The organism is Polynucleobacter sp. HIN7 (genome assembly GCF_030297595.1).
In the GTDB taxonomy this organism is placed as follows: Bacteria; Pseudomonadota; Gammaproteobacteria; order Burkholderiales; family Burkholderiaceae; genus Polynucleobacter.
Window position 1 is genome coordinate 1655035 of the sequence record NZ_AP028138.1, and the last position, 54278, is coordinate 1709312.

A 54278-nucleotide genomic window follows, 5' to 3' on the forward strand; every position below is an offset into this window, starting at 1 on the left:
TGCCGTCATTACCGGTCGCCACTCAAAAATGGTGCTTGGGCGCTGTGATGAACTCAATATCACGCATGTATTTACTGGTGTCAGTGATAAAAAATTAGCACTCCTAGAATTACAGCAACGGGTTGCGTTTAATCCTGCCAACAACCTAGCGGTGATGGGGGATGATTGGCCTGACTTATCGATCATGCAATCTGCGGGCTTGCGAATTGCTCCTGCTCAGGCCCACGAAGCGGTCCGTCAAACCGCCCACTATGTCACGCAGGCTAAAGGTGGCTTTGGTGCGGTTCGTGAAGCCTGTGATTTAATCCTCAAAGCCCAGGGGCATTACGATTCGCTACTAGCCAAAGCCAGAGGCTAGGCAAACTCTTCATGAGACTTTCTCGGCACATTATTTATTTATGGATCGTACGCGGTTTATTACGTGTCCTACCCTTTTTGTTAATGGGCTCGCTAACTTTGGCCACCTTCTGGCTAGTCAAGCGCAGTACACCGCCTGAGTCGCTTGCACTAGCACGCGTGCCACAACACGTACCGGATTACATTCTCAAAAATGCAACTCTATCCAATCTTGATGAGCAAGGACAAACAAAATACCGTGTTTTGGGAAGAAAACTAATTCACTATGAAGACGATGCATCGATCGATCTAGAGCGTCCGCGGATTCGTATCTTTCAAGATCAGGGCGCACCCGTTACAGTGCGGGCCGAGCGTGGTCATATTGATGGTGATTTAACGATCTTGGATCTGTATGAGAATGGTGAAATTTTTCGCCCAGCTCAAGAGGCCTTGGGGGATCGCAAGGCTGCCCCCCAATTACTGGCCCGCTCAAGTTACTTCCAAGTTTTAATTAATGATGATATTGTGCGTACCGATAAACCATTAGAGCTTCAACAGGGAATGTCGATCATGAATTCAAGTGGTGGTGGAACGTTTAATAACGTCGATCACAGCGCAAGCCTTAAAGGGCAAGTACGTGGTCGAATCGAGCCTGCTGAGCAAAAGGGTCGTAATTGAGAACCCTGATTTTTATCCTGGCTCTTAGTGCGCTCTCCCTGTCTGCCAATGCCAATCAGGCTGATCGAGAGAGGCCGTTGATCATTAATGCCGATCAAGTTGATCTTGATGATCTAAAGCAAAAATACACTCTAACCGGTGATGTTCTTTTAATACGCGGCAGCATGGTCGGCACGGGTGAGCGCGGCTTTGTCCTAGTCACCCCCGAGGGCTATCAAATGATTGATCTAAACGGAAAGTCTAATTTACCAGCCTCAATGCGCCAACGTCGCGAAACCCTGCAAGATGAGTTTATGCAAGGGATCGCCAAAGATATTCTTTATGATGATCAGAAGGAAAGGCTTTTGTTGGTTGGTAATGCCACCGTCAAGCGCCTACTCAATATGCAAATGCTCGATCAACTCCAAGGTTGGCAAATTGAATATGAAGATGTTAAAGAGAGTTATCAGATCAAACCACAAAAGTTGGACCTAAGTCGTCCCCCGCAATCAAGGGCAATCTTGGCTCCCAGAAAAAAAGTGCTTGTTCAATAAGATGACCTCGGCTTCTCCCTCCGTTCTTCAAGCGACATCGCTTCAAAAGCGGTATGGCTCTCGCACAGTTGTACGTGATGTCAGTATTGAGGTCGCAAGCGGTGAGGTCGTTGGCTTATTGGGACCTAATGGTGCTGGCAAAACAACCTCGTTTTACATGATTGTTGGCTTGGTCCCGCTCGATGGCGGGGATATTCGCTTAAATCAAAAGAAAATTAGCCATCTTCCGATTCACCAGCGTGCTCGAATGGGACTATCTTATTTACCCCAAGAGGCTTCTGTTTTTCGTAAATTGAATGTGGCGGAAAATATACAAGCCGTATTAGAGCTTCAAGAAACGAATGGCAAACCATTAAGCAAAAAGCAAATTCAGGCTCGTTTAGATGAGCTACTTGGCGAATTACAAATTAGTCACTTGCGCAATAATCCAGCCCTTTCCCTGTCAGGGGGCGAGCGGCGACGAGTTGAAATTGCTAGGGCACTTGCCTCTTCTCCTAAATTTATCCTGCTCGATGAGCCGTTTGCAGGTGTTGATCCGATTGCTGTGGGCGAAATTCAACGGATTGTGCGCTTTCTGAGGGACCGCCAAATCGGGGTTCTGATCACCGACCACAATGTGCGCGAGACTCTTGGCATTTGCGACCACGCTTACATTATTAGCGAGGGAAGCGTTCTCGCCGCCGGTAAGCCTGATGAAATTATTCAAAATGATGCGGTTCGAAGGGTTTATTTGGGAGAAAACTTCCGCATGTAGTGCACCAATTTGGTGAATTTTTGCGATTGGTGACCGTGAAGCCTTCCTAGAATGGATTCATGCGCTTTTCGATTAGTCCCCGCCTAGGCCAACAAGCCAGCCTCAGTCCACAACTTCAACAAGCTGTGAGGCTCTTAATGCTCTCGAATCTCGAACTTGAGCAAGAGCTTGAAAAAGCCGCTCTCGATAATCCAATCATCGAATTTGAACCTGGCGCGGCTCATCACTCCACGCGTAGTGAGGGTGATGGACTTGAACAAATACCGAATCAAATCTCGCTTCAAACTGCCCTCGCTGAACAAATTCGGGTAATGAATATCAACCCGAGACTTAAAGCGGCAGTTCACTACTTGGCAGCATGTCTCGATGAGCGCGGCTTTTTAACTGAAAGCCTTGAAATCATCACCCTTGAAATCGCTGAACGTTTTCAGGAGCAGTACACCCTCGCTGAATTACAAATAGCATTAGGCCACTTACAGCAATTAGAGCCTATTGGTGTTGGCGCACGCGATCTGAGTGAATGTCTGTGTATCCAACTTCAAGAAGAGTTTAATCAACCCACCATACGATCTGAAGAAAGAGTCGTTCTTTCACTCGCCCTACAAATTTGTAAATCCCACTTAAGTAAGGTGGCAAATCGAGAGTATGCAAAGTTAAAGGTTCTTTTGGGCAAATCTGAAAGCAGTATTGAGGCGGCTATTCGGAAAATTAAAACGCTTAACCATCACCCGGCAGCCAATTATGACGATGGCATTGATCAGTTGGTGACCCCAGATATTGTCGTTTACAAAAAGCGCAACCTATGGCTTGCTAAACGTAATGAGGAAGCCGTTCCAAAAGTCTCATTAAATCAAGAATATATCAACATCATCTCTGAACACCGTGACCATGCCGATATTGGTGCAATGCGCCAAAAAATGACAGAAGCAAAATGGTTATTAAAAAATATTCAACAACGGGAAGAAACCATACTGCGCGTGGCTTCTGAGGTCGTTGCACGGCAACAATCCTTCTTTGAGTCTGGGGATATTGCACTCCGCCCATTGGTTTTACGAGAAATCGCTGATAACCTAGAGTTGCATGAATCTACTGTATCTCGTGTAACGAAGCAAAAGTACTTAAGTTGCCCCTTGGGTTTATTTGAACTAAAACATTTCTTTAGTCATTCCATTACCTCAGAGCAAGGTGATCGAGTCTCCACAACCGCGGTTCATGAAATTATTCGTCGTATCGTGGCCAATGAGTCTCCTGGTAAACCAATCTCTGATCACTCGATTGCAATGATTTTAGAAAACCAAGGGTATGCGGTTGCTCGGCGCACAGTAGCGAAGTATCGGGACTCACTGCGCATCCCAGCCATGCATTTGCGTAGGCATTAATCATGGAGGTTTGTAATGAATTTACGCATCAACAGCCGTCATCTCGAAGTTACTCCAGGCATTCGTGATCATCTAGAAAATCGTCTAGAGCGAATTCGTAAGCATTTTGATCATGTGATTGATGCCTCTGCATTTCTCATGATTGATAAAGCAAAAGAAAAAGGATTAAGACAAACGGCTGAATTGACTCTTCACCTCAAGGGAAAGGAGTTATTTGCTCAGGCGCATCACGAAGATTTGTATCACGCAATGGATGCCGTCATCGATAAACTCGACCGACAAGTTATTAAGCATAAAGAGCGAATCCAAGATCACCATCACGATAAACATCAGCTGCAAAATTAAGTGTATTGACCCCTATAATCAGGGGTCATGAATGTCCTTAGTCGCCTATTTACCACTGACAGCATTAATTTGAATGCACAAGCGTCTAATAAGGCGCAGGCATTCGAAAATGCTGGTCAGTATTTTGCGACCAAACTTCACATTCCGTCCGAGACTGTCTTAAGTTTCCTAAATGCCCGGGAAGCTCTGGGTTCAACTGGTCTTGGATTCGGTGTAGCCATACCCCATGGACGAATTAAAGGCTTACAAGAGCCATGCGCGGCTCTTTTTAAGCTCCAAACCCCAATTGAGTTTGGGGCCCCAGACGGTAAACCCGTTTCACTCCTCCTTTTTCTGTTGGTTCCAGAAAAAGCAACTCAGGAGCATCTTGAAATCCTAGCGGTCATTGCTCAGCTCCTCACCAACCCCCAAACCCTTGACCAGTTGCAAAATGAGACTGATCCTGAGAAAGTTAAGGACTTGATTTGCCATTGGGAGGCTTTGCAATGAGCCAGCAACTTTTACTGGAAGACGTCACAGCCCAACAGATCTTCGATGAAAATATTGGAGATTTAAAGCTGTCTTGGATCAGCGGCCTCGAGGGCGCTGACCGAAAATTCAACGCTGATGCCGTCAAGTCTGCGGCCGCCTCCTCTGATTTGGTTGGGCATTTAAATATGATTCATCCAAGCCGAATTCAGATATTCGGTAATCAAGAGATTGACTATCACGCCAAACTACCAAGCGCTGAACGTCAAACCCAAATTTCCTCTCTGATCGCGAGTAAGCCGCCCTGCATTATTGTGGCCGACGGTTGCAAAGCAGATGAAGAATTACAACTCTATTGCCAACGTTCCTCCACTCCCCTCTTTGCGACCAATACTTCTGCTGCAGAGGTCATTGATCACCTGCGGTTTTACTTAACCAAGATTGGGGCACCTTGCATTACGATGCACGGCGTTTTTATGGACATCTTAGGTCTTGGCGTCTTAATTACTGGTGAATCCGGCTTAGGCAAGAGCGAGCTCGGTCTCGAACTAATTTCTCGTGGTCATGGTTTAGTAGCCGATGATGCGGTTGACTTTACACGACTCGGGCCAGACTACATTGAAGGTCGCTGTCCTGAGATTTTGCGCGACCTTCTCGAAGTTCGTGGTTTAGGTTTACTGGATATTCGGACGATCTTTGGTGAAACCGCGGTTCGACGGAAGTTGAAACTCCGCTTAATTGTGCAGCTGGTTCGTCGCAATGATGGTGAGTTCGAACGCTTGCCGATTGAATCCCAGTTTGTCGAGGTTCTTGATATCCCAATTCGCACCGTGAAAATTCAGGTAGCTGCTGGACGAAACTTAGCAGTTCTCGTTGAGGCTGCTGTTCGTAACACCATTTTGCAACTAAGAGGCATTGATACTCTCAAAGATTTTATTGAGCGTCAACGCAATCAAATGAATCTCGATAGCGAACATAATAAATCCCAAGGCCGTCTCTTATAAGATGCGCATCCAACTCATTACTGGCATCTCTGGTTCAGGAAAATCAGTAGCATTACGTGCGTTTGAAGATGCTGGCTACGATTGCGTTGATAACTTACCAGTGTCTTTAATTGAGCAATTGGTAAAGACCATGGAGGGCGAACAACGTCAGCATATTGCAATTGCAGTTGATGCTAGACGCGGTGAATCGATCTCTCAATTACCTGCGCTTCTGGAAAAGCTACGCCACAAGCATCAGGTTGATGTGTTGTTTCTAAACGCGGACACCAATACCTTGGTCCAGCGCTTCTCAGAAACGCGCCGCCGTCATCCACTCTCCCACCCAACGCAATCGACCACCTTAATTGATGCGATTGAGAGGGAGCGAGAATTGCTCGCTCCTTTAGCAAGCGAAGCTCAACAAATTGATACTGGGCACATTCCTGCCCACACACTACGGCACTGGATCGCCGATCAATTAAAAGAGCGGCCCATTGGGCTAGCGTTGATATTCGAGTCCTTCGCATTCAAAGGTGGCGTACCCAGTGAGGCAGATATTGTGTTTGATGTTCGCTGCCTCCCAAACCCACATTACGAAGCGCCCCTGCGAGATCAAACTGGCTTAGATCAAGCGGTGGCGGACTATTTGTGTCAGTTTCCTGAGGTCACACAAATGCTCACTGATATTGAGACACATATCGAAAAATGGTTGCCACACTATTTGAAAGATGGTCGCAGCTATCTCACGGTAGCGATTGGTTGCACAGGCGGTCAACACCGATCGGTTTATCTCGTACATCAATTGAATCAATTATTCTCTCAGGCAGCCATCAAAGACGTATATGTCTTAGAGCGTCATCGAGAACTCGATTCCAAGAAGACCCGGATTGGCTGAGGCAGGCCGTATTCTTTTAATCGTCTTGTGCAAATCCAATCGAGCGTAGCGCTTAAGTGCGACCATTTCCGTTTGAGATGAATGATCCATGGTTGCATTCGTAGCCGTCGATGACTAAATACATGCTCGATTACATGGCCTTTTTCAACTGAGGCAATCGACCCTAAATCGCTTTTTGATAAAAGCTTTGAAAGAACAGTTTGATTTAGTAAGCTCGTGACGTCACTTGGTTTTGAACGATTTATTTTCGGTTCGATCGGCTCCCATGGGGTTTCGATTAAGGAATAGAGTCCGCCCCAAATCGCTTTTGGAGCTCGCCTCTCAAGCAATATCTCATCCTGATAACGAATCAAAAAGATATTTGTTGTAAACGTTGGTGATTCTTTTTTCTTCTTTTTCGCTGGAATAAGGTCGACCTGACCAAGCTCATGCGCTTTGCACTCACTCTTCATTGGGCACATCTGATCCTGACTTTGGCATTTAGCAGCCTTCGGGGTGCACCAGGTAGCCCCAAAATCCATTAGTGCTTGTGTGTAAATAGGCATTTGAGACTTTGACTTGGGAAGAAGCGCTGTTGCATGTTCCCACAGTAATTGCACTGTCTCATGGCTTTGTTGATCGCCTGTAACACCAAAAAATCGGCTGATGACCCGCTTCACGTTGGCATCTAGGATTGGGGCGCGCTCCTCGAATGCAAAGGCAGCAATTGCGCCTGCTGTCGATCGGCCAATGCCGGGCAGTTGCTCAAGTTCTTTTGCCGTTCTGGGGAACTGGCCCGCATACTTTGCCATGATCTCTTGGGAACAACGATGGAGATTACGTGCGCGCGAGTAATACCCCAATCCGCTCCACAGAGCCATAACCGCATCAAGATCTGCGCTGGCTAACGCTTTGACGGTTGGAAATTGACGCATAAATTGTGGATAGCGCTGCATCACAGTGCTAACCTGGGTCTGCTGTAACATGATCTCCGATATCCAAACTGCATATGGATCTTGATGACCTTGCCAGGGCAGACCTTGACGACCATAATGCTTTGACCAACGAATTAAAGCCTGGGAAAAATGAAATCCCATACCTATCGTTTCTGACAGTAAGGGCAATAATAGGTCGAGCGCTGACCCTGGGTGATTTGCCGAATCGGTGTTTTGCAGACTCGACAGGGTTCATTTGCGCGATCATAGACTTTGGTTTGCATCATGAAGTAACCTGGATCACCATGCGCATCCACAAAATCACGCAAACTGCTCCCGCCGGCTGCAATCGCTCTTTTTAAAATGGTTCGTACCGCCTCGGCCAATCGCTCACACTGAGCTTTGCTTAATTTGCCAGCGGGTAAGCCTGGATGAATACCGGCCTCAAACAAGGATTCAGAACAATAGATGTTGCCAACACCAACCACCGCTTGCCCGGCTAATAAAAATGCCTTTACCGAAATCGTTCGCTTTCGGGAACACTGGTACAAACGTGTTGCGCCCAACTGCCCCGCAAACTCCTCGGCGAGAGGCTCTGGCCCCAATTTTTGAATTAAAGGATGTTCTAACACGTCGCCCTTGGTGAATGGATGCCACAAGACAGCGCCAAACTTTCGGGGGTCGTGAAGTCGCAAACTCAGATCATCAAAATGAATTGAGACTCGATCGTGTGGCTTTAGGGGGTCTTTATGGGGCAGAACGCGCAATACCCCGGTCATACCTAAATGAATGATTAAGTAGCCATCGGTCATTTTGAGTAATAAATACTTCCCTCGGCGCTCGATCGTATTGAGTCGTTGCCCCTTCAGAATTTTTGGCAAGCCCCTAGGAACAGGCCAACGCAGTCGTCCATCAATCACATCGACATGCTTGATCTGGCGCCCTTCTAGATGGGGTTTAATCCCCAAACGCGTGACTTCAACCTCTGGTAGTTCTGGCATCGGTACATTGTAGATTCGGGGATTAGAATGTGCTGATGGGCTATCAATTGACTTCCATTTTGGCAAATTCTTATCTAAAGCGTGCATTGCTTTGGGCTATTTGCTGCTGCTCTTTTGGCCTCCTAGTGCCTGCCTCAGCTCAGACCAAAGGAGCTACCAGCGAGCAAGTCTTTGAAATACTTGCTTCTGAAATTGCCCTACAACGCGGTGAAGCTGGGTTGGCCTATCAAACCTATTTGAGTCTGGCACGACAAACCGGGGATCCTGCTTTAGCTCAACGTGCAATGGAAATCGCGATTGCCGCAAACGCAGCAGATCTCGCCTTAATCGCCGCACAAACTTGGGATGAGTTATCACCACCTGGTCAAAGTAAGCCCAAGGAAGTCTTGGTCACCCTACTCATGCTCAATCAACGCTGGTCTGATGCTATTACACCAGCCATCGTCCTTCTTAAGGAACAGAATATCAGAGAGCGCGAGCAGATTTTGCTCCAGTGGCAAAGCCTATTGGGTCGGGCCCAAGATGAGGGGGCGGCCTTAAACGCCTATTACAAAATTGTTGCGGCCCTCGTTCCACCTCCATCCAATCCTCAAATTTTGTATACCTATGCTTTAGCAGCCGAGAAATCCGGTCAGTTTGAGGTGATGGAAAAAACCTTAAGAACCCTAATTGAACGCAATCCAAATGATATTCAGGCACTCAATGCACTCGGCTACTCCTTAGCCGACCGAAATGTCAAGCTGAAGGAGGCGTATGAACTAATTCTGAAAGCGCACAACCTTGATCCTAGAGATCCGTTTATTTTGGATAGTTTAGGCTGGGTTAACTTTCGTTTAGGGAATAATGAGCTTGCCTTAAAGCAGCTGCAAGACGCATTTCGTATCAAGCCTGAAGCCGATATTGCTGCCCATTTAGGTGAAGTCCTCTGGACGCTTAATCGACCCATTGAGGCAGAGGAAGCTTGGCGACAGGGTGAATTAATCGATGCAAATAATGCCACCCTGCGTGAGACCTTAAAGCGTTTAAAACCATCTTGGGCGATCTCGATGGATGTGGTGGCCAGTCAGTGGGATGGTCGTTTTGCCGTTAAAGCAAGTGATCGACCCACCCACAATAATCAAGGTGGATCGGGTAGCTTTACCCTCACCAAAAATGGCTTAAGTGATACCTTAGAAATTCGGGGGCCGATGGGAGGCGCGATTGCCAAGATCACAATTAACCCGGGTGAGGCTATCCTAGAACGCGATGGTAAAAAAGTAAGTGCGATTGACGCCGATACCTTAATTCAAAATACCTTGGGCCTACCATTGCCTGCGCGTGGTTTATCCAATTGGCTAAATGGGCAATTACGTGCTGGCAGCCCTGCTAAGCTCGAACGCGATAATCAAGGTCAAGTCAAACGGATCTTGCAAGACGGCTGGGATTTAGCCTATGTGTGGAGTGAGAATAAGAAAATTGAGCGTCTTACCATGACTAGAAATACAAACACGGGCTCGATTGATGTACGCCTAATTTTTGATCAAGTGAATGAGTAATCGCCTCGAGCTCCTTGCTCCAGCCAAAATCAATTTGTTTCTTCATGTGACCGGTCGACGTCCAAACGGATATCACGAACTTCAATCCGTATTTCAATTAGTCAATTGGTGTGACCGCATTTCTTTAACTCGGCTCGAGCACAGCACAATTATTCGGCACGGCGGTAATCCACAGATTTCCCCAGAGAATGATCTAGTCGTGCGGGCCGCTCAGTTATTGAAAAACCATACGAACTATCCATGCGGGATTGAAATTCATCTTGAGAAAAATATCCCTATAGGAGCAGGCTTAGGTGGCGGATCATCAGATGCAGCCACAGTATTAATTGGTTTGAACCATCTCTGGGGTCTTCATCTTCCCCCGGCCGAACTGAGTGAGCTAGGATTAAAGCTAGGTGCCGATGTGCCATTCTTTTTATTTGGTCAAAACGCATTTGTACAAGGCATCGGCGAGCAACTCGAATCCATTGATCTACCCGATCAAGACTTCTTAATCATTTTTCCAGGAGAGTCAATTGCTACCGAGACTGTGTTTCAATCCGATCAATTGACCCGAAACCATGCTCCGATTACAATGGCAGACTTCCTTGCAAACACTGGTGAAGTTGGTCAGTTTACAAACGACCTCCAACCAGTTGCTTGTGAGCTCTGCCCTGAAGTAAATCGAGCATTAAATTGGTTGGCGCAAACGCTCCCAGATGCTACTCGTAAGATGTCTGGATCGGGTAGTAGTGTGTTTGCCGTCCTTCCAGGATCGATCAATCGACGCGATCTGGAACAACGCTTGCTCAATCTTCCCTCAGGGTGGGTGGGTCGGCTTGTTCGGGGTCTAAAACAAAATCCCGCTTACAATTCGGTTTTATCAGTATGACGCAGTAGGGGAGTCGCCAAGTTGGTCAAGGCACCGGATTTTGATTCCGGCATGCGAGGGTTCGAGTCCTTCCTCCCCTGCCATTGTTATGATGGATAACCAAGACTAGCTAAGACCATGAACTCTGACGCGCTCACCATTTTTACTGGCAACGCCAATCCCACACTTGCACAGGCGGTTGCTAGCCAAATGCAGTTGCAGCTAGGAAAAGCCTTCGTTGGCCGCTTTTCTGATGGCGAAATCCAGGTTGAAATCCAAGAAAACGTGCGCGGCAAGAATGTCGTCGTAATCCAGTCGACCTGTGATCCGACCAACGATAACCTGATGGAACTCATGATCATGATTGATGCCCTCAAAAGGGCATCGGCCAACCGAATTACTGCGGTCATCCCCTACTTTGGTTATGCCCGTCAAGACCGCCGCCCCCGTTCTGCGCGGGTTGCGATTTCGGCCAGAATTGTGGCCAATATGCTGCAATCGGTTGCCGGCGTTGAACGCGTTCTGACGATGGATCTACATGCAGATCAAATCCAAGGATTTTTTGATATCCCGGTCGACAATATCTATGCCTCCCCCGTCCTTTTAGGGGATCTAAGAGCAAAAAACCAGCCTGACCTGACCGTGGTCTCACCCGACATTGGCGGCGTAGTGCGTGCTAGGGCATTTGCCAAACAATTAAGCTGCGATCTAGCCATTATTGATAAACGCAGGCCAAAGCCCAATGTCTCGGAGGTGATGCATTTAATTGGTGAGGTGGAAAACCGTCACTGCGTCATCATGGACGACATTATTGATACGGGCGGCACTCTCTGTAAGGCGGCCGAGGTTCTTAAAGAACGGGGTGCCAAAAGCGTGACAGCCTATTGCACCCACCCGGTTCTATCTGGGGGTGCAGCTGCCCGTATTGCAGGATCTGAAATTGATGAGTTAGTCGTTACTGACACAATTCCATTGAAACAAGATACAAAATCAGTCAATAAAATCAGGCAGTTAAGTGTTGCACCACTGCTGGCAGAGACGATCTCGCGGATTACCAAAGGCGACTCAGTTATGTCACTTTTTGCTGAATAGCTTCCTAAGCAACTGATTTCTACCGAATTTTTACTCTTTCAAGCTATAATTTAAGGCTTTCCGTTTGGTCGCGGACGGAAATTAACCCTTAATTTGGAGTCATCATGAAAGTTGTTGCATTTGAACGAAGCGTACAGGGCACTGGTGCGAGCCGCCGCCTGCGCAATTCTGGGAAAACCCCCGGAATTATTTATGGCGGAAAGCAAGAATCTCCCTGCGCAATCGAGTTAGACCACAATGCTTTATTCCATGCTTTGCGGAAAGAAGCTTTCCATTCATCCATTTTGGATATCGAATTAAACGGTAAATCACAAAAGGCCTTATTGCGTGATTACCAGATGCATCCATTTAAACCATTGGTGTTGCACGTTGACTTCCAGCGTGTATCTGCCAGTGAAAAAATTCATATGCGCGTTCCTTTGCACTTTAAGGGCGCCGAAGAATCCGAAGCAGTGAAGTTTGGTGGAGCGATTGTTAGTCACGTTGCCAATGAAATCGAAATCACTTGCTTGCCTGGTGACCTTCCTGAGTTCTTAGAGGTGGATCTGAGCAAAATCGTGGTTGGTCAATCGATTCATGCCAAAGACGTTGCGCTACCCAAAGGCGTTAGCCTAGTTCTTCATGTCGAGCAAGAAAACCCTGTGATCGCAAACGCTCGCGTTCCAGCGGTTAAAGCGGAACCCGAACCAGGCGCTGAGGCTGCACCAGCCGCTGAGGCTGCACCAGCCGCTGACAAAGAAGCGAAGAGCTAAATCGTTTCACTCTCATAGAAACCCGCTTGATGCGGGTTTTTTATTACCCAATTGAAGTCGTTTATAGTTGGATCACTTAGCCTCAATCGACTGATAAAAATGATTCGTTTAATTGTTGGACTCGGAAATCCTGGATCAAAGCATGAGGCCGACCGTCACAATGCAGGGTTTTGGTTTGTCGATCGTCTTGCTGCTCAACATAAACAATTTCTTCAGCCTGAAAAGCGATTTAACGGTCGAATCGCAAAAATCCAAATCACAGGTCATGATATTTACTTATTGGAACCAGATACCTATATGAATCTCAGCGGGGAAGCGGTTGGTCCTCTCTGTCGCTTTCATAAGATCGGGGTAAGTGAGGTGCTGGTGGTTCATGATGAACTCGATCTCAAAGCCGGTACGGCTCGTCTAAAAAAAGGTGGGGGCAATGGCGGTCACAATGGCCTAAAAGATATCCAACAGCATTTATCAAGCCCCGAATTCTGGCGACTCCGTTTTGGAATTGGTCACCCACGCGACCTACCTGGTAATCTAGCAAAAATGGATGTGGCCGACTATGTACTAAAGAAACCGAGCTCGGATGAGCAAGAGAAATTAGATGCGGCCATCACAAAAGCAATTGGCATTTTGCCCCTGGTTCTTGAAGGCAATACACAAGATGCCATGCAAATCCTGCACAGCGCAAATTAAATCATTTAATTGGTCTGCTTGAGAGCACTCAAGACTTTATATTTTTCAAGTAACTGCTCTTGGGTTTCAGAATAAGCGGGATTGAGCGGGATACAATCGACCGGGCAGACCTGACGGCATTGAGGAGCGTCAAAATGCCCCACGCACTCGGTGCATTTATTGGGATCGATCTCATAGATCTCAATCCCCATATAAATCGCATCGTTTGGGCATTCTGGTTCACAGACATCACAATTGATACACTCGTCTGTAATCATTAACGCCATATTGATATCCCTAAAAGAATGATCAGAATAGCTTAAGTGGATTTAATTTGGGCGTTCTTCTTTTGTAACCATTTTTCCACTGAGGGAAAAACAAACTTACTCACATCGCCGCCCATGAGCGCAATTTCTCGGACAAAGGTACCAGAAATAAATTGATATTGATCTGAAGGGGTCAAAAATAAAGTCTCCACATCTGGCAGTAGGTACCGATTCATACCGGCCATCTGAAACTCATACTCAAAATCTGAAACGGCACGCAAACCCCGTACGATCACTCGAGCAGAATGCTCTCGAGCAAAGTCTTTCAGTAATCCAGAAAATCCTGCGATTTCAACATTCGGGTAGTGACTCAACACCTCTTTGGCGATTTCAATCCGTTCATCAAGTGTAAAAGTAGGACGCTTATTTTTACTATCAGCCACTCCGACAATCAGCTTGGTAAAAATACTTGAAGCACGCCGAACCAAATCTTCATGACCACGGGTAAATGGGTCAAAGGTTCCTGGATAGACAGCAATGGTCATAAAGACCCCCTTATTTATATGGATAAACAGGAGTTTAGCTCGAACTGCGGCGAAACAATACGGCTTTGACTTGGGCTGTTTCCATCGACTTAATAAGAGTCCAATTGGGCAGTACCCTTTCCAATCGACTCAGATCAAAGGGATTGGGGCATTCAATATAGATTCCGCCCCGCCCTTGATCGTGACACACGCGACCGGCCTCTTGTGCTGCGCGAACGAGTAAGTCGGGTTGACTAAATGGAGGATCCAGAAAAATCAGCTGGGCCGACTGATCATCAGCACGCTGTAAATAAGAAATTCCATCCCCATGAAGGATTTTTACTTCCCCGCGAATTGGATAAGAATTGAGGAGCTGATGCTGGGTCAGAAGTTGGTGATAGATTCGTTTATCTTTCTCGATGAATATGACCTCATCGGCTGATCGGGAGGCGGCCTCAAAACCAAGTGCTCCAGAACCAGCAAACACATCAATTACTTTTAAGCCACTGAGGTCTGAGCCCAACCAATTAAAAAGTGCTTCACGAACCCGATCAGAGCTAGGACGCAAATCCTGTTGATCCAAAACCTGAATCTGCCGGCTACGCCACACACCACCAATAATCCGAATTCGGTGGCTTTGTGCCAATTAGGGTGTACCTCCGACAAGAACACTGATCATTCTGCGCATATCTAGGTGTCGTTTAAACGCATTGCGCACATCATCTTTTTTGACCGCTGCAACTTGTTGTGTCCATATATCGAGGGTATTGAGTGGTAACTGATTCCAAGTAATCGCTGAGAGGTTATCAAGCAATTTGCGATTGCTATCGAGTCGCAATGGATAGCCATTGATTAAGTTTGCCTTAGCAGCGGCTAATTCTGCATCGCTTGGGCCATCTTCAATAAATCGTGCAATCGTCTCTTGTAATACATTGAGAGCTTGATCTGCTTGGTCATTACGGGTTTGTAAGCCCGCTTCAAAGGTTCCGGTATCGCGCCCCGGCTGAAAGTAACTAAATACGCTATACGCAAATCCACGCTTATCTCGAACCTCACCAACCAAGCGCGATACAAAGCCCCCGCCACCCAAAACATAGTTTCCGACAAGCAAGGGAAAATAGTCAGGATTGTCACGAGTGATGGCGGTCATACCCATTGCAATATGAGTTTGCTGTGTTTGAAATGGAATTCGGATCAAACGCTTGGATTCTGGCTCTATTGGTGAGCGCTCTAAAGATGGCAATGCAGGAATCACTGGTCCCTTAGCGGGTAATGCTGTAATAATTTGTTCGGCGATTTGCTTTGCTCTGGCTGGATCGACATTGCCCACAATATTCACAATGACTCGGTCTTGGCGATAGAAATCCTGATGGAATCGCTTTAGGTCACCCTCCTTAATTGCTGCAATTGATTCAATATTAGGGGATCGTGCCAACGGATAGTTTCCGAATACCTCTTGACGAAACCGTTTTTGCAGAACGACTTCTGGCTTCGTATCGCCCTCCTGAATCGCGGCACTAACGCGCTGCTTCTCACGCATCAAAATCGATGCATCAAAAATAGGTTTCGATACACTAGCTACTAGAAGTTGCAGGAGTGGATCAAAAATATCGGGTTTACTCAGTGATCGAGCGCGCACGATGGCTCTCTCACCTGAAGCGGACGCACTAATACTAGCTCCCAACTCAGCAATTGCATCTGCCTGTTGGGCCTCATTCAAAATGCCGCCCTGCCACTGAATGCCGCGGGTCAGCAGCGCAGCGGTCAAGGATGCCAGACCACTTTGATCTTTCGGGTCGTAGCGACTTCCTGCATCAATACTAATTTCAATATCGACCATTGGTATGGCGTTCGTTTGAATCAAATAGGCTTTTGTACCATTGCTTAAGGGAATCGCTTGGATTGGCAATACTGCCTGGGCATGAGCTGCGATAAACGTCGCAATTAAGACAATTAGCCCCTTAATAAGATGATGATTACGCTGCATTGTGTTCCCTTTTAATGACGCAAACTACCTGACATTCCACGCGGCTTCGCAAGCATTGAACGTGGCTGGGGATCTAAAGTCACAATGGTTAAACCATCGCTGACAAAATACGTATTAATTGCACGTTGGATTTGATCCGATTGAATCAACTGAATTCGCTCAATGATGCGATCTAAGTCACGCCAAGAGACATTCGCCATCTCTGAACTACCAATCTCCATGGCTTGAGCAAAAATTGAATCGCGTTTATATATTTGTGAAGCAAGCAATTGTGCTTTGATACGCTTTAACTCGGATTCAGTAACCCCCTGATTAGCAATGTCTCCTAAGGTCTTCATAATGCCTCTCTCAAGATCCTGCACTGTTTGACCTTTGGCGGCAGTTGCACCAATCACAAAAAGCTCTGGCCCACGGCTAATTAGTTCGTAACTTGCCCCGGTGCTATTAGCCAGTCTTTGATTACGAACTAACTCTCGATTTAACCTTGAGTTATCGTGCCCGCTCAAGACGGCAGATAAAACGAGTAAGGCATACGGATCCACCTCATCCATTTTTTTAGGATCTAGTTTGGGAACTTTCCATGCCATCATAATTTGCGGGCTCTCAGCAGGAGCCTTCAAAACAGTGCGCTTCTCGCCTTTTTGCTCAGGTTCGAGCTGAGGTTTGCGTTCAGGTAATTTTTTTGCTGATATAGGTCCGTAGTACTTTTCGACCAATGCTTTCACTGCCAATGGATTAACATCACCCGCCACCACAACCACGGCATTATTTGGTGCATACCAGTCGCGATACCACTGTCGCGCATCGGCAGGCTGCATATTTTCTAAGTCGTTCATCCAGCCGATAATAGGATGTCGGTACGGAGAGCTCATAAATGCGGTTGCCATCAATAGCTCACGCATCAAACTCGATGGATTATCTTCCGTACGTAAGCGTCGCTCTTCCATCACCACCTGAAGCTCTCGCCCAAACTCCTCATCGGAAAATTGCAGATTTGCCATCCGATCGGCCTCAAGCCTCATCACTTCGGCGAGCTTTGATTTCTCAATCTGCTGAAAATATCCGGTGAAATCACGGGCTGTAAAGGCGTTCTCACGTCCGCCCACGGCCGCCACCATCCGCGAGAACTCACCTGATTTGACTGTTTTGGTTCCCTTAAACATCATGTGCTCAAGTACATGGGCAACGCCGGTTTTGCCATTGACCTCATCCATCGATCCGGCGCGATACCACACCATATGTGCAACCGTGGGTGCACGATGATCCTGGCGAACGATCAGGCGCAAGCCATTCTTGAGTCGATACTCATGCGTATCGGACTGAGTCGCAAAAGCATTCCCTGAGACAGGCAAGTAAATAGCAGCCAAGGCAATCAATGCCGACCTGATGGCTCTCAATATTGGGTTGCTAAACTGGAATTTCGCTATCATGAATAGTTTAGATGTATGAATTATCTAGTTAAGATCACTCTTTTGGATTGTATCGACAATGTTTGGTTTACGTAAAACACTTAGCTCACTCTTTACTCGTAACCGAGTGGATGAAGCCTGGTTCGATCATTTAGAAGAATTACTGATCAAAGCCGATGTTGGTGTTTCGACATCAACCGCTCTAATAGCTAGTCTACGCAAATCGGCCAAACAGCATTCCATTACAAATTCTGAGGATTTAAAGGCAGTTCTAGTTGATGAGCTCAGCCATCTTTTGAGTGACTTAGAGTCCCCAGAAAATCCTTTAAGCCCAAGTGCTACGCATCATAAGCCAGAAATTTGGCTAATTGTAGGGGTCAATGGTGCTGGCAAAACCACATCGATTGGAAAACTATGTCATCACTTCCAGGCTCATGGAAAGTCGGTGCTCCTCGCTGCTGGGGATACATTTCGAGCGGCGGCGCGCAATCAACTCAAGGAATGGGGTGAGCGCAATCAAGTGCAAGTGCTTAGCCAAGAGAGTGGCGATGCTGGCGCGATTGCGCATGATGCAATCCAAGCCGCCTTGTCTCGGCAGGTTGACGTTGTACTAATTGATACGGCTGGCCGACTCGCTACTCAAGCGAATCTGATGGAGGAATTAAAGAAGGTCAAGCGAGTCATTTCCAAGTTGATCCCCGATGCCCCCCATCAAATTGTCTTGGTCCTTGATGGCAATACGGGTCAGAATGGAATTGCCCAAGTTTTGGCTTTTCGGAACGCGATTGGACTACACGGCCTTATCGTCACCAAATTGGATGGCACCGCTAAAGGCGGGGTAATTTGCGCACTTCGCAATGAGTTGCAAAGCCCCTCCCAAACCCAGGGCCCAAAAACCTATGTTTATGCACTTGGCAAGGGTGAGCAATTAGGTGATTTGGAGCTATTTTCTGCTAAGGCTTATGCCCAAGAGCTTGTAGAATAGCTATATAAATCAATATCTTGTAGATTATTAGACGCATTAGCACTCTATTGACAGGAGTGCTAAAATAATTCAATCTAAACTCAAATTAATCTATCAACGATGACTTTGAACACCCTCATGAATACTCGAAAAACGGGCTCGTCTAGTATTGCTCTTGCAATGCCTTCTCTACCAGCCCTTGGAGTCGGTACGATTGATGCCTATTTGGCACACATTAATCGCTTACCAATGTTAAGTGCTGCCCAGGAATACACCCTGGCGCAGGAATATCGCCGCTCCGACAATTTAGATGCTGCGCGACAACTGGTTTTGTCTCACTTGCGACTGGTTGCGTCGGTCGCTCGTCAATACTTGGGTTACGGCATTCCGCATGCCGACCTCATTCAGGAAGGCAATATTGGTTTGATGAAAGCAGTCAAACGCTACGATCCCAACCAAGGGGTACGACTCGTTTCGTACGCCATTCATTGGATCAAAGCAGAAATCCATGAATACATTCTCAAGAACTGGCGCTTAGTCAAAGTAGCAACGACCAAAGCGCAACGCAAACTGTTTTTCAATTTACGTAGCAATAAACTTTCTGCAAATGCCTTGAGCAATGATGAAATTGAGTCATTAGCTAAAGCCCTTGATGTTCGCGGTGCCGATGTCAAAGAAATGGAAATGCGGCTTGCTGGGGGAGACGTCTCGATCGAGGGGGATGGCCAAGATGAGGAAAGCTTTGCGCCAATTCATTGGCTCAGTGATGAAAGCCAAGAACCAACTGCGGTTATTGAGCAAAACGAATCGTACTCTTTGCATGGTCCAAAACTCTTGCAAGCACTTCATACTCTAGATGAGCGCAGTCGTGCGATTGTTGAAAGCCGTTGGTTGGCAGTTAACGCAGAAGGCCAAGGCGGCAAGACTTTGCATGATCTTGCTAAGGAATTTGGGATCTCTGCTGAACGGGTACGTCAGATAGAGGTCGCTGCTTTTAAGAAGTTGCGTACGCTCTTAAAAGATGAAAACCCAAGGCTTCACTAAGACTTATTGAAGTAGTAGTTTTAGGTCATGGGCAATCGGCTCGGCGCCTTGCCCATGCTTGATATAGAGGCGTAAATTACCGTTTGGATCAAACACGTAACTTCCAGCAGTATGGTCCATCGTGTAATTTTTAGGATTACTGCCCGGCACCTTGTTGTAATACACCTTGAAATCTTTAGCGACCTTAGCCAGCGCCTCGTCGTTAGCCGGTCTCAGCCCAATAAAACGAGGATCAAAAGCAGGGGGGTATTGCGCCATTAGCTCTGCAGTATCTCGCTGCGGGTCAACTGTAATAAAAATAACTTGCACCCGATCAGATAATGGGCCTAAGGTTTTCATGACCTCTTGCATTTCAACTAATGTCGCAGGACAAACATCTGGGCAGTGGGTATAGCCAAAGAAAATTAATACAGCCTTACCTTTGAAATCAGCCATGGTTTTCACCTGACCATTAGGATCCAAAAGTTCAAAATTAGAACCAAATGATTTACTGCCAGTAATATCAACATTCTTGAAGCTAGGCTTTGAACAAGCGGCCAATAAAAACACGGCGCATAAAAGGACTAATTTTTTCATGGGCTATAAGTAATGATCGATCAAAATAGCAGCAAATAGTAGAGCTAAATAAGTAATGGAGTACTTAAATGTCTTACGAGCCAACTGATCGCTGTAGTGTTGGTAAAGACGGATTGCATACATTACAAAAATACCGCTAAGAATCAGTGCACACACCAAATAGAATAAGCCACTCATTCCATAGACATAAGGAAGAATCGAGGCCGCCAATAAGATGAGCGTATAGAGCAAGATATTAAGTAAGGTAAATCGCTCACCGTGAGTGACCGGCAACATCGGCAAGCCCGCCTGTACATAATCTTCGCGTCGGTAGAGTGCCAATGCCCAAAAATGCGGTGGGGTCCACACAAAAATGATGAGCACCAATAACCAGGCTTCTGCCGATAATTGATTAGTAACAGCTACCCAACCCAATGCAGGTGGCATGGCACCAGAAAGCCCGCCGATCACAATGTTTTGGGGCGTTGCTGGCTTTAAGAACCAGGTATAAATAACGGCATACCCCACAAAGGTTGCAAAGGTAAGCCACATCGTGAGGGGATTGGTGTAAATCCACAGTACTGCCATCCCTGCGGCTCCCAAAATGCAAGAGAAAATAATAATTTGCCAAGGGGTAATCTCGCCCGTTGCTGAGGGGCGCCATGCGGTTCGACGCATTTTGGCATCAACCGCTTGCTCTATCAGACAGTTCACCGCAAATGCCGCACCGGCTAGCAACCAAATGCCAATCGATCCCCCAATTAATACTGGCCAGGGAACCATTCCAGGGGTTGCCAAAAACATGCCAATAATCGCGCAAAATACTGCGAGCTGAGTCACTCTTGGCTTAGTTAATACCCAATATTGTCTCCAGCGAGGCATAGGAGGACGAACAAAATCAGTACTCATGCAATCCCTCGCTGGGGCGGCTTACCGGATAAAAAATAGTTATTACTCCACGCACTTAAACGCACCAAGCAAAATAAAATAGCTGCCGCACCACCGGTGTGCAACAACGCCGCTACTAATGGCCATTGAAAGACTACATTGGATATACCGGTGGCGATTTGTAATGCAAGCAATGCAATGATTGCCTTCCCCCAAAATTGAACCTTTGGCTCTGGATGTCGAATTACTTTTATAGCAACGAAAAGCAAAATAGCGGAGACAAAAATAGCACCAACACGATGGGTCCAGTGGATTGTGACTAGCGCTGCCATCGGGATCATCTCACCCGATTTAGCCTCACCCAAATCGCGCCATAAGAAAAAAGCATTTTGCCAATCCATATTGGGATACCAAACACCCATACAAGTTGGAAAATCAGGACAAGCCAACACAGCATAGTTAGTACTAACCCACGCACCTAGAAAAATTTGAGCAAAGAGTGCAACAATAGCGATTAATACAAGGCTGCCAGATAAGCTTGAAATCGTCTTGGAATCACTTGAACAGAGGGCATCGTTACGTTGCGCGAACCAGACCATGCTGGCAAATAAGATCAATGCCAAGATGAGATGCATACTAACTATGATTGGTTGCAGCTTAAGGGTCACGGTCCAGGCTCCAAATGCGCCTTGTAGACAAACTAAGACCAGTAAAAACAAACTGCCTTTAATGGCTAAGGAGCGGCCTGCGCTTGGCTGCTTAAATGCCATGATGACTTGAATAATGATTAAAAACCCAACGCTCATCGCCAAGTAACGATGAATCATTTCAACCCATGCTTTAAAAACCGTTACCGGCCCTGTGGGCATTGCAGCTTCTGCCGCCCGAATTTCTTCGATGGCGCGAAAGGGATTGGATGTGCCATAGCAACCTGGCCAGTCTGGGCAACCTAAACCAGAATCACTTAAACGAGTAAATGCACCAAACAAAATGAGGTCAAAGGTTAGGAAGACGATGGTCCAATTGAGCTTTTGAAATAGCCCCATTCCTTTTTTAAAATAAAGGATTGCCAGCGGTAAGCCAGCAATCAAGAGAGCGATTCCGGCAAGCTCTAAAACCATTAGAGCCATTTCAGACATCATATCTTCTCACCCTTGCGATTTAACTTTAGAAGACGCTCAACGTCTTTACGAATCTTCACAAAGTCACTCGAGCTGGTTTTGTCGGGAAAGACCATCATCTTCTCACCACTTGGATCAATCAGAGCGATTCCTTGGCCTAGATTTTGAGTATTCAACCAAGCTTGCCATGCAGCCTCATTTTTTGGATCAGGAGCGGGAATAATATAAAAACCAGCATTCTCTTGATCATAGGCCCTCTGAATATCATCCTCAACTGGGCCGCGATCATTCACAACCCAAACCAATTGCAGACGATTTTTATTCTTACCAAGAGCTAAGCGTACCTGACGCATCAGATATAAAACCTCAACACAAGCATCATTGCCTTTTTTGCACTCGCTTGCCGGTCTTGCCACCATCAGGGTCCACTTACCGTTAAATGGAATCTCAAACCAGCTGGGATTAATTGGCTGTGGCGGCACAATCAAAGTACCATAATTGGTCTTTCCGCCCTCAGGCTTATAAACGTAATAGGCCAAATACGATGCAATTACTGGCGATGCGCATGCGAGTAGCACCAGTATCATTTGAATCCGGCCGCGACGAGTTCTGGCATCCAATGCCTTCTTATCAAGCTGACTCGCCGGAATTAATAAATCTTGATCGCTCACTGCTATATAACCTTTATGAACTTGATTTACCTTGATTGCGATAGCGCATAAAACCAGTTGTGAACCAAAATGCTAGCGCGGCCGCACCTAAAGAAAACCATTGGAAAGCATAAGCATAATGGCGATCGACGCCTGTCGTTGCCACGGGCCAAATTCGGGACAATCCATCACCTTCATCTGGGTCATTTTGACGAATAATGAAGGGTAATTGTGGATATGCCATTCGGCCCGCTTCATAGGTCAAGTCTAAATTTTGCTGAATCCGGGGTGAAGCTTGACTATTGGGTTGATTGCCAAGCTCTAACACCCTCCCTGGCCCAGTCAATGCAATACCCTCGATCACTACACTCTCCTTAGGCGTTGTAATGCTTGGCAATATCAATCGATCTTGATTATTTCTGGGGGCCCACCCTCGGTTAACCCAAACAAGGCGCTTTTCCTGACCATCAAGTAAAAATGGCATCAGCACATAAAACCCGGATTGGGTCTGCCCTGTTTGTGGCTTTAGACTGGGGCGATTATCAAGCCAAACGACCTCATTGGGCAAAAAACGACCACGCGCTCGCACCGGCCTAAACTCAGTTTCTGATAGAGTCCAATTTTTGGCATTGAGGTCAATCTGCTCTCGAGCCGCCATGGCGCTAATTTGATTAGCCAGGATTATTTTCTGATCCGCACGACCCAGTTGCCAACGACCCGCCATAATGCCAATTGCAAGAACGACTAGCATCGCAATGGTTGCGACTCTTCGCTCTACAATAAGAACTCGAAATAAACTCAAAGGTTTAGCACCAATATGAAATGGCTAATTGTTTTAATTTTGTTGGTCATCATCGCTAGCTTAGGATCGGCGCTGTATTTCATGATGAAAGACAAAGGCAATAGCTCCAGGATGGTTCACTCGCTGATGCTCAGAATTGGTTTATCGATTGCACTATTCATTGGCATTTGGATTGCCCATTACTTTGGACTCATTGAGTCCACTGGCCTGAAAGTGCCTCAATAGGCTAGGCGGCAACCAACGCTGCCGCCTATTGGCCATTACATCCAGTAAATGACGATGTAAAGCCCTAGCCAGACGACGTCAACAAAGTGCCAATACCATGCGGCACCTTCAAAACCAAAGTGATTCTCGGCGGTGAAATCACCACGAATCAAACGGCGCAGGATAATCGCCAACATCAAGCCACCCAAGAACACATGGAATCCATGAAAACCGGTCAGCATGAAGAAGGTTGATCCGTAAATTCCAGAAGTGAGCTTCAGGTTCAGGTCGTTATAAGCATGGATGTATTCGTAAGCTTGAAAACCCAAGAAAATAAGCCCAAGAAATACGGTCGCAAATAATCCATAAATGGCATGCTGACGATTTCCCTCTCGTAAAGCATGATGTGCCCAGGTCACGGTAACCCCTGAGCTCAAGAGCAATAACGTATTAATCGTTGGAATTGGCCAAGGGCCAATAGTACTAAATTTTTGAACCAGATCAGCAGGACCAACGGTTGGCCATGCAGCTACAAAATCAGGCCATAAGAGTTTATTATCCACATCACCAAGCCAGGGCACTGTAATACTGCGAGCGTAGAACAGGGCCGCAAAGAAAGCGGCAAAAAACATGATCTCGGAAAAGATGAACCAGCTCATCGACCAGCGATAGGACACATCGACGTTCACACCGTTCTTGCCGGTATTGGACTCCGAGATTGCATCACCAAACCAACCGTACAGCACAAACAGCACATAAATAACTGCTGCTAGGACCAGCGGTCCTCCCCATGAAAGGCCATTGACCCAAGCGGACATGCCGCCGCCAAAGCCAAGCAGTCCAATGCTAGCAAGGACGGGATATTTTGAGGGGCCCGGAACAAAATAATACGGTGTGGAGTTTGATGACATCGCGCTCTTTCTAACTAAAAATTAATTGGTTACCACTAAATTCACAATCAACAAAAGGATCGCCATAAATAGTACGGCGCCCAATACACCAGCAATGATGATGTGCACAAAACTCAAGCTTGCAACATCATTTTGCAATCCTGCTTTATTGCGAATCCCTAAAAACGCCCACAAAACGGCACGCATTGAACGAAAAAAACTAGGTTGCTTGTTCATAGTGACACTTTGCTCTTAGATTCTTTGACATTTGCAACAGGCTTAGGTATTCCGGTCTCAAAAAAGGTATACGACAGGGTGATTGTTTTAACGTCTTTTGGAAGATTGGGATCAACAATAAATACCACTGGCATTTGCCGAATCTGATGTGGGGTCAGGGCTTGCTCTTGAAAACAAAAGCATTCGATCTTCGTAAAAAACTCCGTTGCGGTCTTTGGAGCATAGCTGGGAATCGCTTGGGCTGCGACAGGTCGATCCAAAGTATTAACTACTTCATAAACGATCTCGTGCATCTCGCCTGGATGAACTTCAAGAAAGTTCTTAACCGGCTTAAAAGCAAATGGTCCACGACTATTGGAGTCAAATTCAATCGTGATCGTTCGGCTGTAATCCACCTGAGTATTGCCTGGCTTGCTTGCTCCATAAGCACGCACACCATAATTATTTTTGCTAGTGACAACATTAATGCCAGTCACTTCACAAAGGGCTTTGTATAAAGGCACCAAGGCATAACCAAATCCAAACATCAATACAGCAAGCAAAAGAAGCTTCAGTAGGATTTGCTTATTAAGGGCGCCTAGATTATTTGCCATATATCTAACCTAAGATCCAATACTTCAATACGATGCCCAAGAAAAAAGTCAACGCAATCGATAGCAAGACCGCCGCTAGGCGGCGGTTGCTCATCAAAGGATTCGATCGCTCGGTCACGTCAAGTGCCATTAGCTAATTTTGGGCGGCTGCTCAAATGTATGGAATGGCGCGGGTGATGGAACGGTCCACTCCAAAGTATTGGCTGTCTCCCATGGATTATCCGGAGCCTTCTTGCCATGACCACGGTATGCAGGGAGCACAACAAACAGCAGGAAATAAACCTGCATTAAGCCAAAGCCAAGACCACCGATCGAAGCAATTAAATTGAAATCAGCAAACTGGGTTGGATAATCTGCATAGCGACGTGGCATGCCTGCTAAACCCAAGAAATGCATTGGGAAGAAGGTGAGGTTAAAGAAGAACATCGAACCCCAGAAATGAACCTTGCCGCGGAACTCATCGGCCATACGACCAGTCCACTTTGGACACCAGTAATAAAAGCCTGCAAACATCGCAAAGAGCGAACCCGCCACTAGCACATAGTGGAAGTGGGCAACCACATAGTAGGTGTCTTGTAGACCAATATCAATTGGGGCCATCGCCAAAACCAGTCCAGTAAAACCACCGATCGTGAACACAAAAATAAATCCAATCGCCCATAGCATCGGGGTTTCAAAGGTCATTGACCCTTTCCACATGGTCGCAACCCAGTTAAAAATCTTTACCCCGGTTGGAACTGCAATGAGCATGGTGGCATACATAAAGAAGAGCTGACCAGTAACCGGCATACCAGTGGTAAACATGTGATGAGCCCAAACAATAAATGACAAGATTGCGATGGATGATGTGGCATAAACCATCGATGCGTAGCCAAACAAACGCTTTCTGGCAAATACAGGAACGACCTCACTGATAATGCCAAACGCGGGCAAGATCATGATGTAAACCTCTGGGTGACCGAAGAACCAGAAGATATGCTGATACATCACGGGATCGCCACCGCCAGCTGCAGAGAAGAAGCTGGTTCCAAAATGACGGTCAGTGAGAACCATAGTGATCGCGCCGGCCAGCACAGGCATCACAGCAATTAACAAATAGGCAGTAATCAACCAGGTCCAGCAGAACATTGGCATCTTCATGAGTGTCATACCAGGTGCGCGCATATTCAAGATGGTCACGATGATGTTAATCGAACCCATAATGGACGAGGCGCCTAACAAATGAAGTGCAAAGATGGCCATATCCATCCCCGGCCCCATTTGTAGGGTGAGCGGTGCATACAAGGTCCAGCCGCCTGAGGGTGCACCACCTGGTGCTAAAAATGAACCGAACAATAACAATGCAGCAACTGGCAAAATCCAGAAACTGAAGTTATTCATACGGGCGAATGCCATATCAGACGCGCCAATTTGCAAAGGAATCATCCAGTTTGCAAAACCCACGAAAGCCGGCATGATGGCACCGAACACCATCACCAAGCCGTGCATGGTGGTTAACTGATTAAAAAACTCGGGGCGCAAATATTGCAACCCAGGCTGAAACAGTTCCAAACGAATACCAAGCGCCATCACTCCGCCAGCCAGAAGGCTCACGAAGGCGAAGATCAAATACATCGTACCGATGTCTTTGTGGTTGGTTGCAAACAACCAACGACGCCATCCATGGGGATGGTCGTGGGCATGATCGTGTGCGTGATCGTGGGTTGTGGATATGGTGCTCATGATTTGCTCCGGTTTAATTCAATTCGTTATATAAGTTCAATTATTTGCCAGCACGAACAGAAGCGAACTCCTGGGTTTGAACAACTTCACCCGTCTTATTGCTCCATGCATTTCGGTAATAGGTCATTACAGCTGCCAAATCTCCATCAGAAATAACGCCACCCCATTTAGGCATCGCACCTTTACCGTTAATCAAAATATTGAAGTTGCCTGCTTTCGGACCCAAGGCAACTTTGCTGCCATCTAATGCAGGGAAAGCGCCGGCGCCCTTACCGTTGGCTTGATGGCAAGCAGCGCAATTGGCGGCATACACCTTAGCACCACGATCCATTTGCTCAGCCAAGGTGTAAACCTTGCTCGGATCATCCGCATTAGCAGCCATTTCTTTTTTCTTTTCAGCAACCCATTTGGTGTAGTCCTCATCAGAAACGACTCTAACTACGATGGGCATAAATGCGTGCTGCGCGCCACAAAGCTCAGAACATTGTCCACGGAAGGTGCCAATTTTTTCAGCTCTAAACCAGGTATCACGCACAAAGCCAGGAATTGCGTCTTGCTTTACGCCAAATGCAGGAACGGTCCATGCATGAATCACATCGTTCGCAGTTGTAATTAGACGAATTTTTTTATTCACAGGGACAACCATCTCATGATCGACTTCCATCAGATAGGTTGGACTCTTGGGCGCCAGATTATTAATCGCTTCGCGTGAAGTCGACATGGTCGAAAGGAAGCTAATACCTTCTCCCTCGCCCTTAATGTAGTCATAACCCCACTTCCACTGATAACCAGTGGTTTTAATGGTGATGTCTGCATTGGTGGTGTCCTTCATCGCAACTACTGTTTTGGTGGCGGGTAGAGCCATACCAATCACAATTAGCAGAGGAATGACAGTCCAAATAATTTCAACCGAAGTGCTCTCATGAAACGATGCGGGCTGGGCACCTTTGGATTTGCGATGCTTGTAAATCGAATAGAACATCACTGAGAAAACGCCGATAAAGATCACCAAACAAATGATCATCATCATCCAGTGCAACCAATGAATCTCTTCCATAATTTTGGTTGCAGGGGCGGGGAAATTGAGTTGATTTACTTTGGGGCCGCCTGGCATATCTTGCGCCGCAACAGTAAAACTCCAGATTCCAAAACCAAGGGCAAGCCAAATTTTTGTCAGCAATTTACGAATATTCATTTTTTTCTCAAATTTAAGAGCAGCGCACCTAATAAAGTCTGGTCGCTTGTCCAGCCACTAGTCACTAATTAGACACTGAATTATAGGATGATTTGCTTGACAGAAGTCATTTTGTGATTTCCTTTGGGGCAAACCCTATATGTAGATAATTAAATGTAAGTACTTACTTATAAATTAGCTATGGAACTATTTACGTTTAATTGCATCTACGCGAATATATGCTGATTTAGCATCCCCAGTACTGAGATTTTTTGCCAAAACCCAGGCATGTCCATAAACGATTTCCAGGGTCAGTTTTAAGGGGTCAGGAACCCTAAGTTGATGGAGTTGCATACCTGCAGAAATGAGCCCCAGAGCTAGGCCATCCTTATAAAGAGCCTGCCCAGTTTCGTACTCTAAATGAAGATATTCCATATCCATCACCGGGTCCGAATAGCGGTTTTGAACCAAGGCATCCCCAATATCGTGCATATCGAGGGCGCCTGGCAAGGTTTGCATTTGACTACCATCCGGGTTGGCATCCCGGAGTTCCTTACCTGTATCAGGGCCCAAATAGGCAAATGAAATCAAACCGCCTTCCTTTAGATGCTGGTGACAACTCGCCATCCAAGCGCTCGGGTTATTGAGATTTTGCAAACATAAATTACTGAGGATCAAATCGTAGGATGCATTGTCTGGAATCCCCTGATCCAGTAATCGGCCTGAGTTCAACAAAGGGCGACTGAGTACCTGTTTAAGTTTGATCCCCAATGGAATCCTTCCCTGAATTTGAGGATCAAGAATGGTGTCAATTTGCGCACTAGGAAAACGCTTCGCAAATGCCCTGCGATTTAAGCCAGAAAAATCGGGTTCGAGCAAAATGTGTTTCGGCATCAGCTTGATGGGCGCTAACTTATCAAGCATTCGCTCTTGAATCTCAGTTCGAAGCCATGAAAGAGAAGTGGTCATCGAATCAGTATACTCAGCGCCCCAATGAGCTGGCTTCGTACTGCAACCCAATATTTAATTCCGACACTGTGCATGGTGTGCGAGCAAGCACAAGCTGAAATTGTATGCTTTCCATGTCGCGATCGCATTGCTCAAAACCGCTTGCAATTTGGTCCATCCTGTCAGATTTGTGCGCTACCAATCGGGCCGCATCAATCACTTTGTGCTGCGTGTGAACAGGTAAAACCGGCCTTTGATCACGTGACTTATCTCGACCTCTATCAGGAACCATTACGTCAAACGCTTCACCTTTTAAAGTACCAAAAGAGGCTAGCATGCGCTAGTGGCTTTGCCCTCTTGTGGAATATATTTCATCAACATACTCTCAAAGCATGCGATGCGGATGTTTTAATTCCAGTGCCGCTAAATCCAACAAAATTAGCAGCGCGCGGCTTTAATCAAGCATGGGAAATCGCGAAACGGTTTGATCTTCCGAAATCCATCAGACGCATTCCAAACTTAGTGATTTGCCACCCAACCCACACTGCTCAAGCAAGTCTTAATCGTGCCGAGCGCACTGCATCGATGCGAGACCGTTTTGAATTGAAAGTTGGTGCAGCTTCTATGATTCATGACCAACATATCGTGGTTATTGATGATGTCATGACCACCGGCTCAACGATCCACTCGTTAGCAACAACTCTCAAAAAGTCTGGGGCAAAGCGGGTGAGCGCATGGACCATGCTTCGCACGCCTCCTTGGGAGTCTTAAGTGCAATATGATGCTGCTATGTTTAATGTCGTTTTATTTGAACCTGAGATCCCACCGAATACTGGGAACATCATCCGCCTATGTGCCAATACGGGTGCGCAATTGCATCTCATCAAACCACTTGGTTTTCCTCTTGAACACGCCAAATTGAAGCGCGCAGGCCTGGATTACCATGAGTTTGCCAATCTCAAGCTGTATGAGAACTGGTCCGATTTTCTAACAAGCACAAAGGCCGATTTGCAGCGTGTCTTTGCTTTAACGACTAAGGGGCAGCGCTCACTTCTTCATACAGAATTTCACTCAAACGATTACTTTGTATTTGGATCAGAGACCAAAGGCATTAGCGATCAGGTACGCGCTAGCATTCCTCGCGAGAATCACCTTCGATTGGCAATGCTTGCTAATAGTCGCAGCTTAAATCTCTCAAACTCTGTAGCGATCGTGGTTTATGAAGCATGGCGCCAACATCAATTCCAGGGCGGCGCTTAAGTTTCCGATTTAGGCCCGCGGCCCATTAAGGTCCGAACTCCATCCTCGGGACTCAGTTGACCATTGAGTACATGATTAACCGTGGCGCAAATTGGCATCTCAACCTGATGTTGTTTAGCTAAATCACTCACGGCTTGCGCACACAAGACACCCTCAGCCACATGACCAAGCGCGGCTAATATCCGGTCCAATGGCTCCCCGGCGGCAAGCGATAAGCCGACGCGCCGGTTGCGCGATAAATCACCTGTTGCGGTCAAAATAAGATCGCCCAAGCCAGCAAGTCCCATACAGGTCTCGCTCTTACCGCCGATAGCTTTAACTAACCGCATCATTTCTGCAAGACCTCGAGTTAACAAGGCAGCACGGGCATTCATACCCAATCCCAAACCATCGCCAATTCCAGCGGCAATCGCTAATACATTTTTAACGGCGCCACCAAGCTCAACGCCAATCAAATCATCGCTTGCATACACCCGAATATTTCCATGGTGAAACGCAGTTTGTACGCGCTGACAAAATTCAGATGCAGTGCTTGCAACCGTCAAAGCGCAAGGCAAACCCTCGCCAACTTCACGGGCAAAGCTAGGGCCTGACAAAACACCCACTGCATGCGCATGGGTGGCGAATCGTTCTTGTTCGCGGCCAACAACCTGATGGGGAAGTAGGGAGGTTTTGGGTTCCAACCCTTTGCAAAGCCACAAAATGTTGAAAGGGTGTTGTGCCGTTTTAAAAACATCAGCTACCGTAGCTGCTAACCCAGCCATTGGGGTCGCAATCACTAATAGGTCATCAGCCCCTAATCTGTTAACAGCTTTCTCAAAATCCGACTCAATCAATAATGATTTGGGTAACGCAATAGCTGGTAAATACTGTTTATTTTCTTGATCCCTGCGAAGGGCATCGGCGGCATTTGGGTTGCGCGCCCATAAGCAAACCGAATGGTGACTAGCAGCGGATATAGCAATGGCTGTACCCCATGCTCCTGCCCCTAGGACCGATATATTCATTAGTTGGGCAAAATAATTTTGCTCTCTGCCTCACCATTACCGGCTTGCGCTCCCTGAGCTGCCTGAGCCTGAGCCAAACGATGCTCATACATGCCATGAAAGTTGATATCGGCAAGATGAATAGGCTGAAAGCCGGCGCGACTAATAATATCGGCAACGTTTGAGCGCAAATACGGAAAGATGATGCTTGGGCAAGTGATGCCAAGCATTGGGTCAATTTGCTCAATCGGGATATTCTTAAACTCGAAAATACCGGCTTGCTTAGCTTCGACCAAGAACATGACCTTGCCCTCAACGCGAGCGGTGACTGTGCTCAAGAGGGCAACCTCAAATAACTCATCGCTTAGGCGATCAACCGCAATATCCAATTCCACCTGAATCTGTGGCTCACTCGCAACCAACAAAATACCGGGGGCATTGGGTTGCTCGAGTGATAAATCTTTTAGATAAACACGTTGGATGACAAACGAAGGCTCATTTGAACCTGTGGCTGAATTCGTTGCAGCATCACTCATACAAACTCTCTTTCCAATTAGAAATGGTTAGGCTAAAAGCGGATCAAGACCGCCTGCACGATCTAATGCTGCTAGATCATCGTAACCGCCAATATGACGATCACCGATATAAATTTGTGGAACAGTCCTGCGACCTGTGCGAGTCATCATTTCTTCTCGCTTGGCTGGATCGACATCAATTAATATTTTTTGTAAATTCTGAACACCCTTTTTTTGTAAAAGTTTCTCAGCCATCACGCAGTAAGGGCAAACGCGGGTGCTGTACATCAAAACGTCTGGCATCGCTTCCCCATTAGGATTTAATCAGCGGCAACCCGGAGGTTTGCCAAGCGTTGATACCGCCCTCTAAAACACCCACTTCGGTATACCCAAGATTGCGAAGCTCTTTAGCTGCTTTCTGAGAATGAGCCGGGCCCCGACCAATCACCACAACAGGATATTTTTGATCGATTTTCATGGTTTTCAAGCTAGCGCCTAAGCTCTCCAAGGCGATATTTTTGGCATTTGGCAAATGGCCTAATTTAAAATCTTCCTCGGTCCGCAAATCGATCACATTGGCCTTGCGACGGTTAATCCAAATGGTCGCATCGGTGGGGGTTAGACCCTTGCCACTAATTAGGGTTGATAATGTTGGCATGAATAAAGCCGTGCCCGAAATGATCATTAAGGCGGCCAGTACGAGGTTGTCTGTTTGAGCTAAGAAGTCCATTGTCAGATTATAGAATGCATCTATGAAACAACTCATCCTAGTCCGCCACGGACAATCCGCCTGGAATCTTGAGAATCGGTTTACTGGATGGGCCGATATTGACCTAACGCCAACAGGCGTTGAGCAATCCCAACGGGCTGGCCAGCTTCTGAGGGATGCTGGTTATGACTTTGATATTGCCTATACCTCGGTTCTAAAGCGCGCCATCCGAACCTTATGGAACATCCAAGATGCCATGGATCTAATGTGGGTGCCTGTGGTCCATAGCTGGCGATTAAACGAACGGCACTACGGTGCACTGACCGGGCTCAATAAGGCAGAGACTGCAGCTAAATTTGGGGATGAGCAAGTCCATATCTGGAGGCGCTCCTATGCCATCGCCCCGCCTCCATTAAGCCCAGAGCAGCGCGCTGAGCTCGCCAGTGACCCCCGCTACACCAAGCTTAATCATGAGGATATTCCCCATGGGGAGTGCCTAAAAGACACCGTCAGTCGTGTTTTACCCCTCTGGAATGAGTCGATCGCTCCGGCTCTCAAACTTGGTAAACGGGTTATTCTGGTCGCCCATGGTAATAGCATCCGCGCCCTCATGAAGCACATTGATCAGGTATCAGATGAGGCGATCATGGAGGTCAATGTGCCTAACGGTAATCCCCTCATTTATGAACTGGACGATGAACTTCGTCCAATACAACATTTCTATTTAGAGGCAAAATAGCTAAATGCGTCAGTTATTTAGAAATATTGTCCTAATTAGTATTGGCTTGATTGCCGGAATTGCGGCAACCATCCAGTTCTCTGCGACCGCGCAGCAGGGTACCAGTACCCTGCCGCTCGATGAGTTACGCACGCTCTCGAATGTCTTTGGGCAAATTAAGCGTGAGTATGTCGAACCCATTGACGACAAACAATTACTCACCGATGCAGTTAAAGGAATGGTCAGCAGTCTTGATCCGCACTCCGCTTATCTCGACAAAAAAGATTTTGCAGAAATGCAAGAGCAAACCGCTGGTAAGTTTGCTGGCCTTGGTATTGAAATTACTTCTGAAGATGGTTTAGTAAAAGTGCTTAATCCAATCGAAGGCTCTCCTGCTGCTAAAGCCGGTCTTCAAGCAGGCGATCTCATTACCCGCCTAGACGATAAACCAGTACGCGGCATGTCGCTTGATAAAGCCGTTCGAACCATGCGTGGTACGCCGGGTACCAAAATTACCTTAACGATTTTCAGAAAAAGTGAAGAGCGCACTTTTCCCGTCACCATCACCCGCGCTGAGATCAAAGTACAGTCGATTCGAGCAAAAATTGTGGATAACAATATTGCATGGGTTCGCATTACTAGCTTTCAAGAGCGCACCGTTCCAGACCTTGCTAAGAAATTAGCAGAGCTTGCCGCTAAAGATCCGAGCTTAAAAGGGTTGGTATTAGATCTGCGTAATAACGGTGGTGGACTACTGCAAGGCGCAGTCGGTGTTGCAGCCGCTTTCTTGCCTCCGGGCTCAGTGATTGTCTCAACCAAAGGCCAAGCGCCAGACTCGCGCCAAGTATTTAATGCAGTTCCCGCTATGTATAAATTAAGTGAATCGAATGATCCACTCGATGAGGTGCCGCCGCTTTTTAAGAAAATCCCAATGGTCGTGCTTGTCAATGCCTACTCCGCATCTGCCTCTGAAATCGTTGCGGGTGCACTGCAAGATTACAAACGTGCCACTATTCTGGGAAAGACCACCTTTGGTAAGGGATCCGTGCAGACTGTTCGGCCACTCAGTAGCGACTCGGCACTCAAAATTACTACCGCTTATTACTACACGCCCAATGGTCGCTCAATCCAAGCATTTGGGATTAAACCCGATATTCCGGTGGATCAGAATAAGGACGGTGACCCTGAAGATGTATTAATTACACGAGAGATTGATAGCGAAAAGCACTTGCGTAATAAACAATCCTCAGAAGAAGCATTGATCAAAGATCGCGAGAAACGGCGTCTGCAAGAATTGCAATTGATTGAAGAGCGCAATGCAAAGAAAACGCCAGAGGAGCGTGAGAAAGAAAAGAATCGTCGCCCACCTGAGTTTGGTAGCAATGATGACTTCATGCTGCAACAAGCCATTGCCTTTCTGAACGGTCAAACTGTCAAGCGCTCGGCTTCTAAACTCGAGTAATTGAGTTGCTCATGAATGACGAGCAACTCCTTCGCTATTCGCGTCATCTACTTCTCGATGAAATTGACATCGTAGGTCAAGAGCGCCTGTTAAGTTCCCACGTACTGATCATTGGCGCTGGTGGTTTAGGCTCTGCGTGCGCCCCTTATCTAGCTGCCGCTGGCATTGGAAGAATTACTCTAATCGACCATGATCATGTCGAGCTTACTAACCTTCAGCGTCAAATCATGCACCAAGACAATAGCATTGGCATGAGTAAGGTGGCCTCAGGCAAACGTTTTCTGAAAAGCTTAAATCCCAGCTGTCAGGTTGAAGCGCTTGAAAAAAGGCTTGATGAACCCTTACTCAAAGAGCTGCTTGGTAATGTTGATGTGGTGGTTGACTGTACTGATAACTTTTCGACCCGACACCTGATTAATCGGGTATGCGTTACCCATGGAAAAGTATTGGTCTCAGGCGCCGCATTACGCTTTGATGGTCAGGTGAGCGTATTTGATTTTAGCGATCCAAACTCACCATGCTATGCCTGCGTCTTCCCACCAGATCCTAATTATGTTGAAACCAACTGTGCCAGCATGGGGGTCTTTGCACCTCTAGTAGGCATTATTGGAACTATTCAGGCGGCGCAAACTCTGCAAGTCATTATTGGTTTTGGAGAGCCGTTAATCGGGCGCTTGCTGATCTGGAATGCCCGCACGACCCAGATCGATGAAATTAAACTCGCACGCCATCACGCTTGTCCAGTGTGCGGACCAGGCACGCACTAATGAATTGAATTTAGTCGATTAAATAGAATGCTTTGCTCAACTGGCTCGTAAGCCGCCAGTAACTCATCAATATGCATCTTCAACTTGCGGGTATCGGCCTGCATGATCTCGCGCTTAACCAATAAGAGCTGACTAAAGTGCATTGAGAAATCGGTCAATCCCATCGCCAATAAGAGCTTTGTCAAGGCAGGATCACCCGCCATCTCGCCGCATACTGCAATCGGCACATTGGCTCGGTTTGCCTCACGAATAATTCCGGCAATTAAATTGAGTACTGCCGGATTTAATGGGTCGTATAGGTGAGCAACCGCATGATCGGCACGATCAATCGCCAAGGTGTACTGAATCAAATCATTGGTACCAATTGATAAATAATCAAAGTGTTTGACAAAGAGCGGCATCATCAAGGCGGCGGCTGGAATCTCAATCATTGCTCCTACCTGAATATCTGGATTAAACGCCTTGCCCCGCTCTTGTAATTGCTGTTTAGCCTTTTCAATGAGCCGCAAACTTTCATGAATCTCCTGTGCATGGGCCAGCATTGGCAATAACAGTCGAACTTGGCCATGTGCGGATGCTCGTAATATGGCGCGCAATTGAGTTAAAAATATCTCGGGCTCAGACAATGACCAACGAATGGCGCGCAAACCCAGAGGAGATGTTCCAGTAGTACCAGTTTCAGCTCCCGCGACTGCTTTATCAGAGCCAATATCAATCGTACGAATATTCACTGGCAAACCAAACATTGCCTCCACCGCACGGGTGTATTCCTGATATTGCTTCTCTTCATCCGGAAGACCGTGTTCTTGGTTCATAAACAAGAACTCAGACCGAAATAATCCAATGCCAACCGCACCTAATTCCAGAGCATGTTTTGCATCTTCTGGTAACTCAATATTGGCAAATAACTCGATCTCAACACCATCTTTGGTGCGGGTTGGGCTGTACTTAAGCTCTTGTAGCTTTTCAGACTCCAGGCGTTTTTCAGCCTGAAGACTTCGATACTGAGCCAGAAGCATCTCATCGGGAGCAACCACCACAATGCCGCGGTCCCCATCAATCACAATCCAATCGCCGTGCTCAATCATGTCGCTGGCATGGCGTATACCTACGACTGCTGGTATTTCTAAGCTACGCGCCACAATCGCGGTGTGAGAGGTTTTGCCACCTAAATCGGTTACAAATCCGCCCAGCGCATTCTCTTTAAAGCGCAACATGTCATGAGGTGCAATATCATGCGCAACCACAATCATGTCATCCTCAAAGTGTCCGGTAATTAGGCCCTCGCCACCAATCACGGTCTGACGGTTATGCGACTGCAATGCCTTTAAGACTCGCTCAGCGACCTGCCGAATATCATTGCCACGTTCTTTTAAATAGGGATCATCCATTTCAGCAAACAGCTCAAGCAAGTCATTGAGCTCGGTGGTCAGAGCCCAAGCAGCATTTAGGCGTTTTTGCCGAATCAAGGCTAAGGGCTTCTCAGCTAAGGTTGGGTCCGAGAGGATTAATTGATGAACATCCAAAAATGCTGCCATCTCCTGTGGAGCATCTTTGGGTAAAGCGGCTTTAAGGGTATTGAGTTCTTGGCGCACGCAATCAAACGCTTCGAGTAATTTATTAGCTTCGGCTTCTTCGGTCCCAGGCTCAATCAGGTAGTGACTAACCTCAAGGGCGGCTCTCGAAATTAATACGGCCTTACCAATCGCAATACCTTTAGAGACGGCAATACCGTGAAGAGCAAAGGTCATTCCTACTCGCCCTCACCAAATCGATCTTGAATCAACTCACAAATTTTCTTTAGGGCTTCGTCTTCTTTCTCGCCAACGGTCTCGATCGTAACGGTACTACCCATGCCAGCAGCAAGCATCATTACACCCATAATGCTTTTGGCATTAATGCGTCGGCCATTCTTGCTCATAAATACCTCGCACGGGTACTGACTAGCGAGTTGCGATAATTTTGCGGACGCGCGTGCATGCAGGCCAAGCTTATTAATGATTTCAATATCAAGTTTTGGCATCGCTCGTTCCTGCATTCTGATTCAATTTAAGTTCATCATCGGTTATGGAAGAGGGTGCTCCTAAACGAATAATCCCATTTTGACCACCCTGCATGGCTTTAAGAGCAACCGATTCAACTCCGGTACCTCGATAAGAAATCGCCCGCATAAGCATTGGCAAGTTCACGCCAGCTAACACAATCACCTTGCATGAAAAGAGTCCAGATTTGGCAAGCCGAGTGGCAACATTCGCTGGGGTAGCGCCCATAACGTCCGTTAAAACTAATATGCCATATTCACTTTGGACCTGGGTGGCGGCTTCATAGACGCGATCAAAACTAATCTTGGTGTCTTCATGCGGAGGAATATCAACTGCAGCCATACGAACCGGCACCTTGCCATAAGTATGCTCAACAAAACCAAGCATGGACCCGGCAATAGGGGTGTGGGCAACAATTAGGATTCCTGGCACCTTAAATGAGCTCCTTTTGAAGCAATGTAAGCCATTTTTGAGCAATATCCAAATTCGTTTGTTGAGTGATTTCCACAAAACAGGTGGGGCTTGTCACATTAATCTCGGTCAAGTAACCGCCGATCATGTCAAGGCCCACCAAGAACAAGCCGCGCTTAGCGAGAATAGGGGCTAAATGATTGGCAATTTCCTCTTCGCGTGCGGTCAGAGCCATGGCTAAACCTTTGCCACCAACGGCTAAGTTCCCGCGAATCTCTGAGCCCTGCGGTATACGCGCCAAAGCATAAGGCATGACCTCACCACCAATGAGCAAAACGCGCTTATCGCCCGAGGTAATTTCGGGCAAGTAACGTTGGGCCATTAGAGTACGTGCGCCGTTCTCACCAAGGGTTTCAACAATGCTTCCTAAATTAAGGCCATCGGGTCCCACCCGAAATACGCCCATGCCACCCATACCATCGAGTGGCTTAATAACAATGTCGTGATGCAGCCGATGAAAATCGCGGATCGCATGAATATCGCGCGTCACTAAACTCGGGGGGATAAATTGTGGGAACTCCGTGATCGAGAGTTTTTCAGAATGATTGCGAACTGCATCCGGTGAGTTAAATACCCGCGCTCCTTGTAAAACAGCTGCCGATAGGATCCAGGTGCTCGTCAAATACTCTACCGTGAATGGTGGATCTTGGCGCATTAAGACCGCTGAAAAGTACTCCAATGGATACTCCTCAAATGAACCCAGGGCATACCAATGCTCACCATCCAAAAGTTCAATTGTTTGGCAACGTGCTCTGGCCTTGCCTTGTCCCCAAACCAAGTCATGGCTTTGGGTATACCAAATCGCATGCCCTGCAGCCTGTGCGGCACGCATCATGGCCAGAGTGCTATCTTTCTCGACCTTAAATGAATCGAGTGGATCAGCAATAAACAAAAACTTCATGGCCAGACTTAAGCGGCCTCGGCATCCGGATCGGTGCGCTCAAGCTCAAGTGATGCAGCCAGCAGAGCCAAACGCGCTACAACGCCATATAAGTAGAATCGGTTTGGTGCTGCGCTACCTGGCTTTGCTCTCATATCGGGCATCGCGTTTTGCTCAAACGCGAGCGGCACAAAATGCATGCCAGGTGCATTCAAATTCTCATCGGGTCCACGGTCGGTATGAACCCGATAAAAACCCCCAATAACATAACGATCGATCATATAAACCACAGGTTCGGCCACGGCCTCATTAACCTTCTCAAAGGTATAAACACCTTCTTGAACAATCACGTCACTGACCGCAAGACCCTCTTTAACGATGCTCATCTTATTGCGATCACGGCGATTTAAGTTCTTTAAATCATTGGGGTCGTGCGCAATCATCACACCCATTCCATAGGTTCCAGCGTCGGGCTTAACAACCACATAGGGCTTATCTTTAATGCCGTACTCACGGTATTTCTTAGCAGTCTTTTTAAGAACTTGATCAACGGCTGCGAGCAATTGCTCTTCACCCTTTTGCTCATGAAAATCCATCCCCGTACAACGGGCGTAATACGGATTAATCATCCACGGATCAATATTGATTAGTTTGGCAAATTTCTTCGCTAACTCTTCATACGCCTGAAAGTGATTAGACTTTCGACGAATCGGCCAGCCGGCATGCAGCCCCGGGAGCAAGTACTGCTCGTACACATTCTCGAGGATTGGCGGAATGCCCGCGGATAAATCATTGTTAAGCAAAATAGAGCAAGGATCAAAATCCTTGAGTCCCAAACGGGTCTTGCGTAAACCTAGGCGCGTTAGTGGCTCTAAAACTAATTTGCCACCCTCTGGCAACTCGATGGTGGTTGGTTTTTTAATATCGTCCGATAGGGTACCCAAACGAACATTTAATCCCGCTTGGCGCAGAATCGATGATAAGCAAGCAATATTCTGTAGATAGAAGGTATTGCGAGTATGCCGCTCAGGGATCAACAATAAATTTTTGGCCTCTGGGCAGATTTTCTCAATCGCTGCCATCGCAGCCTGAACGGCCAAAGGCAACATTTCGGGAGATAGATTATTAAACCCACCCGGAAATAAATTGGTATCAACTGGAGAGAGCTTAAATCCAGAATTCCGCAGGTCGACCGAGCAATAAAACGGTGGAGTATGCTCCTGCCACTCCAAGCGAAACCAGCGCTCAATCGTTGGGGTTGCTTCGAGTACTTTCGACTCGAGCTCTAAGAGAGGGCCACTTAAGGCGGTAATAAGATGCGGGACCATATCCGCATTGTAAGTTTTTTGAAAGAAAGACGCGGAATCTTGCGATTCCGCGCTTAAAAACTAGGCAACCAACCAGTGCCGCCTAGTGAGGGGTAAAAAACAACAAATCACTATTGCCATGCCACACTACCAACTACTATTTGATGTCTGGGTTTGCTGGAATCACTAAAAACCACCAAACCCATTACATCAGAATGCTTATTTTGAATAAGCGGTCTCACCGTGCGAGACAAGATCGAGACCTTCACGCTCTTGATCTTCGTTCACACGTAAACCAATCACGATATCAACAATCTTGTACGCAATCACAGAAATAATTGCGCTCCAGATAATAGTGATACCGACACCTTCAGCCTGGATCAATACTTGACTAGCGATTGAGAAATCCGCATCACCTGTTCCACCCAGACTTGGGGCCGTGAACACTCCGGTTAGGATCGCACCAATGATGCCACCTACACCGTGAACGCCGAACACGTCTAAGGAGTCATCCGCACCGAGCATTTTCTTCAAACCACTCACACCCCAGAAACAAACGAATCCGCAAACAAGTCCAATCACAATTGCGCCCATTGGACCGACTGTGCCGCAAGCTGGAGTAATACCAACCAATCCTGCAATCGCACCAGATGCTGCACCTAACATCGAGGCCTTACCTCTAAACATAGTCTCAGCGATATTCCAAGCCAAAACTGCAGCAGCAGGAGCAAGCAAGGTGTTAATGAATGGCAAGGTTGCGGTTGCATTTGCTTCCAAGTTTGAGCCCGCATTAAATCCAAACCAGCCCACCCAGAGAAGTGATGCACCAACCATGGTCAGGGTCAGGCTATGCGGCGTCATTGCATCTTTACCGTAACCAATCCGCTTGCCAATCATGTAGGCACCAATTAAACCTGCGATACCAGCGTTAATATGAACCACGGTGCCGCCAGCAAAGTCGAGATCGCCCTTACCAAGCAGATAGCCTCCTGGGCCCCAAACCATGTGAGCGATTGGGAGGTAGGCGAAGGTGAACCAGATTGCACAGAACAAAAGCACTGCTGCAAATTTCATTCTCTCAGCAAACGAGCCAACAATCAGACAGGCAGTAATGCCGGCAAAGGTTGCCTGAAAAGCAATAAAAATTAATTCAGGGATCTTAGAGGTGTCGGTAAAAGTATCCGATAAGGACTCGATCGTAACGCCCGATAAAAAGAGCTTACTAAAGTCACCAATAAATAGCCCTTCGCCACCAAATGCTAACGAGTATCCATAGATCACCCACAAGATAGCAATCAATGAAAACACCGTCATGACCTGCATCAAGACCGAGAGCATGTTTTTGCTGCGGACCAAGCCACCATAAAACAAGGCCAAGCCTGGAACAACCATCATGATGACCAAGATGGTACTTAACATCATCCAAGCAATATCTGCTTTTTCAACAGTCGCTTTTACTTCTGGAGCAGCGGCTGCAGCAGTTGCAGCGGCGGCAGCGATTGGCTCAGGAGCAGCCAATGCAGCAGACGTTGCCACTACACCAGTGACGCCAATGGCTAGAGCCACTGCGCCACTCGTTAGGACTTTTTTTATCCAATTCAACATGTTTAACCCCTTATAGTGCTGAGGTACCGGTTTCACCGGTACGAATACGAACGACATGTTCGATTGAAGAGACAAAAATCTTGCCATCACCAATCTTGCCCGTGCGTGCTGATTTCTCAATCGCCTCAATGGCGCGATCGAGAATGCCGTCTTCTACCGCAGCTTCAATGCGAACCTTGGGTAAAAAATCAACTACATACTCAGCACCGCGATACAACTCGGTGTGACCCTTTTGTCGACCAAAGCCTTTCACCTCTGAAACGGTGATGCCTGAAACCCCAACTTCTGAGAGAGCCTCACGCACCTCGTCAAGCTTGAAAGGCTTGATGATTGCGGTAATCATTTTCATGCATATCTCCTAGATAGTGAGGGGGATTAGAAGGTTTTGGTGAGGGCAACAACGGCGCTTCCACGACCAGCCCAGTTTGTTGGTGCATTTGTACCAGCGCCAGCAGTAAACCATTCTCTATTCGCATTTGTGCTGATATAGGAAGCTGAGAGTGACAAGCCGCCTCCAAAATCTTTAGTTACACCCAATTTCCAGTCTGTGTAACTTAAATTATTTAGAGTTTGAGGATATCCTGGGATAGTTGTATTTGGCTGTCCAGCAATATATTGGTAACCAATATGACCATTGGCTGTTAATCCCCATATTCCCGTGTCATAGTTCACAGTTAAGTCGGGATAAAACGATCCACTACTATTTGGAATTCCAAATAATGATGTAACAGCATAAGAAAATTTAACAAATCCACTTACGGGCCCAAATGTAAAGTTCTGGGCTGCGTACAGCTCGGTTGTATTTGGATTATTAATAAATGTAAAAGTTCCCTTGTTTGGGTAGTAATACTGAAGCACACCAAAATCAGAGGCAAATCCTGGGGCAATCAGCTCCTTTTTAAATCCGGCATAAAAATCCATTTCGACAGGTGCTGTAACTGTTGGCACTTGATTATTAATCCAGCTGATGGTTGAGTTCCAGTTTCCAATATAGAAGCCACTCTCATGGGCATAATCAAATCCTCCTTGAATAGCAGGTTGGCCATTGGTTTGACTAATTCCTCGATACTTGTAGTCGTTAGTAATTGTTACGTTTGCAGAGATTGGGCTCTTCTCTTCAGCTGGTGCTGATTGCGCCATAGCACCGCCTGCCAATGCAGAGATCGCTAAAGCGAGCGTGGTTTTCTTAAAAGTGTTCATAAATACTCCCTTCTGGTTGAATGAAAAAATGCACTACACATTTAGTCATGCAATAAGCGTGCCAGGTTATTAAATATTGTTTTAAATCAGGTACTTATTTAATTTTTTGGCTTTGGATTTGACTAAATTGGGGCTTAATTTGGTGAATATCTGGGTTTCTTTGGGCTTTTGCACCAAATGAATGCATCATTTGGGGTCATTTTGTGCACCACCTTTGGGCATGCAAGGTCTTTAGGTTCGCCCTACAATTCGCTTATGCAAAAACCCAGTCAACTATTCGAGCAAATGCAGACCATTGCGGTCGATATGCAAAACAAGATTGGTGAGGTGATTCGTAACTCACCTGCCAAAGACATTGAAAAAAATGTCCGGGCCATGATGACCCAGGGTTTTCAGCGCATGGATTTGGTTACACGCGAAGAGTTTGATATTCAGTCCAAGGTCTTGGCTAAGACTCGTGAGAAATTAGAGGCGCTTGAAGCAAAAGTAGCTGCCCTCGAAAACAAGTCGTAATGATTTAGATCTTTACGACCTCATCTTCAGCTTCATCATCTCGAAAGAAGGTGGCTGGAAAATATTTGGGTGCAATCAAGAACCAAATAAAGCCAGCAATCTGCACCACTAGAAATACCGCTAGCGCCAAATCATAAGCGCTGCTTTTGTTCCAACCCAAAGCAATGCCCAAATCCAATAAATGACCAATACCCCATTGCACAATAAAAGCGCCAATAAAGAGTGTTAAGTTATAGGTGGTGCTGACTCTTCCCGAATAGTGTTTCGGGAAATACAAAACAATAATGCTCTGCGCCAACACAAACGAGGCGCAGGTAATCGCAAATAAATACCACCAGATCCATACCAAGGGCGTTTGCCAAAAATACGCGCAGGCCTGCATGATCATCGATGCGCCAACCATCCAGGTCATGTAGCGCATCGTATCAACTCCGCGCTTGGCTAATTTTGGCAAGATCCAAGCATTAAAGAGATAGGCAAAGAGGAGTACGGTGTTAAATCCAAATACGATTTGTGCGGCAGTGCTTGGGCGATACTCCATCACCTCAATGAGCCATGGGCCAAACCATAAGGTTTGTATCGCAATAAATCCGCCATAACAAAATGTGCCCAGTGGCAAGATGCGCCAGAAAAATGGATTGGTCAGAATTGGCTGATAACTTTGCCACGATAAATTCGCTTGTGCGCTGGGTATTTCGTGATTTGTGTGCTGATGTTGCTGATTTTGTTTTCGTACCGGTAAACCAAAGTACAGAATCAGGATTGCCAGAAATGACAAGCCAGCAAGTACCAAAAAGACTCCGCGCCAACCGATATAAGGCGTGACCAGATGAACTGGCCATGTGCTTGCTAGGGCACCACTGGTACCAAACACCAACATGGCTGAAGCTAATTGTCCTTGTTGAGAGGGCGCGTACCAAGCCCTAAATCCTGAGAATGCAGCCATTAGACAGGCGGACACCCCCATTCCAATTAAGACCCGTGCAATCACTAATGTGTTGAAGTTCTCGGCCAAGGCAAAAATAATGGCTCCAATCACAGCAAGGGTCATCACCCAAACTTCAGTAATCCGTGGGCCAAAGCGATCTAGCGCCAAACCCAAGGGAATTTGTGTCATTCCAAAGCCAACAAAATAGGCTGAGGACAAGAGTCCTAAATCCGCGTTGCTAATTTCGAGATCGCGCACAAGATCTGGAGCGATCACCACATTGATCGTACGAAATGCATACGACATAAAGTAGGCCATGGCAAAGCATAAGAAAATCCGCAATGCAAAGCTGCCCTCTAGGGGTAGCTTTAGATGATCATTGGGTCTGCCATACCAATGGGAATAATGCGCCCGACTCATTTAGTGCTTAGTTTGGTCGAAACTCATCAAAAAATATAGCGATGTTTTCTTGACTGAGGAGAGACTCTAATTGACTGGACTGCCCCGTGCGAATGACGCTAACTTGGTAAAGGTTCACAAAATCATTGGCAGCCGGTCTAATTAACCACCGTACCCGCATCACCTTTTTACTCTCAGGAAGACTTAAATAATAGTCTTGCGTGACTTGTTTAGCTTGACCCGCTGGGCCAATTCGGCTGGTGGCATCTTTGACCAGATTAAATTGGGTTGTGTTTGCCTGTCGTAGCAGGGTATTTTTTAACATCTGCTCAACCTGTGTAACCTGAGTCGCAATCGTGGCTGGGATTTGTGTGGTCATCACCGCAAATACATCCTCATCGACTTTGGCGAACTCCAGAGTTTGCTTTAGAGACGTTGTTTGATAGGTAATGTCGCGCTCAATTAGTTGGGGCTTACTCGGAAACATCACCGAATAACCCTGAGCATCGTTTTTAATGGTACGCCAATCAAATTGAGGGCTACACGCTACGATGAGAGTACAAAGGGTAGCTAGCCCAAATATGCGTATTGCCCTATACAACGCCAGCCTCATGGGCTTGTTGATCAGCGTGATAACTTGAGCGCACCATCGCACCAACCGCTGCATGGCTAAAACCCATCGCATACGCTTTTTGCTCAAACTCTTTAAAGGTATCTGGGTGTACATACCGCAATACTGGTAAGTGGTGATTTGAGGGGGCAAGGTACTGACCAATGGTGAGCATATCAATATCATGCGCGCGCATATCCTGCATGACCTCCAAGATCTCCTCATCGGTTTCGCCCAATCCAACCATCAAACCACTCTTAGTCGGTATCTGTGGAAAGCGTGCTTTGAAGTCTTTCAATAGCTTTAATGAATGTGGATAGTCTGATCCTGGTCTCGCTTGCTTATATAAGCGCGGTACGGTTTCCAGGTTATGGTTCATGACATCAGGCAAGCCTTGTGGATCACTAGCAAATATATCGAGAGCCTTCTCAAGTCGTCCCCGAAAATCAGGCACCAAAACCTCAACACGAGTTGACGGTGAAAGCTCTTTGGTTCGTCGGATGCAATCGACAAAATGCTGTGCGCCGCCATCACGCAGGTCATCACGATCAACACTTGTAATCACCACGTAGGAAAGTTTGAGTGCAGCTATTGTCTTCGCGAGATTAATCGGTTCTTGCGTATCCAAGGGGTCAGGTCTGCCATGCCCCACATCGCAGAACGGGCAGCGTCGCGTACATTTATCGCCCATGATCATAAAGGTGGCTGTGCCTTTACCAAAACACTCACCAATATTAGGACAGCTTGCCTCTTCACATACAGTGACCAACTGGTTCTCACGCAAAATCTGTTTAATCTCATTAAAGCGCGAACTACTCGATGCGGCCTTCACCCGAATCCAGTCCGGCTTTTTTAAGGTCTCGGCTAGAGGCACGATCTTAATTGGAATCCGCGCAGTCTTGTCTGCCGATTTTTGTTTTTGCAGGGGATCGTATTCTTTTTTTAGATCGCTCATCAAACAGGTTCCAGTTGCAACTGCTGTTGTAGGTGATTCAGTAAATTTCCTGCAACGGTATCGATATTCTCGCTGATTCCAAGCGACTTGAGATCAATCGTTTTTAAGCCCTCATAGCCACAGGGGTGGATTGCCTCAAAGGGTGATAAGTCCATATCAATATTCAGTGCTAGACCGTGGTAACTACATTGTTTAGTAATTTTAAGCCCCAGGGCTGCAATCTTGGCACCCCAAAGGGACGGTGATACCTGAGGCTGCTCACTAAGATAAATGCCAGGAGCACCGGACTTACGCTCAGTGATTACCTTGTAATCAATTAGGGTCTGGATAAGCGCTTCCTCAATGCGCGAAACCAGCTCTTTGACATAGAGCTTCTTACGCTTAAGATCAAGTAATAAATAAATCACGATTTGGCCTGGCCCGTGATAGGTAATCTCACCGCCACGATCAACTTCAATAAGAGGAATAGAATCAATCGGAGTATGTAAATTACTTGACTCTCCAGCCAAGCCCAAGGTAAAGACCGGAGGATGTTGCAAGACCCACACTTCATCAATCGTCGTCGCAGAGCGCTCTTGTGTAAACCGTTGCATGGATTCAAAAGCTTCTTGGTATCCCACCATGCCCAAGAACCGAATTTGTACTGGGCTAGCCTGCATAGCAACTCACTAGAGTACGACGCTCACCAAGGGATGGGTGGATAGGGTTCGATAGATTTCATCGAGCTGCTCACGACTGGTTACATGCACTGTAATGGTTAGACCCAGATAATTACCATCACGCGATGGTCGCTCTTCAATGCTTGTCTCCTGAAAATCCGGATCAAATTGCTTGGCAATATGAATCACGGCTGGCAAAAACTCGGGGGCTGCTTTACCCATTACCTTGATTGGAAAATCACAAGGGTACTGAATCAGGGACTCTGCAGGAGTATTGGTGTTCATGATGATGTTCTCGGAAAGCCCAACCAGTTAGACAAAATAATATTGCGTATGCAGTGCAACTTACGATGAAAAAAATGATCGGCTCCTGGTACCACATGCACAGTTAATTCTTGAGGACGAGTCCAATCAAATACCGCACTCAATGGAATGGTCTCATCATTTTCCCCATGAATCACAATCGTATCGGTGGGAACACGTTCGGCCAGCTCCCACTTGCCTGCTGCGCTACCCACCATGACAAAGCGCTCTACCGGTCGTCCAAGCTCAGCTAGTTTTTGAACCAAATGGGTGCCCACATAACTACCAAAGGAGAAACCGGCTAGCACCAATGGCAATTGATTGACTTGGGTAATCCAAAGCTGCTCATTAGCATTTGGTAGGCTTTGAGTCCAAGCTCCTGGCGTGCGCATCCAATCACTAATGCAAATCAGGTCGTCAAGCTCACCACGCCCCTCATCATGGACGCCTTCTGATAAACCAACCCCCCGAAAATTTGGTCTCACGCATACATAATCCAACTGATTAAACGTTCTTGCTAAGGTCTGCACCACCTTGTTATCCATGGTGCCACCGAGTAAGGGATGGGGGTGAGCAATCAAGGCCAATCCTCGCAACTCAGTATGGGGATTTTGTTTAAGGCTCTCTGGCAAATCAATCGAGAGCTGAATCTGGCCCACTGGGCCAGAAATCGTAATGGTTTGGGTCCGACTGTTCATGCCATGCCTAATCGCTCAATTAAATCATTAAACGTTCGACAGGCTTACCTTGCATCAAATGAGAGTCGATAATTTCTTCTACATCTTCGGTATCGATCATCGAATACCACACACCCTGGGGATAAACTACCATAACGGGGCCGTTCGCACAATGATCTAAACAACCTGCTTTATTCACACGTACCTTACCTGCACCGTTGAGTCCCAATTCTTTGACTCGTTTTTTAGTGAAATCAAACAAGGCTTGGGCATTGTGCCGAGCACAGCAATCATCGCCATTACTCCGCTCATTTAAACAAAAGAATAGGTGGTATTGATAGCTCATCCTAGAAATTATATCGATGGATGACGCTTCTAGCCGAACTCACTGATTTGCGCGTCGGGCGAAATGAATCAACCAAATGAATGCCACTGGCAACCACAGCCAAGACAGCCATTGCATTAAATCGTTGAGATGGGCTAAACGGCTGTGATTCCATCGAGGCAAGCTAATGGTGAAGTAGGGATTATCTGGGAAATAGTTCACTAAAATCATAAGAGCAACTAAAGCGCTGATACAGGCAATGAGCCGAATGCTAGTTGAACAGCGCATAAAAATACTAGCCAGAAGACTACTGAGCACCATCCCCCAAATTGCACCCACACTTAACCACACAAAGCCAAATTCCGACCCAAACTGTAAAGATGTAAATAAGGATTTGATCGTGATCGTGATCGCCAATAATCCTGCAAGTATTGGTAGTTTAGGAATATTGTTGCGAAGTGCTAAAGAAAAGAATAGGCAAACGCCAAACCAACTAAGGCCGGTTACTAAAGCCTCATAAATCGTGTGGTGCATTCCATCCAAACCCCAGCTTGCAACCGGATTGATACCTAGACCTAAAAAGCCCATGCCTAACCATGCACTTTGGGGATAAATTTGTGCGAACGGAAACAAAATGAATAGGGCAACACTTAACCAACGTGTACCAAACCAGTAATCAAAGCGCTTACGCAGTGCAGTTCCAGATAACCAATGTGGGCCTAAAGGTTGAGCTAATAGTGCACCAATTAAGGCACCCATTAAATTAGCGATCCAATCAATTTGTGTCGGTACTCGGGTGGGTAACCAACTTTGTGCACTCTCGATCGCACCCGATAGAAGGGCGCTGAATACTAAGGCAATGGCAATTGCTCGAAATCCTTGCCAGCGAGGATAAAGAGCGAACACCAAAATAAAGCCCAAGGGAATGTATCCCAAGACATTGATCGTCACATCAAATAAGGTAATGTATTTAGGCAGGGGGCCCGACCACCACGCAAATGGATCCAAACCAAACTTCCAATCCACATTAAAAGGGTTTAAACATCCATAGCCAATGAGCAAGACATAAATGATGGCGATTGCCCGAGCCAGCGGCATTGCCTGCAAAGGCCAATGGATACGCTGAGGCACTCTTGGCGTATCAGTAGGTTCTTGAGTAAGGTCTTTTTTGGCTTTGCCTGACATAAGTACCCATTCTATCGAGACCTTTCTACAATAGACAAATGAACTGGAATTGCATTCTTGAGCGCGTTGCTCAAACTGAATCAACCAACGACGATCTCATGGCGCGATGGCGCTCTGGGGCGCTCATCGACCCCATCTCCCGTTTGGCCAAACACCAAACCAAGGGTAAAGGGCGATCTGGGCGACATTGGTTTACAGAGCCAAATGCTTCTTTATCGTTTTCGCTCGCTTATCCCTTTGATCAAACACAACAATCGCTGCATGGGCTAAGTCTTGTTTGCGGACTCGCGGTGATCCAGGGGATCTCCAAGAGTCTTGGGCTTGATGAAATGAGTCTGCGTCAGCACGGTCTTTCACTAAAGTGGCCCAATGACCTTTTGATCAAGGAACGCAAATTAGGTGGGATTCTAATTGAGGGTGGAAAACTGTCGGGCTCCAACCCAAATGAGCAAGTCTGGATGATTATCGGGATCGGCATGAACTTAAGCCATTCCAAATCCTTAGAGAGCGCTGCGCAACTGCCGATTAGCGCTCTCTCAGAACTCAATCACAAGCACATGCCAATAGAGGCTGATTTGGTTTGGCTCGCCATTCTCAACGCTCTGGGCGACTATCTTGAACTCTTTGCCAAAAAAGGATTTGCGCCTTTTCGTTCGCAATGGGATTTTTGGGATGCCTATCGCGATCAACCAGTGAGTATTTCGGAGTCAGGCGTAGTTAAGCAAACAGGCATTGCCCATGGCATTAATGAAGAGGGCGCACTTTTACTGCAAGTGCCTGGTAATAGCGAATTAAAGGCGATCTATGCCGGAGATGTCTCTTTAAGAAAGCATCTATGAGCTCATTCTTACTGATTGATATTGGTAACTCGCGCTTAAAGTGGGCAAGTGTGAATAGCAAACGCAATCCCGTCGAGCGCGATAAAAAATTATGGGATCACTCCGGTGCGATTGATACTAAGTTACTAGGCTCAAAAGAGCACCGTGATGAGCTGGCTCACTACATTCTCAATACCATCCCAACCCCAAGTGCGATTGGTCTTTGCAGTGTGGCGACAGAATCTGCAGTCCAACAGATCAATGAGCTACTTCAGCCCTGGCAACACTGTCCCCAGTTTCGTCTACTCGGAAACTCATCATATCCATCTCTGCGGACGCAATACCAAAACACCCACACCCTGGGTGCCGATCGCTGGGCTGCATTAATTGCTGCACGAGAGCTATCCAATGACAACACCTTAGTGATTAGTGCCGGTACCGCAACAACCATTGATTTTTTGGGTGGTAATGGAATGCACTATGGTGGTTGGATTCTGCCGGGGTTGGGACTCATGCGCCAAAGCCTATTGCAACATACCGCTGGTCTCAATGTAGCGAGTCTTGATCAAGCATCGAGTGGTATCGGATTAGATACTGCAAGCGCGATTGACGAAGGATCGCGGCTAGCCCATTTGGGAGCCATTACACAGGCAATCAATTTTGCTAAAGAGCGCCATCAAGCCGTTACCCGTATATGGATTGATGGTGGTCATGCGAATACCTTATTCGAAGGACTGATTCAAAATCAAATCCCCGCAGAAAAAATGCCGGGTTTGGTACTTCGAGGACTCTGGGCTTGGCTCAATACCCAAGTCGCAAGGAACTAAGAACGAATCTTACCAAGTAGGTTTGTAGTAGAGCGCTCATAAATAAAGGGGATCGCGTATGCTTTTCCACCCCATGCGTTTACAACCTTCGTCTCCTCTAAAGTCTCAATTGCATAGTCTCCGCCTTTGACGTAAATGTCTGGACGGATCTTACGAATCAACTCAACAGGGGTCTGCTCTGAAAATAACACTACCAAATCAACGCTTTCTAATGCCGCCAAGAGGGCCATTCGATCTTCTTGACCATTAATCGGGCGATCAGAACCTTTTCCCAACATTCGCACCGATACATCTGAATTAACGCCCACGACCAAACTGCGGCCAAGCTGGCGGGCTTGCGCCAAGTAACTAACATGCCCCCGGTGCAAAAGATCGAACACGCCGTTTGTAAAAACCATAGGACGAGCCAAGGACTTTAGCTTTTGCTCTAAATCCCCACTAGTGGCACATAGTTTTGCTTCAAAAGCAGGGGGCTTCAAGATTGGCTCTGTCATAAGCCAAATTCTAGATGATTCCAACCCAAAACCCTGTCTGATCCTGAATTAAAGGGGTAATTTTCCCCAAAACACAAAAGAAGGCGGAAGACGGTAGACTTCAAGGTTTCTAGATTAAAAGTGAGGATTCTTGATGAAATGGTTAATCATGATTTCCCTATTTGGTGCAACGACCATGCTAAGTCCAAATGATGCCCACGCCAACCCATCGGCGAATAAGTGCAGCCCCGCTCTGTCACATACCTTTCCAAGGCTGCAGGATGAAATTCCTCAAAGTCTTTGCCAATACCAAGGTAAGGTCATCATGGTCGTGAATACGGCTAGTTTTTGTGGTTTTACCAGCCAATATGAGTCACTTGAGAAAATTTATGCCCGTTATAAAGATCGTGGCTTTGTAATTCTGGGCTTCCCATCAAATGATTTTGGGCAACAGGAGCCGGGGTCGAATAAAGAAATCGCTGAGTTTTGTAAAAATACTTACGATGTAAAATTTCCGATGTTTGCTAAAAGCTCTGTTAGTGGCAAAGAAGCGAATCCCCTCTTCAAGATGTTGATTGCCAAAACGGGCACCACGCCGAAGTGGAATTTTTACAAATACCTGATTGATCGCGACGGTAATATTGTGGATTCCTTTAATAGCCTGACGAAACCCGATAGCAAATCGATTACTTCTGAAATTGAAAAACTATTAAAGTCTAAGGCCTCGTGAACGCTCCCTCTCATCCCTACCCCAAAAAAATTGCAATTGTTGGAGCTGGTATTTCTGGCCTAGGTTGCGCATATGCATTACAAAAAAATGCAGGGGTTCATGTCACGCTGTTTGAGGAGGCATCTCATATTGGTGGACACAGTAACACGGTTGATATCGAAGTTCCAAGTCGTAATGGTGCGATCAAGTGCGCCGTGGATACTGGGTTTTTAGTCTTTAACCGAAAAACCTATCCCCGCCTAACACGTTTATTCGAGGAGCTGCAGGTTCCAATTGCCTTATCGGAAATGACCTTTTCGGTTTCCATTGATCGCTCCCTCGAATGGTCGGGCGATAACGTGAGTACTTTATTTGGGCAACGAAAGAATCTACTTCGCCCAGCGTTTTGGAGAATGGTTGCTGATATCGTACGTTTTAATCGCTTAGCAACTGCGCTAGCAACAAAGCAGGTTAGCGCTGGGCACAGCACCGATCCAAATCAGTTGCAATCAATCGCATCATTTCTGGATGAACATGGTTTTAGTCAATCGTTTCGGGAGTGGTATTTTTTACCAATGATTGGTGCGATCTGGTCGTGCCCCACCCAACAAATGCTCGAATTTCCGATCGAAACGATGGTGCGGTTTTGTCATAACCATGGACTCTTACAGGTCAACAATCGTCCCCAATGGCTAACAGTGAAGGGCGGATCGAAAGAGTATGTGGCAAGACTAATCAACGCTATGCATCCAGAGCGATTCAAGTTAATTCGCGAGTCAGTCAAAAAAGTGAATGTGCCAGACGCACAAAGCCCAGATAAACGCATTGAATTGATTAGCTCTCAGGGAATTCATTATTTTGACGAAGTCATCATGGCTTGCCATAGTGATGAGAGCCTAAAACTACTCCATGGGATTGACGAGTTTGATCGCTCTCTTTTGGCGGCCATCCCCTATCAAGCAAATCGTGCAGTGTTGCACCGCGATGCCAGCCTTTTGCCGAAGACCAAGCGCTGCTGGGCGGCCTGGAACTATAAAACCACTTACGCCAAAAATCAGATCCAATCGGTCAGTGTGGACTATCTCATCAATAAGCTACAGCCACTACCAGCCGCATTGGGTCAAGAACCCATTATTGTGAGTCTTAACCCTCTGGTTGAACCAAAACCTGAATTTGTTTTTAAAGAAATTGCCTATTCACATCCAATTTTTGATGCCAAAGCGATTTCGGCACAAAAGAACCTTTCATTAATTCAAGGCAAAGCGGGAATTTGGTTCTGTGGCGCGTGGACTGGATACGGTTTTCATGAGGACGGTCTTCGCTCGGGAGAATTAGTCGCGGCTGACCTTGTTGCCTCGCTCCATGCTCCGCTTAAGCGCCCGCCATTGCAATCGGCTAACTAATATAAAGATTGGTATTGCAAGCGATGGCGCATCCACTGATTAATTTTGGTCAAGTCAAGCATAGCCGCTTAAGACCGGTAGTCAATCGCTTTAGTTATGGAGTCTTTACATTAAAGATCCCGATGCGAGAGCGCAATCGCAACCCCGAGCTTCTCAAGCAATATGGCATGGGCGATAACCAATGGGCCTTTTACTCGTTTTACGATCGCGATCATGGTCACGGTACGGAAAATTCTTTGGCCTGGGCAGAGTCTCTTTTTGAGCAAGAGGGTATTTCAATTCCTGATGGTGAAATTTGGCTACAAACATTTCCAAGAGTCTTAGGTTACGTTTTTAATCCCGTCAGCTTTTGGATCTACACGGATGCACATCAAGCCATACGAGCGATCTTAGCTGAAGTGAATAACACT

At 46.7% G+C, this 54278-nt stretch carries 68 protein-coding genes and 1 tRNA gene (2 of these 69 only partly in view); 29 read left to right on the forward strand and 40 right to left on the reverse strand.

The genetic code is table 11. The annotated features are described in order from the left end of the window. The 9 genes in view from QUE64_RS08300 to rapZ are tightly spaced (at most 59 nt apart) and all read left to right on the forward strand, a layout consistent with a single transcriptional unit that may run on beyond the window. A protein-coding gene (locus QUE64_RS08300) for a KdsC family phosphatase (RefSeq protein WP_286225291.1) crosses the window boundary here: on the forward strand, positions 1-358 show its 3' portion. The gene continues 218 nt to the left of window position 1, outside the view; the window shows 358 of its 576 coding nt (coding positions 219-576); the start codon falls outside the window, past its left edge; the stop codon is at positions 356-358. 11 nt (positions 359-369) lie between these two features. After that, positions 370-1014 (forward strand): LPS export ABC transporter periplasmic protein LptC, encoded by a 645-nt coding sequence (gene lptC / locus QUE64_RS08305; protein WP_286223580.1) that lies wholly within the window; start codon positions 370-372, stop codon positions 1012-1014. Next, positions 1011-1547: an LptA/OstA family protein gene (locus QUE64_RS08310; protein ID WP_286225292.1), complete on the forward strand. Its 537-nt coding sequence runs from the start codon at positions 1011-1013 to the stop codon at positions 1545-1547. Before lptC ends, QUE64_RS08310 begins: the two co-directional genes overlap by 4 nt. A gap of 1 nt (position 1548) precedes the next feature. Continuing rightward, on the forward strand, positions 1549-2301 hold the full coding sequence (gene lptB, locus QUE64_RS08315) for an LPS export ABC transporter ATP-binding protein (protein WP_286223582.1): 753 nt from the start codon (positions 1549-1551) through the stop codon (positions 2299-2301). A 59-nt stretch (positions 2302-2360) separates the two neighbouring features. Next, entirely contained in the window at positions 2361-3680 is a 1320-nt protein-coding gene (gene rpoN, locus QUE64_RS08320; RefSeq protein ID WP_286225293.1) for an RNA polymerase factor sigma-54, read from the forward strand. Between the two features lie 15 nt (positions 3681-3695). Next, positions 3696-4025: a ribosome hibernation-promoting factor, HPF/YfiA family gene (gene hpf, locus QUE64_RS08325; RefSeq protein WP_286223584.1), complete on the forward strand. Its 330-nt coding sequence runs from the start codon at positions 3696-3698 to the stop codon at positions 4023-4025. A 27-nt stretch (positions 4026-4052) separates the two neighbouring features. After that, positions 4053-4514 carry a PTS sugar transporter subunit IIA gene (locus QUE64_RS08330; RefSeq protein ID WP_286225294.1) on the forward strand — a complete coding sequence of 154 codons (462 nt, stop codon included), beginning with the start codon at positions 4053-4055 and terminating at the stop codon, positions 4512-4514. Then, positions 4511-5497, forward strand: a complete 987-nt coding sequence (hprK, locus tag QUE64_RS08335; protein ID WP_108509129.1) for an HPr(Ser) kinase/phosphatase — start codon at positions 4511-4513, stop codon at positions 5495-5497. Before QUE64_RS08330 ends, hprK begins: the two co-directional genes overlap by 4 nt. Before the next feature lies 1 nt (position 5498). Then, the gene (rapZ, locus tag QUE64_RS08340; RefSeq protein ID WP_286225296.1) at positions 5499-6371 is read left to right on the forward strand and encodes an RNase adapter RapZ; all 873 of its coding nucleotides are present in this window, start codon (positions 5499-5501) and stop codon (positions 6369-6371) included. Here rapZ and mutY read toward each other — a convergent pair. Beyond that, positions 6332-7447, reverse strand: coding sequence for an A/G-specific adenine glycosylase (mutY, locus tag QUE64_RS08345; protein WP_286225297.1), 1116 nt, complete (start codon positions 7445-7447; stop codon positions 6332-6334). The two genes, rapZ and mutY, sit on opposite strands and share 40 nt — an antisense overlap. 2 nt (positions 7448-7449) lie before the next feature. Then, positions 7450-8286, reverse strand: a complete 837-nt coding sequence (mutM, locus tag QUE64_RS08350) for a bifunctional DNA-formamidopyrimidine glycosylase/DNA-(apurinic or apyrimidinic site) lyase (protein WP_286225298.1) — start codon at positions 8284-8286, stop codon at positions 7450-7452. Between the two features lie 125 nt (positions 8287-8411). Between mutM and QUE64_RS08355 the strand changes: the two genes are divergently transcribed. The 6 genes from QUE64_RS08355 (at position 8412) to pth (ending at position 13205) form a co-directional block, all read left to right on the forward strand. Further along, on the forward strand, positions 8412-9821 hold the full coding sequence (locus tag QUE64_RS08355; RefSeq protein WP_286225299.1) for a lipoprotein insertase outer membrane protein LolB: 1410 nt from the start codon (positions 8412-8414) through the stop codon (positions 9819-9821). After that, the gene (ispE, locus tag QUE64_RS08360; protein WP_286225300.1) at positions 9814-10692 is read left to right on the forward strand and encodes a 4-(cytidine 5'-diphospho)-2-C-methyl-D-erythritol kinase; all 879 of its coding nucleotides are present in this window, start codon (positions 9814-9816) and stop codon (positions 10690-10692) included. Before QUE64_RS08355 ends, ispE begins: the two co-directional genes overlap by 8 nt. Before the next feature lie 6 nt (positions 10693-10698). Then, positions 10699-10775: transfer RNA gene (locus QUE64_RS08365), tRNA-Gln, on the forward strand. Between the two features lie 34 nt (positions 10776-10809). Beyond that, a complete protein-coding gene (locus tag QUE64_RS08370; RefSeq protein ID WP_286223591.1) occupies positions 10810-11763 on the forward strand; it encodes a ribose-phosphate pyrophosphokinase in 954 nt (317 codons plus the stop codon). 104 nt (positions 11764-11867) lie between these two features. Next, positions 11868-12515: a 50S ribosomal protein L25/general stress protein Ctc gene (locus QUE64_RS08375; protein ID WP_286225301.1), complete on the forward strand. Its 648-nt coding sequence runs from the start codon at positions 11868-11870 to the stop codon at positions 12513-12515. 99 nt (positions 12516-12614) lie between these two features. Then, positions 12615-13205, forward strand: a complete 591-nt coding sequence (gene pth, locus QUE64_RS08380) for an aminoacyl-tRNA hydrolase (protein ID WP_286225302.1) — start codon at positions 12615-12617, stop codon at positions 13203-13205. Positions 13206-13210: 5 nt separating this feature from the next. On the opposite strand, the gene QUE64_RS08385 is transcribed toward pth, so the two are convergent. From QUE64_RS08385 to QUE64_RS08405, 5 genes are read right to left on the reverse strand one after another with little or no spacing between them, the layout of a single operon-like run. After that, positions 13211-13471: a YfhL family 4Fe-4S dicluster ferredoxin gene (locus tag QUE64_RS08385; protein WP_286223594.1), complete on the reverse strand. Its 261-nt coding sequence runs from the start codon at positions 13469-13471 to the stop codon at positions 13211-13213. Positions 13472-13503: 32 nt separating this feature from the next. Then, positions 13504-13995, reverse strand: a complete 492-nt coding sequence (gene coaD / locus QUE64_RS08390; RefSeq protein ID WP_286225303.1) for a pantetheine-phosphate adenylyltransferase — start codon at positions 13993-13995, stop codon at positions 13504-13506. Positions 13996-14029: 34 nt separating this feature from the next. Further along, positions 14030-14620 carry a 16S rRNA (guanine(966)-N(2))-methyltransferase RsmD gene (gene rsmD / locus QUE64_RS08395; protein ID WP_286225305.1) on the reverse strand — a complete coding sequence of 197 codons (591 nt, stop codon included), beginning with the start codon at positions 14618-14620 and terminating at the stop codon, positions 14030-14032. Then, complete coding sequence (locus QUE64_RS08400; RefSeq protein WP_286225306.1) at positions 14621-15961, reverse strand: M16 family metallopeptidase; 1341 nt, start codon at positions 15959-15961, stop codon at positions 14621-14623. Between the two features lie 11 nt (positions 15962-15972). Continuing rightward, positions 15973-17391 carry a M16 family metallopeptidase gene (locus tag QUE64_RS08405; RefSeq protein WP_286225307.1) on the reverse strand — a complete coding sequence of 473 codons (1419 nt, stop codon included), beginning with the start codon at positions 17389-17391 and terminating at the stop codon, positions 15973-15975. Between the two features lie 58 nt (positions 17392-17449). Between QUE64_RS08405 and ftsY the strand changes: the two genes are divergently transcribed. Both ftsY and rpoH read left to right on the forward strand, forming a co-directional pair. Then, on the forward strand, positions 17450-18355 hold the full coding sequence (ftsY, locus tag QUE64_RS08410; RefSeq protein ID WP_286225309.1) for a signal recognition particle-docking protein FtsY: 906 nt from the start codon (positions 17450-17452) through the stop codon (positions 18353-18355). A 117-nt stretch (positions 18356-18472) separates the two neighbouring features. Next, complete coding sequence (gene rpoH / locus QUE64_RS08415; protein WP_286225310.1) at positions 18473-19378, forward strand: RNA polymerase sigma factor RpoH; 906 nt, start codon at positions 18473-18475, stop codon at positions 19376-19378. A gap of 3 nt (positions 19379-19381) precedes the next feature. Here the strand turns inward: rpoH and QUE64_RS08420 are convergent, their stop codons facing one another. The 5 genes from QUE64_RS08420 to QUE64_RS08440 are packed head-to-tail and all read right to left on the reverse strand — an operon-like array spanning position 19382 to position 23343. After that, positions 19382-19954, reverse strand: coding sequence for an SCO family protein (locus tag QUE64_RS08420; RefSeq protein WP_286225311.1), 573 nt, complete (start codon positions 19952-19954; stop codon positions 19382-19384). Between the two features lie 3 nt (positions 19955-19957). Beyond that, positions 19958-20842: a heme o synthase gene (gene cyoE / locus QUE64_RS08425; RefSeq protein ID WP_286225312.1), complete on the reverse strand. Its 885-nt coding sequence runs from the start codon at positions 20840-20842 to the stop codon at positions 19958-19960. Beyond that, the gene (locus QUE64_RS08430; protein WP_286225313.1) at positions 20839-21963 is read right to left on the reverse strand and encodes a COX15/CtaA family protein; all 1125 of its coding nucleotides are present in this window, start codon (positions 21961-21963) and stop codon (positions 20839-20841) included. The genes cyoE and QUE64_RS08430 overlap by 4 nt, the downstream gene beginning before the upstream one ends. After that, entirely contained in the window at positions 21960-22613 is a 654-nt protein-coding gene (locus QUE64_RS08435; protein ID WP_286223603.1) for a hypothetical protein, read from the reverse strand. The genes QUE64_RS08430 and QUE64_RS08435 overlap by 4 nt, the downstream gene beginning before the upstream one ends. Before the next feature lie 13 nt (positions 22614-22626). Continuing rightward, positions 22627-23343, reverse strand: a complete 717-nt coding sequence (locus QUE64_RS08440) for an SURF1 family protein (protein ID WP_286225314.1) — start codon at positions 23341-23343, stop codon at positions 22627-22629. Positions 23344-23409: 66 nt separating this feature from the next. On the opposite strand from QUE64_RS08440, the gene QUE64_RS08445 reads away from it, so the two are divergent. After that, positions 23410-23619 carry a twin transmembrane helix small protein gene (locus QUE64_RS08445; RefSeq protein WP_108509147.1) on the forward strand — a complete coding sequence of 70 codons (210 nt, stop codon included), beginning with the start codon at positions 23410-23412 and terminating at the stop codon, positions 23617-23619. 35 nt (positions 23620-23654) lie between these two features. Here QUE64_RS08445 and QUE64_RS08450 read toward each other — a convergent pair whose 3' ends face one another. The 7 genes from QUE64_RS08450 to QUE64_RS08480 form a co-directional block, all read right to left on the reverse strand. Continuing rightward, positions 23655-24509, reverse strand: coding sequence for a cytochrome c oxidase subunit 3 (locus QUE64_RS08450; protein WP_108509148.1), 855 nt, complete (start codon positions 24507-24509; stop codon positions 23655-23657). Positions 24510-24530: 21 nt separating this feature from the next. Next, positions 24531-24725, reverse strand: a complete 195-nt coding sequence (locus tag QUE64_RS08455; protein ID WP_108509149.1) for a DUF2970 domain-containing protein — start codon at positions 24723-24725, stop codon at positions 24531-24533. Further along, a complete protein-coding gene (locus QUE64_RS08460) occupies positions 24722-25318 on the reverse strand; it encodes a cytochrome c oxidase assembly protein (protein ID WP_286223605.1) in 597 nt (198 codons plus the stop codon). The genes QUE64_RS08455 and QUE64_RS08460 overlap by 4 nt, the downstream gene beginning before the upstream one ends. Positions 25319-25322: 4 nt before the next feature. Further along, entirely contained in the window at positions 25323-25448 is a 126-nt protein-coding gene (locus tag QUE64_RS08465; protein WP_286223606.1) for a cytochrome oxidase small assembly protein, read from the reverse strand. Beyond that, on the reverse strand, positions 25448-27040 hold the full coding sequence (gene ctaD, locus QUE64_RS08470) for a cytochrome c oxidase subunit I (RefSeq protein WP_286225315.1): 1593 nt from the start codon (positions 27038-27040) through the stop codon (positions 25448-25450). Before ctaD ends, QUE64_RS08465 begins: the two co-directional genes overlap by 1 nt. Before the next feature lie 40 nt (positions 27041-27080). After that, positions 27081-28154 carry a cytochrome c oxidase subunit II gene (gene coxB, locus QUE64_RS08475; protein ID WP_286226208.1) on the reverse strand — a complete coding sequence of 358 codons (1074 nt, stop codon included), beginning with the start codon at positions 28152-28154 and terminating at the stop codon, positions 27081-27083. Positions 28155-28421: 267 nt separating this feature from the next. Next, positions 28422-29183 (reverse strand): methyltransferase domain-containing protein, encoded by a 762-nt coding sequence (locus tag QUE64_RS08480; protein ID WP_286225316.1) that lies wholly within the window; start codon positions 29181-29183, stop codon positions 28422-28424. 24 nt (positions 29184-29207) lie between these two features. Between QUE64_RS08480 and QUE64_RS08485 the strand changes: the two genes are divergently transcribed. Both QUE64_RS08485 and trmL read left to right on the forward strand, forming a co-directional pair. Beyond that, on the forward strand, positions 29208-29933 hold the full coding sequence (locus QUE64_RS08485) for a ComF family protein (protein WP_286225317.1): 726 nt from the start codon (positions 29208-29210) through the stop codon (positions 29931-29933). 18 nt (positions 29934-29951) lie between these two features. Beyond that, complete coding sequence (gene trmL, locus QUE64_RS08490; protein ID WP_286226210.1) at positions 29952-30422, forward strand: tRNA (uridine(34)/cytosine(34)/5-carboxymethylaminomethyluridine(34)-2'-O)-methyltransferase TrmL; 471 nt, start codon at positions 29952-29954, stop codon at positions 30420-30422. On the opposite strand, the gene QUE64_RS08495 is transcribed toward trmL, so the two are convergent. The 4 genes from QUE64_RS08495 to QUE64_RS08510 are packed head-to-tail and all read right to left on the reverse strand — an operon-like array spanning position 30419 to position 32653. Then, a complete protein-coding gene (locus QUE64_RS08495) occupies positions 30419-31429 on the reverse strand; it encodes an NAD(P)H-dependent glycerol-3-phosphate dehydrogenase (RefSeq protein ID WP_286225318.1) in 1011 nt (336 codons plus the stop codon). The genes trmL and QUE64_RS08495 overlap by 4 nt on opposite strands. Further along, a complete protein-coding gene (gene secB, locus QUE64_RS08500) occupies positions 31429-31944 on the reverse strand; it encodes a protein-export chaperone SecB (protein WP_108509157.1) in 516 nt (171 codons plus the stop codon). The genes QUE64_RS08495 and secB overlap by 1 nt, the downstream gene beginning before the upstream one ends. Before the next feature lie 27 nt (positions 31945-31971). Beyond that, complete coding sequence (grxC, locus tag QUE64_RS08505) at positions 31972-32226, reverse strand: glutaredoxin 3 (protein WP_286223613.1); 255 nt, start codon at positions 32224-32226, stop codon at positions 31972-31974. Positions 32227-32236: 10 nt separating this feature from the next. After that, on the reverse strand, positions 32237-32653 hold the full coding sequence (locus QUE64_RS08510) for a rhodanese-like domain-containing protein (RefSeq protein ID WP_286225319.1): 417 nt from the start codon (positions 32651-32653) through the stop codon (positions 32237-32239). 22 nt (positions 32654-32675) lie between these two features. On the opposite strand from QUE64_RS08510, the gene gpmA reads away from it, so the two are divergent. From gpmA to QUE64_RS08525, 3 genes are read left to right on the forward strand one after another with little or no spacing between them, the layout of a single operon-like run. Next, on the forward strand, positions 32676-33371 hold the full coding sequence (gpmA, locus tag QUE64_RS08515) for a 2,3-diphosphoglycerate-dependent phosphoglycerate mutase (RefSeq protein WP_286225321.1): 696 nt from the start codon (positions 32676-32678) through the stop codon (positions 33369-33371). A gap of 4 nt (positions 33372-33375) precedes the next feature. Then, positions 33376-34812, forward strand: coding sequence for a S41 family peptidase (locus QUE64_RS08520; protein WP_286225322.1), 1437 nt, complete (start codon positions 33376-33378; stop codon positions 34810-34812). An 11-nt stretch (positions 34813-34823) separates the two neighbouring features. Beyond that, entirely contained in the window at positions 34824-35579 is a 756-nt protein-coding gene (locus QUE64_RS08525) for a HesA/MoeB/ThiF family protein (protein ID WP_286225324.1), read from the forward strand. On the opposite strand, the gene ptsP is transcribed toward QUE64_RS08525, so the two are convergent. The 8 genes from ptsP to QUE64_RS08565 form a co-directional block, all read right to left on the reverse strand. Continuing rightward, on the reverse strand, positions 35576-37330 hold the full coding sequence (ptsP, locus tag QUE64_RS08530) for a phosphoenolpyruvate--protein phosphotransferase (RefSeq protein ID WP_286225325.1): 1755 nt from the start codon (positions 37328-37330) through the stop codon (positions 35576-35578). The genes QUE64_RS08525 and ptsP overlap by 4 nt on opposite strands. A 2-nt stretch (positions 37331-37332) precedes the next feature. Beyond that, entirely contained in the window at positions 37333-37602 is a 270-nt protein-coding gene (locus QUE64_RS08535; protein WP_286225326.1) for an HPr family phosphocarrier protein, read from the reverse strand. Beyond that, positions 37589-38053: a PTS sugar transporter subunit IIA gene (locus QUE64_RS08540; protein ID WP_286225327.1), complete on the reverse strand. Its 465-nt coding sequence runs from the start codon at positions 38051-38053 to the stop codon at positions 37589-37591. Before QUE64_RS08540 ends, QUE64_RS08535 begins: the two co-directional genes overlap by 14 nt. A gap of 1 nt (position 38054) precedes the next feature. Further along, complete coding sequence (gene gshB / locus QUE64_RS08545) at positions 38055-38993, reverse strand: glutathione synthase (protein ID WP_286225328.1); 939 nt, start codon at positions 38991-38993, stop codon at positions 38055-38057. A gap of 8 nt (positions 38994-39001) precedes the next feature. Beyond that, complete coding sequence (gene gshA, locus QUE64_RS08550) at positions 39002-40300, reverse strand: glutamate--cysteine ligase (RefSeq protein WP_286225329.1); 1299 nt, start codon at positions 40298-40300, stop codon at positions 39002-39004. A 198-nt stretch (positions 40301-40498) separates the two neighbouring features. Then, positions 40499-41884 (reverse strand): ammonium transporter, encoded by a 1386-nt coding sequence (locus tag QUE64_RS08555; RefSeq protein ID WP_286225330.1) that lies wholly within the window; start codon positions 41882-41884, stop codon positions 40499-40501. Between the two features lie 10 nt (positions 41885-41894). After that, a complete protein-coding gene (locus QUE64_RS08560) occupies positions 41895-42233 on the reverse strand; it encodes a P-II family nitrogen regulator (protein WP_108509169.1) in 339 nt (112 codons plus the stop codon). 26 nt (positions 42234-42259) lie between these two features. Then, positions 42260-43084, reverse strand: a complete 825-nt coding sequence (locus QUE64_RS08565) for a TorF family putative porin (RefSeq protein ID WP_286225333.1) — start codon at positions 43082-43084, stop codon at positions 42260-42262. Between the two features lie 255 nt (positions 43085-43339). Here QUE64_RS08565 and QUE64_RS08570 point away from each other — a divergent pair, with 255 nt between their 5' ends. Next, the gene (locus QUE64_RS08570) at positions 43340-43597 is read left to right on the forward strand and encodes an accessory factor UbiK family protein (RefSeq protein WP_286225334.1); all 258 of its coding nucleotides are present in this window, start codon (positions 43340-43342) and stop codon (positions 43595-43597) included. A gap of 4 nt (positions 43598-43601) precedes the next feature. Here QUE64_RS08570 and QUE64_RS08575 read toward each other — a convergent pair whose 3' ends face one another. The 8 genes from QUE64_RS08575 to QUE64_RS08610 all read right to left on the reverse strand — a co-directional run bounded on the left by QUE64_RS08575 (position 43602) and on the right by QUE64_RS08610 (position 49638). After that, positions 43602-44945, reverse strand: coding sequence for an MFS transporter (locus tag QUE64_RS08575; protein ID WP_286225335.1), 1344 nt, complete (start codon positions 44943-44945; stop codon positions 43602-43604). Positions 44946-44952: 7 nt separating this feature from the next. Then, positions 44953-45414, reverse strand: a complete 462-nt coding sequence (locus QUE64_RS08580; RefSeq protein ID WP_286225337.1) for a hypothetical protein — start codon at positions 45412-45414, stop codon at positions 44953-44955. Positions 45415-45517: 103 nt separating this feature from the next. Further along, positions 45518-46489 (reverse strand): lipoyl synthase, encoded by a 972-nt coding sequence (lipA, locus tag QUE64_RS08585; protein WP_286225339.1) that lies wholly within the window; start codon positions 46487-46489, stop codon positions 45518-45520. Continuing rightward, positions 46489-47148 carry a lipoyl(octanoyl) transferase LipB gene (lipB, locus tag QUE64_RS08590; RefSeq protein WP_286225340.1) on the reverse strand — a complete coding sequence of 220 codons (660 nt, stop codon included), beginning with the start codon at positions 47146-47148 and terminating at the stop codon, positions 46489-46491. Before lipB ends, lipA begins: the two co-directional genes overlap by 1 nt. Positions 47149-47157: 9 nt before the next feature. Then, positions 47158-47433: an HP0495 family protein gene (locus QUE64_RS08595; protein ID WP_286223630.1), complete on the reverse strand. Its 276-nt coding sequence runs from the start codon at positions 47431-47433 to the stop codon at positions 47158-47160. Then, positions 47430-48149 carry an alpha/beta hydrolase gene (locus QUE64_RS08600; RefSeq protein ID WP_286225341.1) on the reverse strand — a complete coding sequence of 240 codons (720 nt, stop codon included), beginning with the start codon at positions 48147-48149 and terminating at the stop codon, positions 47430-47432. Before QUE64_RS08600 ends, QUE64_RS08595 begins: the two co-directional genes overlap by 4 nt. A 19-nt stretch (positions 48150-48168) precedes the next feature. Beyond that, entirely contained in the window at positions 48169-48474 is a 306-nt protein-coding gene (locus tag QUE64_RS08605) for a (2Fe-2S) ferredoxin domain-containing protein (protein WP_108509177.1), read from the reverse strand. 39 nt (positions 48475-48513) lie between these two features. Next, entirely contained in the window at positions 48514-49638 is a 1125-nt protein-coding gene (locus QUE64_RS08610) for a VanZ family protein (protein WP_286225342.1), read from the reverse strand. A 38-nt stretch (positions 49639-49676) separates the two neighbouring features. Between QUE64_RS08610 and QUE64_RS08615 the strand changes: the two genes are divergently transcribed. Together QUE64_RS08615 and QUE64_RS08620 are read left to right on the forward strand one after the other, a co-directional pair. Further along, positions 49677-50477 (forward strand): biotin--[acetyl-CoA-carboxylase] ligase, encoded by an 801-nt coding sequence (locus QUE64_RS08615; protein ID WP_286225343.1) that lies wholly within the window; start codon positions 49677-49679, stop codon positions 50475-50477. Continuing rightward, positions 50474-51283, forward strand: coding sequence for a type III pantothenate kinase (locus QUE64_RS08620; protein ID WP_286225344.1), 810 nt, complete (start codon positions 50474-50476; stop codon positions 51281-51283). Before QUE64_RS08615 ends, QUE64_RS08620 begins: the two co-directional genes overlap by 4 nt. On the opposite strand, the gene rfaE2 is transcribed toward QUE64_RS08620, so the two are convergent. Further along, positions 51280-51777, reverse strand: a complete 498-nt coding sequence (gene rfaE2, locus QUE64_RS08625; RefSeq protein WP_286225345.1) for a D-glycero-beta-D-manno-heptose 1-phosphate adenylyltransferase — start codon at positions 51775-51777, stop codon at positions 51280-51282. The genes QUE64_RS08620 and rfaE2 overlap by 4 nt on opposite strands. Positions 51778-51910: 133 nt before the next feature. Here rfaE2 and QUE64_RS08630 point away from each other — a divergent pair, with 133 nt between their 5' ends. The 3 genes in view from QUE64_RS08630 to QUE64_RS08640 are tightly spaced (at most 23 nt apart) and all read left to right on the forward strand, a layout consistent with a single transcriptional unit that may run on beyond the window. Beyond that, complete coding sequence (locus tag QUE64_RS08630) at positions 51911-52486, forward strand: glutathione peroxidase (protein ID WP_458574686.1); 576 nt, start codon at positions 51911-51913, stop codon at positions 52484-52486. Next, entirely contained in the window at positions 52483-53868 is a 1386-nt protein-coding gene (locus QUE64_RS08635) for an NAD(P)/FAD-dependent oxidoreductase (protein ID WP_286225346.1), read from the forward strand. Before QUE64_RS08630 ends, QUE64_RS08635 begins: the two co-directional genes overlap by 4 nt. Before the next feature lie 23 nt (positions 53869-53891). After that, positions 53892-54278: the 5' portion of a DUF1365 domain-containing protein gene (locus QUE64_RS08640; protein WP_286225347.1), read on the forward strand. 399 nt of this gene lie beyond the right edge of the window; the window shows 387 of its 786 coding nt (coding positions 1-387); its start codon is at positions 53892-53894; its stop codon lies off the right edge, out of view.

Excerpts from the sequence above, each read along its gene's own strand:
- lptC (WP_286223580.1), top strand. The coding sequence starts at position 370 with ATGAGACTTTCTCGGCACATTATTTATTTATGGATCGTACGCGGTTTA.
- lptB (WP_286223582.1), top strand. The coding sequence starts at position 1,549 with ATGACCTCGGCTTCTCCCTCCGTTCTTCAAGCGACATCGCTTCAAAAG.
- rpoN (WP_286225293.1), top strand. The coding sequence starts at position 2,361 with ATGCGCTTTTCGATTAGTCCCCGCCTAGGCCAACAAGCCAGCCTCAGT.
- hpf (WP_286223584.1), top strand. The coding sequence starts at position 3,696 with ATGAATTTACGCATCAACAGCCGTCATCTCGAAGTTACTCCAGGCATT.
- QUE64_RS08330 (WP_286225294.1), top strand. The coding sequence starts at position 4,053 with ATGAATGTCCTTAGTCGCCTATTTACCACTGACAGCATTAATTTGAAT.
- hprK (WP_108509129.1), top strand. The coding sequence starts at position 4,511 with ATGAGCCAGCAACTTTTACTGGAAGACGTCACAGCCCAACAGATCTTC.
- rapZ (WP_286225296.1), top strand. The coding sequence starts at position 5,499 with ATGCGCATCCAACTCATTACTGGCATCTCTGGTTCAGGAAAATCAGTA.
- mutY (WP_286225297.1), bottom strand. The coding sequence starts at position 7,447 with ATGGGATTTCATTTTTCCCAGGCTTTAATTCGTTGGTCAAAGCATTAT.
- mutM (WP_286225298.1), bottom strand. The coding sequence starts at position 8,286 with ATGCCAGAACTACCAGAGGTTGAAGTCACGCGTTTGGGGATTAAACCC.
- ispE (WP_286225300.1), top strand. The coding sequence starts at position 9,814 with ATGAGTAATCGCCTCGAGCTCCTTGCTCCAGCCAAAATCAATTTGTTT.
- QUE64_RS08370 (WP_286223591.1), top strand. The coding sequence starts at position 10,810 with ATGAACTCTGACGCGCTCACCATTTTTACTGGCAACGCCAATCCCACA.
- QUE64_RS08375 (WP_286225301.1), top strand. The coding sequence starts at position 11,868 with ATGAAAGTTGTTGCATTTGAACGAAGCGTACAGGGCACTGGTGCGAGC.
- pth (WP_286225302.1), top strand. The coding sequence starts at position 12,615 with ATGATTCGTTTAATTGTTGGACTCGGAAATCCTGGATCAAAGCATGAG.
- QUE64_RS08385 (WP_286223594.1), bottom strand. The coding sequence starts at position 13,471 with ATGGCGTTAATGATTACAGACGAGTGTATCAATTGTGATGTCTGTGAA.
- coaD (WP_286225303.1), bottom strand. The coding sequence starts at position 13,995 with ATGACCATTGCTGTCTATCCAGGAACCTTTGACCCATTTACCCGTGGT.
- QUE64_RS08400 (WP_286225306.1), bottom strand. The coding sequence starts at position 15,961 with ATGCAGCGTAATCATCATCTTATTAAGGGGCTAATTGTCTTAATTGCG.
- QUE64_RS08405 (WP_286225307.1), bottom strand. The coding sequence starts at position 17,391 with ATGATAGCGAAATTCCAGTTTAGCAACCCAATATTGAGAGCCATCAGG.
- ftsY (WP_286225309.1), top strand. The coding sequence starts at position 17,450 with ATGTTTGGTTTACGTAAAACACTTAGCTCACTCTTTACTCGTAACCGA.
- rpoH (WP_286225310.1), top strand. The coding sequence starts at position 18,473 with ATGAATACTCGAAAAACGGGCTCGTCTAGTATTGCTCTTGCAATGCCT.
- QUE64_RS08420 (WP_286225311.1), bottom strand. The coding sequence starts at position 19,954 with ATGAAAAAATTAGTCCTTTTATGCGCCGTGTTTTTATTGGCCGCTTGT.
- cyoE (WP_286225312.1), bottom strand. The coding sequence starts at position 20,842 with ATGAGTACTGATTTTGTTCGTCCTCCTATGCCTCGCTGGAGACAATAT.
- QUE64_RS08430 (WP_286225313.1), bottom strand. The coding sequence starts at position 21,963 with ATGATGTCTGAAATGGCTCTAATGGTTTTAGAGCTTGCCGGAATCGCT.
- QUE64_RS08440 (WP_286225314.1), bottom strand. The coding sequence starts at position 23,343 with ATGCTAGTCGTTCTTGCAATTGGCATTATGGCGGGTCGTTGGCAACTG.
- QUE64_RS08445 (WP_108509147.1), top strand. The coding sequence starts at position 23,410 with ATGAAATGGCTAATTGTTTTAATTTTGTTGGTCATCATCGCTAGCTTA.
- QUE64_RS08450 (WP_108509148.1), bottom strand. The coding sequence starts at position 24,509 with ATGTCATCAAACTCCACACCGTATTATTTTGTTCCGGGCCCCTCAAAA.
- QUE64_RS08455 (WP_108509149.1), bottom strand. The coding sequence starts at position 24,725 with ATGAACAAGCAACCTAGTTTTTTTCGTTCAATGCGTGCCGTTTTGTGG.
- QUE64_RS08460 (WP_286223605.1), bottom strand. The coding sequence starts at position 25,318 with ATGGCAAATAATCTAGGCGCCCTTAATAAGCAAATCCTACTGAAGCTT.
- QUE64_RS08465 (WP_286223606.1), bottom strand. The coding sequence starts at position 25,448 with ATGGCACTTGACGTGACCGAGCGATCGAATCCTTTGATGAGCAACCGC.
- ctaD (WP_286225315.1), bottom strand. The coding sequence starts at position 27,040 with ATGAGCACCATATCCACAACCCACGATCACGCACACGATCATGCCCAC.
- coxB (WP_286226208.1), bottom strand. The coding sequence starts at position 28,154 with ATGCCAGGCGGCCCCAAAGTAAATCAACTCAATTTCCCCGCCCCTGCA.
- QUE64_RS08480 (WP_286225316.1), bottom strand. The coding sequence starts at position 29,183 with ATGACCACTTCTCTTTCATGGCTTCGAACTGAGATTCAAGAGCGAATG.
- QUE64_RS08485 (WP_286225317.1), top strand. The coding sequence starts at position 29,208 with ATGAGCTGGCTTCGTACTGCAACCCAATATTTAATTCCGACACTGTGC.
- trmL (WP_286226210.1), top strand. The coding sequence starts at position 29,952 with ATGTTTAATGTCGTTTTATTTGAACCTGAGATCCCACCGAATACTGGG.
- QUE64_RS08495 (WP_286225318.1), bottom strand. The coding sequence starts at position 31,429 with ATGAATATATCGGTCCTAGGGGCAGGAGCATGGGGTACAGCCATTGCT.
- secB (WP_108509157.1), bottom strand. The coding sequence starts at position 31,944 with ATGAGTGATGCTGCAACGAATTCAGCCACAGGTTCAAATGAGCCTTCG.
- grxC (WP_286223613.1), bottom strand. The coding sequence starts at position 32,226 with ATGCCAGACGTTTTGATGTACAGCACCCGCGTTTGCCCTTACTGCGTG.
- QUE64_RS08510 (WP_286225319.1), bottom strand. The coding sequence starts at position 32,653 with ATGGACTTCTTAGCTCAAACAGACAACCTCGTACTGGCCGCCTTAATG.
- gpmA (WP_286225321.1), top strand. The coding sequence starts at position 32,676 with ATGAAACAACTCATCCTAGTCCGCCACGGACAATCCGCCTGGAATCTT.
- QUE64_RS08520 (WP_286225322.1), top strand. The coding sequence starts at position 33,376 with ATGCGTCAGTTATTTAGAAATATTGTCCTAATTAGTATTGGCTTGATT.
- QUE64_RS08525 (WP_286225324.1), top strand. The coding sequence starts at position 34,824 with ATGAATGACGAGCAACTCCTTCGCTATTCGCGTCATCTACTTCTCGAT.
- ptsP (WP_286225325.1), bottom strand. The coding sequence starts at position 37,330 with ATGACCTTTGCTCTTCACGGTATTGCCGTCTCTAAAGGTATTGCGATT.
- QUE64_RS08535 (WP_286225326.1), bottom strand. The coding sequence starts at position 37,602 with ATGCCAAAACTTGATATTGAAATCATTAATAAGCTTGGCCTGCATGCA.
- gshB (WP_286225328.1), bottom strand. The coding sequence starts at position 38,993 with ATGAAGTTTTTGTTTATTGCTGATCCACTCGATTCATTTAAGGTCGAG.
- gshA (WP_286225329.1), bottom strand. The coding sequence starts at position 40,300 with ATGGTCCCGCATCTTATTACCGCCTTAAGTGGCCCTCTCTTAGAGCTC.
- QUE64_RS08555 (WP_286225330.1), bottom strand. The coding sequence starts at position 41,884 with ATGTTGAATTGGATAAAAAAAGTCCTAACGAGTGGCGCAGTGGCTCTA.
- QUE64_RS08560 (WP_108509169.1), bottom strand. The coding sequence starts at position 42,233 with ATGAAAATGATTACCGCAATCATCAAGCCTTTCAAGCTTGACGAGGTG.
- QUE64_RS08565 (WP_286225333.1), bottom strand. The coding sequence starts at position 43,084 with ATGAACACTTTTAAGAAAACCACGCTCGCTTTAGCGATCTCTGCATTG.
- QUE64_RS08570 (WP_286225334.1), top strand. The coding sequence starts at position 43,340 with ATGCAAAAACCCAGTCAACTATTCGAGCAAATGCAGACCATTGCGGTC.
- QUE64_RS08575 (WP_286225335.1), bottom strand. The coding sequence starts at position 44,945 with ATGAGTCGGGCGCATTATTCCCATTGGTATGGCAGACCCAATGATCAT.
- lipA (WP_286225339.1), bottom strand. The coding sequence starts at position 46,489 with ATGAGCGATCTAAAAAAAGAATACGATCCCCTGCAAAAACAAAAATCG.
- lipB (WP_286225340.1), bottom strand. The coding sequence starts at position 47,148 with ATGCAGGCTAGCCCAGTACAAATTCGGTTCTTGGGCATGGTGGGATAC.
- QUE64_RS08595 (WP_286223630.1), bottom strand. The coding sequence starts at position 47,433 with ATGAACACCAATACTCCTGCAGAGTCCCTGATTCAGTACCCTTGTGAT.
- QUE64_RS08600 (WP_286225341.1), bottom strand. The coding sequence starts at position 48,149 with ATGAACAGTCGGACCCAAACCATTACGATTTCTGGCCCAGTGGGCCAG.
- QUE64_RS08605 (WP_108509177.1), bottom strand. The coding sequence starts at position 48,474 with ATGAGCTATCAATACCACCTATTCTTTTGTTTAAATGAGCGGAGTAAT.
- QUE64_RS08610 (WP_286225342.1), bottom strand. The coding sequence starts at position 49,638 with ATGTCAGGCAAAGCCAAAAAAGACCTTACTCAAGAACCTACTGATACG.
- QUE64_RS08615 (WP_286225343.1), top strand. The coding sequence starts at position 49,677 with ATGAACTGGAATTGCATTCTTGAGCGCGTTGCTCAAACTGAATCAACC.
- QUE64_RS08620 (WP_286225344.1), top strand. The coding sequence starts at position 50,474 with ATGAGCTCATTCTTACTGATTGATATTGGTAACTCGCGCTTAAAGTGG.
- rfaE2 (WP_286225345.1), bottom strand. The coding sequence starts at position 51,777 with ATGACAGAGCCAATCTTGAAGCCCCCTGCTTTTGAAGCAAAACTATGT.
- QUE64_RS08630 (WP_458574686.1), top strand. The coding sequence starts at position 51,911 with ATGAAATGGTTAATCATGATTTCCCTATTTGGTGCAACGACCATGCTA.